The sequence below is a fragment of the Halopelagius inordinatus genome (assembly GCF_900113245.1).
GTDB classification, from domain to species: domain Archaea; phylum Halobacteriota; class Halobacteria; order Halobacteriales; family Haloferacaceae; genus Halopelagius; species Halopelagius inordinatus.
The window spans coordinates 1-56,220 of sequence record NZ_FOOQ01000008.1 but is presented as its reverse complement, the minus strand read 5'-3'; the positions used below and the strand labels follow the sequence as shown (position 1 = coordinate 56,220).

General features: G+C 67.1%; 52 protein-coding genes and 1 pseudogene (1 of these 53 only partly in view). 21 read left to right on the top strand and 32 right to left on the bottom strand.

Going from position 1 to position 56,220, the window contains the following annotated elements; translation table 11 throughout:
* A protein-coding gene (locus BM167_RS16850; protein ID WP_092893951.1) for a sodium:solute symporter family transporter crosses the window boundary here: on the bottom strand, window positions 1–1,333 show its 5' portion. 203 nt of this gene lie to the left of the window's left edge; only the first 1,333 of its 1,536 coding nucleotides appear in the window; the start codon lies at window positions 1,331–1,333; the stop codon falls past the left edge of the window.
* A 123-nt stretch (window positions 1,334–1,456) separates the two neighbouring features.
* The gene (tenA, locus tag BM167_RS16845; protein WP_092893896.1) at window positions 1,457–2,122 is read right to left on the bottom strand and encodes a thiaminase II; all 666 of its coding nucleotides are present in this window, start codon (window positions 2,120–2,122) and stop codon (window positions 1,457–1,459) included.
* Window positions 2,123–2,249: 127 nt separating this feature from the next.
* Between tenA and thiD the strand changes: the two genes are divergently transcribed.
* The gene (thiD, locus tag BM167_RS16840; RefSeq protein ID WP_092893895.1) at window positions 2,250–3,611 is read left to right on the top strand and encodes a bifunctional hydroxymethylpyrimidine kinase/phosphomethylpyrimidine kinase; all 1,362 of its coding nucleotides are present in this window, start codon (window positions 2,250–2,252) and stop codon (window positions 3,609–3,611) included.
* Between the two features lie 156 nt (window positions 3,612–3,767).
* Here thiD and BM167_RS16835 read toward each other — a convergent pair whose 3' ends face one another.
* A complete protein-coding gene (locus BM167_RS16835; protein ID WP_092893894.1) occupies window positions 3,768–5,894 on the bottom strand; it encodes a S9 family peptidase in 2,127 nt (708 codons plus the stop codon).
* A 163-nt stretch (window positions 5,895–6,057) separates the two neighbouring features.
* Here BM167_RS16835 and BM167_RS16830 point away from each other — a divergent pair, with 163 nt between their 5' ends.
* The 3 genes from BM167_RS16830 to BM167_RS16820 are packed head-to-tail and all read left to right on the top strand — an operon-like array spanning window position 6,058 to window position 10,507.
* Window positions 6,058–7,107, top strand: coding sequence for a TAXI family TRAP transporter solute-binding subunit (locus BM167_RS16830; RefSeq protein WP_092893893.1), 1,050 nt, complete (start codon window positions 6,058–6,060; stop codon window positions 7,105–7,107).
* Window positions 7,108–7,139: 32 nt separating this feature from the next.
* Window positions 7,140–7,640: a DUF1850 domain-containing protein gene (locus BM167_RS16825; RefSeq protein WP_092893892.1), complete on the top strand. Its 501-nt coding sequence runs from the start codon at window positions 7,140–7,142 to the stop codon at window positions 7,638–7,640.
* Complete coding sequence (locus BM167_RS16820; RefSeq protein WP_092893891.1) at window positions 7,637–10,507, top strand: TRAP transporter permease; 2,871 nt, start codon at window positions 7,637–7,639, stop codon at window positions 10,505–10,507. Before BM167_RS16825 ends, BM167_RS16820 begins: the two co-directional genes overlap by 4 nt.
* Window positions 10,508–10,621: 114 nt before the next feature.
* Here the strand turns inward: BM167_RS16820 and BM167_RS16815 are convergent, their stop codons facing one another.
* Together BM167_RS16815 and BM167_RS16810 are read right to left on the bottom strand one after the other, a co-directional pair.
* Complete coding sequence (locus BM167_RS16815) at window positions 10,622–11,245, bottom strand: IMPACT family protein (RefSeq protein ID WP_092893890.1); 624 nt, start codon at window positions 11,243–11,245, stop codon at window positions 10,622–10,624.
* A 93-nt stretch (window positions 11,246–11,338) separates the two neighbouring features.
* The gene (locus BM167_RS16810) at window positions 11,339–11,842 is read right to left on the bottom strand and encodes a TrpY family transcription regulator (protein WP_092893889.1); all 504 of its coding nucleotides are present in this window, start codon (window positions 11,840–11,842) and stop codon (window positions 11,339–11,341) included.
* Window positions 11,843–11,961: 119 nt separating this feature from the next.
* Here BM167_RS16810 and BM167_RS16805 point away from each other — a divergent pair, with 119 nt between their 5' ends.
* Window positions 11,962–12,684, top strand: coding sequence for a hypothetical protein (locus tag BM167_RS16805; protein WP_092893950.1), 723 nt, complete (start codon window positions 11,962–11,964; stop codon window positions 12,682–12,684).
* Window positions 12,685–12,706: 22 nt separating this feature from the next.
* On the opposite strand, the gene hisB is transcribed toward BM167_RS16805, so the two are convergent.
* Window positions 12,707–13,312, bottom strand: a complete 606-nt coding sequence (gene hisB, locus BM167_RS16800; protein WP_092893888.1) for an imidazoleglycerol-phosphate dehydratase HisB — start codon at window positions 13,310–13,312, stop codon at window positions 12,707–12,709.
* A 188-nt stretch (window positions 13,313–13,500) separates the two neighbouring features.
* Here hisB and BM167_RS16795 point away from each other — a divergent pair, with 188 nt between their 5' ends.
* On the top strand, window positions 13,501–13,707 hold the full coding sequence (locus BM167_RS16795) for a hypothetical protein (RefSeq protein WP_092893887.1): 207 nt from the start codon (window positions 13,501–13,503) through the stop codon (window positions 13,705–13,707).
* Between the two features lie 54 nt (window positions 13,708–13,761).
* Here BM167_RS16795 and BM167_RS16790 read toward each other — a convergent pair whose 3' ends face one another.
* Window positions 13,762–14,319, bottom strand: coding sequence for a hypothetical protein (locus BM167_RS16790; RefSeq protein WP_092893886.1), 558 nt, complete (start codon window positions 14,317–14,319; stop codon window positions 13,762–13,764).
* Window positions 14,316–14,951 (bottom strand): DUF7344 domain-containing protein, encoded by a 636-nt coding sequence (locus BM167_RS16785; RefSeq protein ID WP_143095537.1) that lies wholly within the window; start codon window positions 14,949–14,951, stop codon window positions 14,316–14,318. Before BM167_RS16785 ends, BM167_RS16790 begins: the two co-directional genes overlap by 4 nt.
* A gap of 349 nt (window positions 14,952–15,300) precedes the next feature.
* On the opposite strand from BM167_RS16785, the gene BM167_RS16780 reads away from it, so the two are divergent.
* The 3 genes from BM167_RS16780 (at window position 15,301) to BM167_RS16770 (ending at window position 18,651) form a co-directional block, all read left to right on the top strand.
* A complete protein-coding gene (locus BM167_RS16780) occupies window positions 15,301–15,972 on the top strand; it encodes a nucleoside/nucleotide kinase family protein (RefSeq protein ID WP_092893884.1) in 672 nt (223 codons plus the stop codon).
* A gap of 196 nt (window positions 15,973–16,168) precedes the next feature.
* Window positions 16,169–17,341: a signal peptidase I gene (locus BM167_RS16775; protein WP_092893883.1), complete on the top strand. Its 1,173-nt coding sequence runs from the start codon at window positions 16,169–16,171 to the stop codon at window positions 17,339–17,341.
* Between the two features lie 113 nt (window positions 17,342–17,454).
* On the top strand, window positions 17,455–18,651 hold the full coding sequence (locus tag BM167_RS16770; protein WP_092893882.1) for a DUF5305 domain-containing protein: 1,197 nt from the start codon (window positions 17,455–17,457) through the stop codon (window positions 18,649–18,651).
* 13 nt (window positions 18,652–18,664) lie between these two features.
* On the opposite strand, the gene hisA is transcribed toward BM167_RS16770, so the two are convergent.
* Window positions 18,665–19,390 carry a 1-(5-phosphoribosyl)-5-[(5-phosphoribosylamino)methylideneamino]imidazole-4-carboxamide isomerase gene (gene hisA / locus BM167_RS16765; protein ID WP_092893881.1) on the bottom strand — a complete coding sequence of 242 codons (726 nt, stop codon included), beginning with the start codon at window positions 19,388–19,390 and terminating at the stop codon, window positions 18,665–18,667.
* 195 nt (window positions 19,391–19,585) lie between these two features.
* On the opposite strand from hisA, the gene glmM reads away from it, so the two are divergent.
* On the top strand, window positions 19,586–20,953 hold the full coding sequence (gene glmM / locus BM167_RS16760) for a phosphoglucosamine mutase (protein WP_092893880.1): 1,368 nt from the start codon (window positions 19,586–19,588) through the stop codon (window positions 20,951–20,953).
* Window positions 20,954–21,030: 77 nt separating this feature from the next.
* On the opposite strand, the gene BM167_RS16755 is transcribed toward glmM, so the two are convergent.
* The 12 genes from BM167_RS16755 to BM167_RS16700 form a co-directional block, all read right to left on the bottom strand.
* Window positions 21,031–21,279: a hypothetical protein gene (locus BM167_RS16755; protein ID WP_092893879.1), complete on the bottom strand. Its 249-nt coding sequence runs from the start codon at window positions 21,277–21,279 to the stop codon at window positions 21,031–21,033.
* Window positions 21,280–21,282: 3 nt separating this feature from the next.
* Window positions 21,283–22,449 (bottom strand): DUF7118 family protein, encoded by a 1,167-nt coding sequence (locus BM167_RS16750; RefSeq protein WP_092893878.1) that lies wholly within the window; start codon window positions 22,447–22,449, stop codon window positions 21,283–21,285.
* A 10-nt stretch (window positions 22,450–22,459) separates the two neighbouring features.
* Window positions 22,460–22,831, bottom strand: a complete 372-nt coding sequence (gene hisI, locus BM167_RS16745) for a phosphoribosyl-AMP cyclohydrolase (protein WP_092893877.1) — start codon at window positions 22,829–22,831, stop codon at window positions 22,460–22,462.
* A gap of 48 nt (window positions 22,832–22,879) precedes the next feature.
* A complete protein-coding gene (locus tag BM167_RS16740) occupies window positions 22,880–23,233 on the bottom strand; it encodes a hypothetical protein (protein WP_092893876.1) in 354 nt (117 codons plus the stop codon).
* 39 nt (window positions 23,234–23,272) lie between these two features.
* Complete coding sequence (locus tag BM167_RS16735; protein WP_092893875.1) at window positions 23,273–24,289, bottom strand: A24 family peptidase; 1,017 nt, start codon at window positions 24,287–24,289, stop codon at window positions 23,273–23,275.
* Window positions 24,290–24,452: 163 nt separating this feature from the next.
* Entirely contained in the window at window positions 24,453–24,842 is a 390-nt protein-coding gene (gene fer / locus BM167_RS16730) for a ferredoxin Fer (RefSeq protein ID WP_092893874.1), read from the bottom strand.
* Window positions 24,843–24,954: 112 nt separating this feature from the next.
* Window positions 24,955–26,112 (bottom strand): inorganic phosphate transporter, encoded by a 1,158-nt coding sequence (locus BM167_RS16725; RefSeq protein WP_092893873.1) that lies wholly within the window; start codon window positions 26,110–26,112, stop codon window positions 24,955–24,957.
* 87 nt (window positions 26,113–26,199) lie between these two features.
* Complete coding sequence (locus BM167_RS16720) at window positions 26,200–27,327, bottom strand: inorganic phosphate transporter (protein ID WP_092893872.1); 1,128 nt, start codon at window positions 27,325–27,327, stop codon at window positions 26,200–26,202.
* Between the two features lie 42 nt (window positions 27,328–27,369).
* Window positions 27,370–28,677, bottom strand: a complete 1,308-nt coding sequence (locus BM167_RS16715; protein ID WP_092893871.1) for an O-acetylhomoserine aminocarboxypropyltransferase/cysteine synthase family protein — start codon at window positions 28,675–28,677, stop codon at window positions 27,370–27,372.
* Window positions 28,678–28,804: 127 nt separating this feature from the next.
* A complete protein-coding gene (locus BM167_RS16710) occupies window positions 28,805–29,161 on the bottom strand; it encodes a hypothetical protein (RefSeq protein WP_092893870.1) in 357 nt (118 codons plus the stop codon).
* Window positions 29,162–29,263: 102 nt separating this feature from the next.
* Window positions 29,264–30,520 carry a homoserine O-acetyltransferase MetX gene (metX, locus tag BM167_RS16705; protein ID WP_092893869.1) on the bottom strand — a complete coding sequence of 419 codons (1,257 nt, stop codon included), beginning with the start codon at window positions 30,518–30,520 and terminating at the stop codon, window positions 29,264–29,266.
* Window positions 30,517–31,854 (bottom strand): O-acetylhomoserine aminocarboxypropyltransferase/cysteine synthase family protein, encoded by a 1,338-nt coding sequence (locus tag BM167_RS16700; RefSeq protein WP_092893868.1) that lies wholly within the window; start codon window positions 31,852–31,854, stop codon window positions 30,517–30,519. The genes metX and BM167_RS16700 overlap by 4 nt, the downstream gene beginning before the upstream one ends.
* A gap of 129 nt (window positions 31,855–31,983) precedes the next feature.
* Between BM167_RS16700 and BM167_RS16695 the strand changes: the two genes are divergently transcribed.
* Both BM167_RS16695 and ligA read left to right on the top strand, forming a co-directional pair.
* Window positions 31,984–34,299, top strand: coding sequence for a HEAT repeat domain-containing protein (locus BM167_RS16695; RefSeq protein ID WP_092893867.1), 2,316 nt, complete (start codon window positions 31,984–31,986; stop codon window positions 34,297–34,299).
* A gap of 75 nt (window positions 34,300–34,374) precedes the next feature.
* Window positions 34,375–36,483 (top strand): NAD-dependent DNA ligase LigA, encoded by a 2,109-nt coding sequence (gene ligA, locus BM167_RS16690; protein WP_092893866.1) that lies wholly within the window; start codon window positions 34,375–34,377, stop codon window positions 36,481–36,483.
* Window positions 36,484–36,836: 353 nt separating this feature from the next.
* On the opposite strand, the gene BM167_RS16685 is transcribed toward ligA, so the two are convergent.
* The 3 genes from BM167_RS16685 to BM167_RS16675 all read right to left on the bottom strand — a co-directional run bounded on the left by BM167_RS16685 (window position 36,837) and on the right by BM167_RS16675 (window position 39,259).
* Window positions 36,837–37,760 (bottom strand): ABC transporter permease, encoded by a 924-nt coding sequence (locus tag BM167_RS16685; protein WP_092893865.1) that lies wholly within the window; start codon window positions 37,758–37,760, stop codon window positions 36,837–36,839.
* Window positions 37,757–38,695 (bottom strand): ABC transporter ATP-binding protein, encoded by a 939-nt coding sequence (locus BM167_RS16680; protein WP_092893864.1) that lies wholly within the window; start codon window positions 38,693–38,695, stop codon window positions 37,757–37,759. The genes BM167_RS16685 and BM167_RS16680 overlap by 4 nt, the downstream gene beginning before the upstream one ends.
* A 279-nt stretch (window positions 38,696–38,974) precedes the next feature.
* Window positions 38,975–39,259, bottom strand: a complete 285-nt coding sequence (locus BM167_RS16675; protein ID WP_092893863.1) for a DUF7967 family protein — start codon at window positions 39,257–39,259, stop codon at window positions 38,975–38,977.
* A 121-nt stretch (window positions 39,260–39,380) separates the two neighbouring features.
* Here BM167_RS16675 and BM167_RS16670 point away from each other — a divergent pair, with 121 nt between their 5' ends.
* The 4 genes from BM167_RS16670 (at window position 39,381) to BM167_RS16655 (ending at window position 43,651) form a co-directional block, all read left to right on the top strand.
* Window positions 39,381–39,803 carry a DUF7344 domain-containing protein gene (locus tag BM167_RS16670; protein WP_092893862.1) on the top strand — a complete coding sequence of 141 codons (423 nt, stop codon included), beginning with the start codon at window positions 39,381–39,383 and terminating at the stop codon, window positions 39,801–39,803.
* 95 nt (window positions 39,804–39,898) lie between these two features.
* Window positions 39,899–41,632 carry an excinuclease ABC subunit C gene (locus BM167_RS16665; RefSeq protein WP_092893861.1) on the top strand — a complete coding sequence of 578 codons (1,734 nt, stop codon included), beginning with the start codon at window positions 39,899–39,901 and terminating at the stop codon, window positions 41,630–41,632.
* Window positions 41,633–41,768: 136 nt separating this feature from the next.
* A complete protein-coding gene (locus BM167_RS16660; protein WP_092893860.1) occupies window positions 41,769–43,115 on the top strand; it encodes a COG1470 family protein in 1,347 nt (448 codons plus the stop codon).
* A 131-nt stretch (window positions 43,116–43,246) separates the two neighbouring features.
* Window positions 43,247–43,651, top strand: coding sequence for a CBS domain-containing protein (locus BM167_RS16655; protein ID WP_092893859.1), 405 nt, complete (start codon window positions 43,247–43,249; stop codon window positions 43,649–43,651).
* A 36-nt stretch (window positions 43,652–43,687) separates the two neighbouring features.
* On the opposite strand, the gene mdh is transcribed toward BM167_RS16655, so the two are convergent.
* Window positions 43,688–44,599, bottom strand: a complete 912-nt coding sequence (mdh, locus tag BM167_RS16650) for a malate dehydrogenase (protein WP_092893858.1) — start codon at window positions 44,597–44,599, stop codon at window positions 43,688–43,690.
* A 142-nt stretch (window positions 44,600–44,741) separates the two neighbouring features.
* On the opposite strand from mdh, the gene BM167_RS16645 reads away from it, so the two are divergent.
* Complete coding sequence (locus BM167_RS16645; RefSeq protein WP_092893857.1) at window positions 44,742–45,398, top strand: Sjogren's syndrome/scleroderma autoantigen 1 family protein; 657 nt, start codon at window positions 44,742–44,744, stop codon at window positions 45,396–45,398.
* A gap of 130 nt (window positions 45,399–45,528) precedes the next feature.
* On the opposite strand, the gene BM167_RS16640 is transcribed toward BM167_RS16645, so the two are convergent.
* From BM167_RS16640 to BM167_RS16630, 4 genes are all read right to left on the bottom strand, one after another.
* Complete coding sequence (locus tag BM167_RS16640) at window positions 45,529–45,807, bottom strand: hypothetical protein (protein WP_092893856.1); 279 nt, start codon at window positions 45,805–45,807, stop codon at window positions 45,529–45,531.
* Between the two features lie 153 nt (window positions 45,808–45,960).
* The gene (locus tag BM167_RS16635; RefSeq protein WP_092893855.1) at window positions 45,961–48,441 is read right to left on the bottom strand and encodes a DEAD/DEAH box helicase; all 2,481 of its coding nucleotides are present in this window, start codon (window positions 48,439–48,441) and stop codon (window positions 45,961–45,963) included.
* Between the two features lie 72 nt (window positions 48,442–48,513).
* Complete coding sequence (locus tag BM167_RS18645) at window positions 48,514–48,672, bottom strand: hypothetical protein (protein WP_177213405.1); 159 nt, start codon at window positions 48,670–48,672, stop codon at window positions 48,514–48,516.
* 69 nt (window positions 48,673–48,741) lie between these two features.
* Complete coding sequence (locus BM167_RS16630; protein WP_092893949.1) at window positions 48,742–48,984, bottom strand: ferredoxin; 243 nt, start codon at window positions 48,982–48,984, stop codon at window positions 48,742–48,744.
* Between the two features lie 123 nt (window positions 48,985–49,107).
* Between BM167_RS16630 and BM167_RS16625 the strand changes: the two genes are divergently transcribed.
* The 3 genes from BM167_RS16625 to cgi121 all read left to right on the top strand — a co-directional run bounded on the left by BM167_RS16625 (window position 49,108) and on the right by cgi121 (window position 53,411).
* Window positions 49,108–50,358 (top strand): zinc metalloprotease, encoded by a 1,251-nt coding sequence (locus tag BM167_RS16625; RefSeq protein ID WP_245781405.1) that lies wholly within the window; start codon window positions 49,108–49,110, stop codon window positions 50,356–50,358.
* Window positions 50,359–50,442: 84 nt separating this feature from the next.
* Entirely contained in the window at window positions 50,443–52,920 is a 2,478-nt protein-coding gene (locus tag BM167_RS16620) for an ATP-dependent DNA helicase (protein WP_092893854.1), read from the top strand.
* Window positions 52,917–53,411: a KEOPS complex subunit Cgi121 gene (gene cgi121, locus BM167_RS16615; RefSeq protein WP_092893853.1), complete on the top strand. Its 495-nt coding sequence runs from the start codon at window positions 52,917–52,919 to the stop codon at window positions 53,409–53,411. The genes BM167_RS16620 and cgi121 overlap by 4 nt, the downstream gene beginning before the upstream one ends.
* A 274-nt stretch (window positions 53,412–53,685) precedes the next feature.
* Here cgi121 and BM167_RS16610 read toward each other — a convergent pair whose 3' ends face one another.
* The 3 genes from BM167_RS16610 to BM167_RS16600 form a co-directional block, all read right to left on the bottom strand.
* Window positions 53,686–54,237 carry an FxLYD domain-containing protein gene (locus BM167_RS16610; protein WP_092893852.1) on the bottom strand — a complete coding sequence of 184 codons (552 nt, stop codon included), beginning with the start codon at window positions 54,235–54,237 and terminating at the stop codon, window positions 53,686–53,688.
* A 248-nt stretch (window positions 54,238–54,485) separates the two neighbouring features.
* Window positions 54,486–54,830: a DUF7344 domain-containing protein gene (locus BM167_RS16605; protein WP_092893851.1), complete on the bottom strand. Its 345-nt coding sequence runs from the start codon at window positions 54,828–54,830 to the stop codon at window positions 54,486–54,488.
* A 107-nt stretch (window positions 54,831–54,937) separates the two neighbouring features.
* Window positions 54,938–55,687, bottom strand: a complete 750-nt coding sequence (locus tag BM167_RS16600; RefSeq protein WP_092893850.1) for a pirin family protein — start codon at window positions 55,685–55,687, stop codon at window positions 54,938–54,940.
* Window positions 55,688–55,888: 201 nt separating this feature from the next.
* Between BM167_RS16600 and sod the strand changes: the two are divergent.
* Window positions 55,889–56,220 (top strand): annotated as a pseudogene (gene sod, locus BM167_RS16595) (superoxide dismutase [Mn]); the annotation flags it as partial.

The window sequence follows — 56,220 nt, the reverse complement described above, 5'->3', positions numbered from 1 at the left end:
GGCCGCGGACGAGTTGGTTCGGGAAGAACGCGAGTCCGACGGCGAGACTCGACACCCCGGCCAAGAGCGCGCCCCCGCCCGTCACGCGTTCGGAGTACAGTCCCGAGAGGAGGGGAACCGCGACGGCGACGCCGAACAGGTCCGCGAGCAAGAACAGTTCGAGGACGCTCCGCGCGCGGAGGCTGACGTAGATGGCCGCGACGGCGACGACGACGGTGAGTGCGCGCGCCGACAGCGTCAGCGTGCGGTCGTTCGGGTCGTCGAGTATCCTCGGTAGGTCCGTCGTGACGAGACTCGCGAGGGCGTTGAACAGGGAGTCTGCGGTACTCATCACCAACAGAAGGGCGACGAGGGCGACGGCGAGCGCGAACGTCTCGGAGAACGCCTCCGTGATGAGGACGAAGAAGGCGACGCTCGCGTCGTACTGAGCGCTCGTCGAGTCTGTCACGACGTCCACGTATCCGCGGGCGGCGACGCCGAACAGGCCCGCGACGAAGACGAGGACGAAGTTGAGAGCCGCCGCCCGACGGAACCCCGCTTTGAGCGTCTCGCTGTCGCGGGCGGCGTAGATTCGCTGCCACCACGTCTGGTTGACGAGTTCCGCGCCGAGGACGGCGATAGCCACCCAGAACCCGAACTGGAGGCCGGTGAGAAAGCCGGGGTCCAAAAGAGAGGGGTCCGCGGCGACGACGTTTCGGTGGACCGCCGCGGGGCCGCCGAGAGTCACGAGTGCGGCGACGGCGGTACCCACGAGGAGCGGAATCACGAGGGCGGCCTGGACGGTGTCCGTGAAGATGCTCGCGCGGAGTCCGCCGTAGCCGGTGTAGAGGAGGACGAATCCGCCGACGAGCACCGCCGTCTGCCACCGCGGGACTCCGGCGACGAGTTCGAGTGCGCTCGTGATGCCGGTCAGTTCGGCGGCGAGGAAGACGAACATGTAGGAGACGCTGACGACGAACACGAGGAGGTAGACGGCGGGGCCGTATCGCGCGAGTGCGTACTCCGTCAGCGAGTGGCCCTCGGGGAGCAGTTCACGGATTCGCGGGCCGAGGCGGGCGTACGCGAGCATCGGAATCGCCTCGCCGACGGCGTAGCCCGCGACGGCGGTGACGCCGCCGAACGCCGCCCCCGCCTCCGCCGGACTCAGGAGAATCCACACGCCCATCACCGAGGCGACGAGCGTCGCCGTCGTGGTTCTCGGACCGGTGCTGTTGCGCGCCGTGAGAAAGTCCTCGACGCTCCGGACTCTGCCGCGCGAGTACCAGAACCCGAGCGCGCTGAACGCCGCAAGCGTCGCGACGGTCAGTCCGAGCGCCGTCGCCGAACTCACCACGTGAACCACCTCACTGCGGCCGATTTCGAGCGTCGAACGACCCGTCTCGCGTGCACTCGTCTCATACGGGTGTGTACGCGGGACACCCGTGATAAAACCGAGTGGTACAATCGAGTTATCAGACTAGACCTCCCACGTCTCTCCTCGCCACGCGGCGTCCCAAAAGCGGTACTCGTACCGCGCGGAGGTGAGAAATCGCTCTCGGTACCGGTTTCTGTCGGCCGCCGTCGATTCCGCGGCCACCTCGTCCATCAGGTCGAGACACCACTCCGTGAGTTCGGTGAACTCCTCGCCCGCGTACATCTCGACCCACGCCTCGTACTGGTCGTGGTCCGGCGTGCCGTCTTCCGCGAGTCGGCGCGCCGTCTCGTTGAACCCCCACATGCAGGGGAGGAGGGCGGCGACGGTGTCGCCGAACGTCCCGACGGCCGCCGTCCTGACGAGAAAGTCCGTGTACGCCCGCGTCGTCGGCGACGGTTCGGTCGCCGCCAGTTCCTCGGCGGTGATACCGAACTCCGCGGCGTACGACCGGTGGAGATCCATCTCCGTGTTCAGCGTCGAGTCGAGGAGTTCGGCGAACGTCCCCATCCGGTCGAGAGTCCCCGCAGAGGAGGCGGCGAGTGCGAAGGTCCGACTGTACTCTCGCAGATAGTAGTAGTCCTGTCGCACCCACTCTCGAAACGGGTCTTCGTCCAAGGTCCCCTCGCCCAACCGCCGAACCATCGGGTGGTCGACGATAGCGGTCCAGACCCGGTCGGCCTCGGGTTCGAGTTCGTCGGTGAACGCCATATCTTGGAGACGGAAGGGAGGTACAAAATTATTACCGAGTAGTACAACTTCTAAATATGAACGAACGCGCTCGTGGCACCCCGTACCGCGCGACCGATACCGACCCGTCGGCGCGAGGTGAGACGTGATGCGGACGCCGGTACCCGACGCGCGACCCGTGGCACTGACCGTCGCCGGAAGCGACTCCGGTGGCGGGGCCGGCATCCAAGCGGACCTGAAGACAATGGAGGCCCGCGGCGCGTTCGGGACGAGCGTTATCACGAGCGTCACGGCCCAGAACACCCGCGGCGTCTCCTCGATACATCCGGTTCCGACAGAGGAGGTGCGGGCGCAGTACGACGCCGTCGCCGGGGATTTCGACGTGCGCGCGGCGAAGACGGGGATGCTCGGCACCGCGGAGATGGTCGAGACGGTGACCGACTGCGTCGAAGACGCGCCGTTTCCGGTCGTCGTGGACCCGGTCATGGTCGCTACCTCGGGCGACAGACTGCTCGACAGAGACGCCGAACGCGCCTACGAGGACCTCGTCGCCGCGTCGGCGGTGGTGACGCCCAACACCGACGAGGCGGCCGTCCTCACCGGTACCGAACCGACAGACGAGTCGACGGCACGCGAGGCGGGCGCGGAGTTAGTCGAGATGGGCGCGGCGGCCGCACTCGTCAAAGGCGGCCACGCCCCCGGCGAGGAGGTGGCGGACGTCCTCGTGACGGCGGAGACGGAAGCCGTGTTCGTCCACCCGCGCGTGGACACCGAGGCGACGCACGGGTCCGGATGCACGCTTTCGAGCGCCATCGCCGCGCACCTCGCGCGGGGGACGGACACCGTCGCGGCGGTGGAGGCGGGCGTGTCGTTCCTCCAACGCGCCGTCCGGTACCCCCTCGACGTCGGCGAGGGGCCGGGGGCGGTCCACCACCTCGCGGAGATTCGCGACCGGGCGGCGCGGACGGACGCGGTCGAATCGGTCGAGAGCGTCGTGGACGCGGTCGTCGCCGCCGACGCGCGGGGACTCGTCCCGGAAGTCGGCCTGAACGTCGTCGGCGCGACGCCGTACGCCGAACGCCCGGACGAACTGGCGGCGGTCGAAGGCCGCATCGCCCGCACGCGGTCGGGCGTGCGACCGAACCGGGGCGTCCGCGTCGGCGCGTCGAGTCGCCTCGCCGAGTTTCTGCTCGCCGTCCGCGAAGTCGATTCGACCGTCCGGTTCGCGGCGAACTGCCGGTTCGACGGCGACGTGGAGGCGGCGATGGATTCGCTCGGGTGGTCCGTCGTCCGCGTCGAACCCGCGAGGGACGACGAGGCGGACTCGGAGGCCGAAACCGCCGCGCGGGAGGCGGTTCTGAATGCGCTCGAACCCGACGAGGAGACGCCCGCGGCGGTCGTAGACGGCGGCGCGGTCGGCAGAGAACCGTCGGCGCGCGTCGTCGCCGCCGACGCGGGGACTCTCGCCGACCGATTGACCGGCCTCGCCGCCGCAGTCGAGACGCCGTGAGTCCCCCCGCCGAACCCCTTCGCTTCCGGTCGAAAAACGCAGAACGAGAGCGGGGTTACCGGCCGAGCGAGTGCGGACGAAACCGACCCCCGGAGGGGAACCGAGACCGCTATAGACTCCGGAGACGCGCGCTTCGGTCGGCGTCTCGGTTCTCGGTCAGTCGTCTCCCGTTTCGCTCCCGTCATCGGCCGCGGACAGGCCGTCGTCGCCGCGTTCGAGGGCCGGCGGGACGTCGTGGTGGTCCGAGTAGCCGTCGAACCAGCGAACGATGCGTTCGAGTCTATCGACGACGTGGGCCGGTTCGCCGGAACGCGAGAGTCCGTGGCCCTCTCGGGGGTACCGAACGAACCGCGTCTCGACGCCGTTCTTCCGCAAGAAGAGGTAGAACATCTCGCCGTTGTTGACGGGGACGCGAAAGTCGTTCTCCGAGTGCATCACGAGTGTCGGCGTCGTCACGTCGGCGGCGTAGGCGACGGGCGACTGTTCCCAGAGGAACTGCGGGTCCTCCCACGGCGTCGTGTCGAAGTCGCCCTCGATTAGCTTGAACGCGTCCGTGGACCCGTAGAACGACGAGAGGTCGTAGACGCCGCGTTGGGCCACCGCGCCGCGGAACCGGTCGGTCTTTCCGACCATCCATCCGGTCACGTACCCGCCGAAGGACCCGCCGGTGAGAAAGACGTTCTCCTCGTCGACGTAGTCGCGGTCGCAGACGAGTTCGACGCCGGCCATCACGTCCGTCATCGTCACCTCGCCCCAGTTCCGTTCGATGGCGGTGGCGAACTCCTCGCCGTATCCGACGGAGCCTCGCGGGTTCGACCAGAAGACGACGTACCCGCGGGCGGCCAGGAGTTGGAACTCGCGCCACATCGTCCCCGACGTAGACCACATCGCGTGCGGGCCGCCGTGGACTTCGACGACGAGGGGGTAGGTCTCCTCGGAGTCGAACTCCGGCGGCGTCAGCACCCATCCCTGCACCTCGACGTCGGACTCGAACCGAACCTCCTCGGGTTTCTGTACGTCCGCGTCGTCGAGGTACGCCGCGTTGACGTTCGTCAGTCGCCGTTCCGTTCCGCCGCGGAGGCAGAACACGTCGCCGGGGTGGTCCCACTCGCTCTTTGCGACCGCGACGACCGGGTCGTTCCCGGGGCCGCCGACGGACAGGGCGGTGACGTGACCCCCGCCGACGAGGAGTTCGGAGTCCGTCGGGGCGTCACCTGACCGCGTCCCGTCGTTCGCCGAAGGGGATTCGGCACCCTCCCCCGAAACGCGCCGGGCCACGTACTCGCCCTCGTCGGGCGTGAGAAAGTAGACGTCTTCGTCGTTCGGACCCCACGAGAGGCCCGCTTCGAGGGCGACGTCTCGGTCCAATCCCTCCGTCGGGATTGCCTCTCGTCCGCTCTCTCGGTCGTACACGACCACGTCGGAGTTCCGCATCGAGATGCGCTCTTCCGGCGTCCGACCGAATGCGAGACGGCCGTCGGCCGTCGCGTCGAGGGCGAGTCCCCACGCCGTCGTCCGCGCCACGTCTTCGGTCTCGCCCGTCGAGAGGTCGTGCGCCACGATGTCGATGACGGCGCTGTCGTCGGGTTCGGTGTCGCCTTGGTGGCGCTTCACGCCGAAGTAGAGCGTCTCGCGGTCGCCCCACGTCGGTGAGACGTGCCCGTACTCCCCGTCGGTGAGTCGTTCGACGCGAGGGGCGTCGCTCTCGTCTGCGTCGCCGCTCGGACTCTCCTCGTCGAGGCGGACGACGTAGACGTGCGGTTCCGCGCCGTCCCTGTAGCGTCCGTGCTGTCGGTAGACGAGTCGGTCCACGACGCGCGGGTCCGGCGTCTCCCGTTCGTACTCCTCGTCGTCGACCTCGCAGTCGATTCCCTCCTCGCGTTCGGACGCCGTCGTCGACTGCTGGAAGGCTATCTTCGACCCGTCGGGACTCCACGCGACGTCGGAGACGCCGCCGGGAACGTCCGTCACCCGTTCGGCCTCGCCGCCCGAAACGGGCAGGACCCACAGTTGCGGCCTCTCGTCGTCCGCGCCGCGCGTCGAGACGAACGCGAGTCGGTCGCCGGAGGGACTCCACCGCGGGTGCGAATCGACGCCCTCCGCGACGGTGAACCGCCTGATGTCGCCGTCCCCGTCGGTCGAGACGAGGTAGACGGTCTGTTCGTAGGAGTCGTCGCCGTCCGGAATCTTCCGGACGAACGCGACCCTGTCGCCGTCGGGCGAGACCTGCGGGTCTTCCACCTGCGCGATGTCGTGGTAGTCCGTCGCCGAGATGCGGGTCACACACCGCGTTGACCGCCGCCGGTGATAGATGTGCGCCCCCCGGCGAAGGGGGAGAGATGATAGTCAACAAATAACACGGATATGCCTGAATAACATTGTATCTAAGGGTAAATTCTGAACAAAATTAGTAATAGTATTATGTCCGGATACTCATCTGGCAGTCATGTCGCGAAAGCTAAACCGACGTGAATTCGTTGCGGCCGCAGGCCTCACTGGAATCGCCGGACTCGCCGGATGTTCCGGTAACGGCGGCGGTGACGGTACAGAAGGAGAGGAGACGACCGCAGGCGAGGAGACGACTGCAAGCGAGGAAACCACCGCGGGCGAGGAGACGACCGAAGGCGACGGGGGCGGCGACACCGAATCGCGCCTCTCGTGGCACGCAGGCGGGACGGGCGGGACGTACTTCCCCCTCTCGAACGAGTTCAAGTCGGTCGTCGAGGACAACACCGACTACACGCTTCAGGTCCAGTCCACCGGCGCGTCCGTCGAGAACGTCGGGAGTCTGGCCCGCGGCGACGCCGACTTCGCTCTCATCCAGAACGACGTCGCCTCTTTCGCCGCCAACGGCGAGGGCATCGACGCCTTCGAGGGGAACGCAGTAGAGAACCTCCGCGGCGTCGCGACGCTCTATCCGGAGACCATCACCATCGTCACGCTGGCCGGCACGGGCATCGAGCAACCGTCGGACCTCGAAGGCGCGACCATCAACACCGGTGACCTCGGTTCGGGGACGCAGGTGAACGCGGTCCAGATTCTCGAAGCCCTCGGCATCGAGGACTACTCCGAGCAGAACACCGGCTTCTCGCAGGCGTCGGACCAACTCAAGAACGGCGACATCGACGCCGCGTTCGTCGTCGGCGGATGGCCCGTCGGCGCTATCGAGGAACTCGCGGCGACCGAAGACGTGGTCGTCGTCCCCATCGAGGGCGAGAACCGACAGGCCGTAAAGGACGCCGCGGACTTCTACGCCGACGACGAGATTCCGTCCGGAACGTACGGCCTCGACGAGCCCGCCCCGACGGTGTCGGTGCAGGCGATGATCGCGACGAACGCCGAACAGCCCGAAGAGACCGTCCAAGAGGTCACCTCGGCCATCTTCGACAACACGGACCAGCTGACCATCAAGACGGACTTCATCAGTCGGGACACCGCACAGGACGGCATGTCCATCGACCTCCATCCCGGGGCGCAGGCGTACTTCGATAGCTAATCGGGCCTGCCCCACCGCCTCACGAACGTATCATGAACGGACGAACGCTCGGTCGACTCGCAGCCGTCTTTCTCGTACTCGTCCTAACGGTGGGGGCGAGTGCGGCGGTACCGGGAGGTAACGCGCTCGTCGTCAGCGACGCCGAAACCGGCGAAGAACTGTTGACGGTTCCCGTCTCGGAGGGGACGACCGTCGCGCTCGAATACACCCACAGCGTAGAGAAGACCACGGTCGTAGACGAGTACACCGTCCGCGACGACCGACTCAACATGACCCGGATGGTGTTTCACTCCTACGGCGCCGGACTCCCCGCCCGCGCGGACGTCGAAAAGGTGAACGGGTCGTTCGTCTTCGACCCCGGCGGCTCCTACGAGGAGATATTCGTCAAGCCCGGTCACGTCGCCGGGCACGAACTCCACGTCGGCGACGAGACGTACGACCTCGTCGAACTCTCCGACGCCCGGAGCGTCCGCCTCAGCATCGAGAGCCGCTCGCTTTTGGACCGAGCCCTCCCCGCTTTCACACGACAATGAGTGACTCAAACCACGACGGTCGGTCCGCCGACCGACAGGCCGACGACGGAGTACGAGCGCGCGACTACCGTTCGGTCGAGGGCGCCGACGCCTCGACGCCGGACGCGGAGACGGACCGTCGCGTCGCGACGGACGGCGGGCGAGACGAACCCATCGAGGACGGCGGATCGGACCCCGAATCGGACGTCGACGCCGACGAGATGTCCGAAGAGGAAGCCCAAGAGCTCATAGAGGAGATAGAGCGAAAGCGCTCCGTGGCCGGTCCGGCCGCCATCGTCGTCTCCATCGTCGCCATCGCCTTTTCGCTGTTTCAGATATGGTTGGCCGCCCGCGGATTCGAGTTCCAAGCCGACCTGCCGATAGTCGGCGAAGTCGGATTCGGCGCGCTCCAACTCCTGCAGGTCAACGCCGTCCACGTCGCCTTCGCTCTCGTGTTGGCGTTTCTGCTCTTTCCCCCGACGACCGGTGACGGCGCGATAGCGCGCAGACTCGGTGCCGTCGTCCCCGCGGTTCGAGGCCGGTTCGGCGACGATAGCGCCCTCACTCGGGGGGCCGTCGGCGTCCGCCGCGGCGTCCGGTGGTTCGCGGTCGACGCGGAACGAGAGCGCGTGACGCCGCTGGACCTCGTGTTCGTCCTCCTCTCGGTGGCGACGGCGGTGTACATGGTGTTCGAGTTCCAAGAGATTCAGCGACTGCGCGTCCTCGGCCTCGAAGCGGGCCGAACCGTCGCGGAGTATCTCGGACCGCTCGGCTTCCTGGCCGAGGCGGTGAGCGCGCTCGGAGTGCCGTTTGCGGACGTGGCGTACCCGTTCTTCCTCGGGGCCGTCGGGGTCCTCCTCGTCCTCGAAGCGACTCGCCGGTCGCTCGGCGTCTACCTGATGCTCATCGTCGCGTCGTTCATCGTCTACGCGCGGTACGGCTACCTCATCTCGGGGAGCATGCCCATCATCGGCGTGCTCTCCATCCCCGAGGGGACGTGGGCGAACATCGTCCAGAACCTCTGGTACAACACCGAAAACGGGGTGTTCGGCATCCCGGTGACGGTGTCCGTGCAGTTCATCTACATCTTCATCCTCTTCGGGGCGTTCTTAGAGATGTCCGGCGCGGGACAGTGGTTCATAGACCTCGCGTACGCGGCGACCGGAACGCGGCGCGGCGGCCCCGCGAAGGCGTCCATCCTCGCGTCGGGCTTCATGGGCACCATCTCCGGGTCGTCCATCGCGAACACCGTCACCACCGGCGCGTTCACGATTCCGCTGATGAAGAAGTCGGGCTACCGCCCCGAGTTCGCGGGCGGCGTCGAAGCCTCCGCGTCCTCGGGCGGGCAGATTCTCCCGCCCGTGATGGGCGCGGCGGCGTTCCTGATGATAGAGTTCATCGGCGTCCCCTTCTCGGACATCATCATCGCGGCCACCATCCCGGCCATCGTGTTCTTCTTCGGCGTCTGGGTGATGGTCCACCTCGAAGCCGTCCGCGTCGATATCGGCGGGTTAGACCGGAGCGAAGTCGTCGCGATACCGAAGCACCTCCGACAGGGGTGGTTCTACCTCGTCCCAATCGTACTGCTTCTGTACTTCCTCCTCGTCGAACGTCTGACCGTCGCTCGCTCGGCGTGGTACACGCTCGTCGCCATCATGGCGCTCATCGCCGCCGTCGCCGCGTACGACAGACAGACGCGCGTCCCCCTCGTGGGGAGCGTCGCCGCACTCTTGCTCGCGCAGTTCGTCTCGTTCCTCTTGACCGGCGCGGGCGTCGTCGCCGCGGCGACGGGCGGGGGCGGCGGCGGACTCGCACCTCTCGCCGCCGCCTCGGCCGCCGCGGGCAGTCTCGGGACGATCGTCATCTTGGTCAGTCTCGCGTTCCTCGTCTTCGGTCGTCGGACCGAATCGCCGCTCTTGGACCTCGACCCCGCGGTCGATACCGCGAGCGAGCGAATCGCGGGTGCCGTGCGCCGGCCGAAACTGGCCGACTTCGGCGCCTTCCGGTACGTGACGTTCCTCGGGAAGTCGATGGACTCCGGCGCGCGAACGGCGACGGAAGTGGTCGTCGCCGTCGCCGCCGCAGGCATCATCCCCGGCGTCGTGAGCGCGACGGGTCTCGGTCCGAATCTCACGTCGCTCATCACGAATGTCGCCGGAGGCTCTATCGTCCTGCTTCTGTTCTTCACCGCCGTCGCCTCCATCATCCTCGGGATGGGGATGCCGACGACGGTGACGTACATCATCCTCGTCTCGCTTCTCGGCCCGGCCATCGCGCAGGCGAGCGACATCCCGCTACTCGCGGCGCACCTGTTCATCCTCTACTTCGGCGTCATCGCCGACATCACCCCGCCGGTCGCGGTGGCGGCCTACGCCGCGTCCGGTATCGCCCGGTCCGACCCGTTCCAGACGGGCATCGAGGCGTTCTCGCTGTCGCTCAACAAGGCCATCGTGCCGTTCGCGTTCGCACTCACGCCCGGCATCCTGCTCATCCGCGGGCGGGGGTCCGACGCGAGAGTCATAACGTCCGCGGACCTCACGGACTTCGGATGGCTCGTTCCGGAGGTGATGATACCCGTCGCGGGCGTGTTCGTCGGCGTCGTCGCACTCGGCGTCACCGTCATCGGCCACCTGTACACCTCGGTGGACAGGTGGGAGCGTGCCCTGTTCGCCGTCGCGGCGTTCTTGCTCATGGCTCCGATGCTGGTTCTCACCACGTTCACGGACCTGACGGGCGCTGTCGGTCTCTTGGAGAACCTCGGAAGCCCCGTCGTCATCGACATCGCGATGCGAACCGTCGGTGCCCTCCTCTTCGGCGCTCTCGTCGCCCAGAACCGGCGGAGTTCCGACGAGAAGGCGGAGCCGACCACCGTCTCGGCCACCGACTGAACCGAGTCGTCAGCACCTCTCGGAACTGAATTTCGGGAGGTCGGGGTCCGGCGTCTCGCCGCGAACCGCCGCGGCGACGCGAACCGACTTTTTCCGGCGGTTCGAGCGGGGAGACTACTCGATTTCGGCCCGACCGCTCGTCGCACTTCGAATTCGGTCTCTGAGTCCCGCGGCGTCCGGGACGGGCACCCGAACCTCGAACGAGACGTCTTCCTCGTAGGCCGCGTCGAACTCGACACCGGCGCTCTCCAACAGGCCGCGGACCGTGCCGGAGTCGTCGTACGCGACGACGACGGAGAACGTCTCGTGGGGGAGTTCCTCGACGACGCCCGCGTCCTCGATGGCCTCTTTGACCCCTCGCGAGTACGCCCGCGCGAGTCCGCCGACGCCGAGGTTCGTCCCGCCGTAGTAGCGGGTGACGACGGCGGCGACGTTCCGAATCTCCCGTTGGACGAGGACGTTCAACGCGGGGTCACCCGACGACCCGGAGGGTTCGCCGTCGTCCGAAGAGTACTCTCTGAGCAACGTCCCCGCGCCCGCGGACGCCCCGCCCGCGGGAACGCGGTACGCCGGGACGTTGTGGGTGGCGTCCGGATGGTTCGCTTCGACGTCGGCGACGAACGCCTCCGCCTCCTCGACGGTGTTCACCGGCGCGACGTAGCCTATGAACTCCGAGCCTCGCACCTCGAAGCTAGCCTCGCCGCGCCCGGCGACGGTTCGGTAGGCGTCGTCGGTCATGTCGGAGTGTAGGCCCGCCATCGGCCAAAAGGGTTCGTACGTCCGGCAATCGAGAGTGCGAAACCGTCGGTGCGACGCCCGCGGAAATCGGCGTCACGCGAGGGTTATCTTCCGGACGAACTCCAACGCGGAGAGTTCGTTCAACAGGTCGCCCGGCAGGGGTTCGTCGGTGACGAGGTAGAGTCTCGGGTCGTCCGTGAACTCGGGGTCTTCGCTTATCGTCTGGCGGATGGAGATGTCGTGCGCCGCGACTCTGGATGTCACCTCGGCGACGATGCCGGGTTCGTCGGCGTCGCCGACTTCGACGGTGAGAACCGAGAGGTCCAAAACCGGCGCGAGGTCCATCAGACTCGGGATCGAGGAGATGTTCTGAAAGATTCGTCTGAGTTCCTCGTCGTCGAGAATCGCGCTCGTCGTCGAATCGACGACGCGCCGGTCGACGTCTATCTCCCGAGCGATGCCGGTGTTCGGAATCTCGATGCCACCGGAGACGACGCGCCCCTCGTCGTTGACCGAGAACCCCCGTTCGAGGAGGAGGCGGATGACCGCCTGTTGGCTGGGACTCCCCTCGAACTTCTGCATGATTTCGTCGAACATCCGTCGTCCGACGTTTGCGGCGGACGGCTTTAACTGTACACGTCCGCGGCACCGAGACGCGACGACGCGTGGTCTGCGGGGGCTTTAATCCGGCCGACGCCGAGATATCCGGTATGCCCATGCGCCAACTCCGTTCCTGTGACTTCTGCGGCGCCGACTCGGACGGCGTCTACGAGGTGTTGCCGCCTCAACTGTCCCCCACCGAGAGCCAACAGCGTCGGGTCGCCCTCTGTGCGGACTGTCTCGATACGCTCGAAACCGTCGTGGAACCGCTTCTCGACCGTCTGGACGTCGAGAGCGGCGGAGACGGCGAAAGCGGCGATGGCGAACGTGGTTGCATCGAACGCGGCCGTAGCGAACGCGGACGGACGGAGCGGTCCGACTCCCAGAGGTCGAACACCCCGATGATGGCGGGCGGAGACCCGAACGGCGGACTGTCAGAGGAGGCGTCTGACCCGGCGTCCGGCGGCGAGAGAGACGACCACGGTCGGACGGCCGACCCCGAAACGTCCGGTATCGCAGACGCCACCGACGAGGAGGCGGGGTCACCCCTTCGGGAGGCGGACGCCGAAAGCGCGGGCGAACGCGAGGCGGCGGGCGACGGCACCGACGCCGGGGGAGAGAGCGCAGATGCCGACGCCGCCGCGGGCGAGGAACCGCCGCAGTTCAGAAAGGTGATGCGCCTGTTGAACAACCGCGAGTTCCCCGTCGACCGGACGGACGTCGAAGAACTCGCCTCGGGCGCGTACGATTTAGACGACGACCACGTCCGCGACATCATCGACTACGCCGTCGAACGCGGCGTTCTCGCGGACGACGGCGGAACGCTCAGAAAGCCCTGAATCGGGATTTTAGACCGGCGGACTACAGTTTTCCTTTGGTGCTCGGCGTGTCGCTTCGGCGCGGGTCAACGCGCGTCGCGTCGTCGAGAGACCGAGCCAGCGCTTTGAACAACGCTTCGACCTCGTGGTGGGCGTTCACGCCCGAAACGTCGGCGTGGAGCGTCAGACCGGCGTTCATCGAGAGCGAGTACGCGAAGTGTCGGGCCATGTCGCTCGTGAAGTCCCCGATTCGGTCCTGCGAGAACGCCCCCTCGAAGTCGAAGTGCGGACGACCGCTCACGTCCACGACGACGCCCGCGACTGCCTCGTCGAGCGGAACTCTCCGGTCGGCGTAGCGGACGATACCCCGCTTGTCCCCGAGAGCGTCCGCGAACGCCTCGCCGAGGACGATGGCCACGTCCTCTACCGTGTGGTGGTCGTCGACGGACAGGTCGCCGTCGCACTGGACCGTCAGGTCGAACAGGCCGTGTTTCGCGAACGCTTCGAGCATGTGGTCGAAGAAGCCGATTCCGGTGTCGACGACGGCGTCGCCGTCGCCGTCGACGGCGAGTGTCAGATCTATCGTCGTCTCCGCCGTCTCCCGCGAGACGGCCGCCCTGCGTTCGACGGAGTCTGCGTCGTCGCTCATGCCTCCCAGTTCTCGCCCTCCCGTATCACGATTGCGCTCGCGGCGCGTCGGAGTTCGCTGACCGTCGTAAGTTCAGCGTATCGGGGCCTGTGTCGGGAGAATGGACGAATCTACTGTCGGTAGATACTGTCTGGGCGTCAGACGTTCGTCTGCCGGTGATTAATTGGCGACGACGACAGAGGGAGGGTATGGCCATGCGCTGGAAGGGGGCGGCGGTGGCGCTCTTTACCCTCTGTCTCGGGAGCCTCCTGCTTTTCGTTCCGTCGGGGACGGCGACCGGACTAGGTATCGCGCTCATCGTCATCGCGTCGCTCTCGGTGGTGACGGCGGTGACGAGTGGGTCCGGGAAGTCGACGCGCCGCAAGCGAGGCGGACGCGGACCGCGGCGCGACTGATCTATCGCCCCTCTCGACTCCGGTCGGACGACGGCGACGCGAGAGTCCCGTTCGTCACCGCCCCGGCGCTATCGAGCGTCCTCTCTCGCAGGGAACCTCTCGGTCGAGTTCGATGCGCGTCCCCCCCGCCCGAGCGACGATACGGACCGTATCCTCGCAGTCGACGTTCGAGAGCCGAGTCGTCGCCTCGTCGCGCACGACCAGCGACGTCGAGGCGTCGGAACGGACCCCGTCGTCTACGAGGTGGACGGAAGCGCGGAGGCTGTCGGCGTCCGGGAGGCGGTTCCGAAGCGTCACGGAGAGTACCGTCCGCGGTGCATCGGAGGGCCCCTCTCGACCGGCGGGCGAAGCGGTTGCCCGCCCGGCCGCGGCCGTTCCGGCTTTCGGTCGACGTTCGGTGGCCGTCGTCGCTCCGGTCGCCGCCTCGGAGTTCGGTGCGGATTCGGGCGGTCGTCGCTCTGCCCGCAGTTCGACACCGAGGAGAGCCTTCGAGTCGTCCACGACGGCCACGGAGACGCTTCGGTCGGCCTGTGCGGCGGTGAATCCACCCGTGGGAAGCGACGTCGTCAGGAGAACCGCAACGGCGGCGAGAACGAGCAGAGCCCGCCTCATCCGTCCACCTCCGGCGGCGGGCCGTCCGCGCCGACGCGCATCTTCGTCCACGTGTCGTAGGTGAAGACGGCGCTGGACGAGAGGAACGTCACGGCGACGAACACCAGAAGCGACTCCTTCGGAAGCCCGGTCAAGACCGGAACGCCAGCCATCGACCCGAGAACCGCGGCGGAGAGCACGGACGCGAGAAAGAGCAGATACGGTCCCCACGGCAACTCTCGTCCGGAGACCGTCTCCAAGTACACGTTCACGTCCGCCGCCCGGTCGGTGAGTTCGACCGAACTCCGCTCGCGGTCGTACCGGACGAACCCGAGTTCGTCGAGTTTCGGCACGTGGAACTGCGACAGCGACGTGTGGACGCTCTTTCGGTCGGCGTACGAGAGGCCGTCCGCCTCGACGCCCCGTTCCCACGCGGTAATCTGCGCCGAGAGGTCGGCTAAATCGACGGTGTCTTCGCCGGTTCGCTGTTTCAGGTAGTGAAGCACGTATCGCCGCCGACGGTTGCTCAGCGCCTCGAAGAACGCGTCGTGAGAGAGTTCCGCTCCCGTCGGCGGCCGAGAACCCCACTGGTCGTCCTCCGCCGATACCTCAGTCTCTGCTGCGGAGCCTCCGAGCGAGGACACCTCACTCACCGTCGACCCCCCCGTAGAGCCACCTGTCCATCGTTCACGTAGAATAACAACTTTTTGATGACTTAGTTACCGACCGGAACAAGAGCAGTAAGGTCGATGATAAACTGTCGGTATACGCCGGCGGCCACCGGCCAGAAGTTTAATCAGTGGTGAAGGGACCCTAAACGAGGGTTTGTGCCGACCGTGTCGGCGCAAACGACCCGTTGCGTCCACCGCTAGGTCGGATTGCGTCGGCGACGGGGTTCGTTCGTCAGCATCTCTCCGAACTGTAACAATGGGGCTGTCGGTCCGTGTGGTAAGTGTGCGTCGCGGGTCGTGACGGGCCGCGGCGCCGACGGAGAGACCAACTATGCAACGACGAAAATATCTCGCGACGATCGGATCGCTCGCCGCCGGTGGGGCGGCCGCAATGGGAACTGGTGCGTTCAGTCAGACCAGTGCTACGCGAAGCGTTTCTGTCAGTGCTGCCGGTGACGCGGCCGCGAACCTCAAGCTGACCGGTTCGAAGTACGCGAGTTACAACGGTAACGGCGTCCTCGAAATCGAGTTCGACGGGCTGAACGCGAACGCGGACATAGAGATCACGGACGTGTTCGGCATCAAGAACCAAGGGACCGACCCGGTCGGCATCTTCATCGACGAAGGGAGCCAGAGTTACGCGTTCCAGCAAGGTAACGGACCGGCGGAGGTGGCATCGAAGGCCGGTTCGGACGGCATGTACAACGTGCTCGCCGACGCGGGACTGAACCAGAACGGCTGGTACGACGACGACAACGACACGGAGGATATCAACGGTCCGAAGGCGCTTCCGAGCGCATACCGGTCGTCGAGTTCGAACGGAACTAACCGCCCGTCGCTCGACCCCGGTAGCTACGACCACGTCCTCGACGTCGGCGAATCCCTCAGTCCGGACTGGTATCTCTTCGATACGCCGGCGGACCCGTCGGACCTCGATATCACCGGAAAGATAGTCGTTCTGGCCTACTCGCAAGACTACGTCGACGCCGGAAAGGGACCGTAATCGGTCAGAGAGGGCGTACGTCACTCGCTCCACCGGGGTCGGTACCGGGGGACCGAAGCGACTCGGGTCCGTCCGAGAACGAGAACCGCACGTGGCGCTCAGGCAACGCGTCACGCGGACTTCATATTATTCGCGGTGTCGAACGGAGTGGGTAACTATGTGGACTTTCACCGTACCGAGAAGGTAGCCGAGAGAGATGGAAAACGCACAAACCGCACTCGTACGCGCACTCGAACTCGTCGTCCTACTCGCCGTCGTCTCCCTCTTAGCGGGCCAAGCCCTCGGCTACCCCGTGTTGCTCGGTTTCGTCGAAACCGGAAGCATGGCCCCGACGATGGAACCCGGCGACGGATTCGTCGCCGTCCCCGCGGACCTCGTCGGTCCCGTAGAGGAGGGTGACGTGGTCGTCTTCCGCGCGCAAGAACTCCACGGCGGCGACCTGACGACGCACCGCGTCGTCGAAGAGACCGACCGGGGCTACGTCACGAGAGGCGACGCCAACCCGTTCACCGACCAGGGTGGCTCCGAACCCCCGGTGCAAGACGCTCAAGTCGTCGCGCAGGCGCTACAGGTCGGCGGCGAGGTGGTCGTGATTCCCGAACTCGGAACCGCAGTGCTCGCCGTACAGGGGGCGGTCTCCGTCGTTCAGCGACACGTCGCCGCACTCTTCGGGTCGAGAGCGTTCCTCGGTCCGCAGGGACTCGCCTACCTCTTCTTCGGCGCGACGATGGTGTACTACGTCCTCGGCGAACTACGCGAGGAGAACAGAGAGCGTCGAAGTCGCGAGACGTCCCGAAACCGAGAGACGGGCACGGACGTGCGGTTGATAGCCGCCGGGTTCGCACTCCTCCTCGTCGCGGGCGCGACGGCGGCGATGGTCGGTCCCGCCGGGACGCAGGAGTACGGCGTCGTCAGCGCGGAGTTCGAGTCAGACCGACCGACGGTGATTCCGGCGGGCGAGTCGTCCGACGTCGCGTACCCCGTCGGCAACGGCGGCCTCGTCCCCGTCGACGTCTTCCTCGAACCGCGAAGCGACGGCGTCGCCGTCGAACCGGGCGAACTGTCCGTGGGGCCCGGAAGCACCGCCGACGCCACCGTCACGCTCTCTGTTCCTCCGGAGACGGGGTACTACCGGATGTTCCTCACCGAACACCGCTACCTCGCCGTCCTCCCGACTCCCGTTACTCGGGGACTCTATCAGCTTCACCCGTGGGCGCCCGTCGTCGTCATCGACTCGCTACTCGGCGGACTGTTCTACGCCGTCAGCATCGCTCTCGTCGGTACGGGGCGGGTCCGAACCCGAAGTCGGGGACGCGATATCTCGCCGACTACCCGTCTGAAGCGAACGCTCCGCGACCGGAACTCCTGAGCGGCGAACGGTCGGCCCGATACGGCGGCGTTCGAACCCTGAACCGGTCGTTAAAGATGTATAGTATCGTTAACTGACTAGTTACTATTTAGATACGTCTTGGAGAGAGGGTAATGGCTACGTGGACGCTTCGAGCACGAGAGACGGTGGCTGGCAACGTCGCGGTCGTCGTCGCCTGCTTTCTCGTCCTCGCCGCCGTCGGTGGTGGACTCGCCTACACGGCGTACGTCGAACCGGGGGCGCACACCGAGGAACGGGCGGGGGCGTCGTGGGAGACGACCGCAGAGTTCGGGCACGCGGCGACGGTCAGAGAGCCGAACTCGGTGTTTCCCGTCGGGACGACGCTCGAGAACCGGTCGGCGTACTTCGGGACCGTCGCACCGGTACTGGACGGGAACTTCACCTACGGATACACCGCGAGCGAAGGCGGGTCGTTGAGTATCGGCACGGACGCCGATATCGTCCTCCGGTCCGTCGAGCGGAATCAGACCGGCGCGGTCCGGACCCGACACTGGCAGAGGACGCGAGACGCGGGCGAGATGACAGAGAGCGGCGTCGAACCGGGCGAATCCGTCCGCGTCCCGTTCTCGTTCGACGCGAGAGCCCTCGCCAACGAGACGGAACGAATCGAATCGGACCTCGGGGCCTCGTTGGGAGAGACCGAGGCTCTCGTCCGCGTCACCGTTTCGCTCTCGGGGACGGTGAACGGCGAGTCCGTCGAACGAACGGAGAGATACGTACTGCCGGTCGGGTTGGGCACCGCGTACACCGTCGAGGACCCCGGCGTCGTGACCGACCCGCACACCTCGACTCGGACGGTCACCGTCACCAACCAGTACGGGCCTATCCGACGGATAGGCGGGCCGCTACTGCTCTTCTCCGGTCTCGGCGGGGCGGTCGGCCTCCTGTGGGCGCGTCGGAGCGGTCGCCTCTCGACGCTTACGGAGGCAGAGCGAGAACGCCTCGCGTTCGACGAGGCTCGGTCCGAGTTCGACGAGTGGATACACCCCATTCGCCTCCCGCCGTCGACGTTCGACCGCCCGCGCGCGGAGGCCGAGTCGCTGTCGGCACTCGTGGATTTCGCCATCGACACGAACAGCAGCGTCGTCGAAGACCCCGACGACGGGACGTACTACGTCGTCCACGGCGAGCACCTCTACTCGTACTCGCCGCCGACGGACGCACCGGTCGGGCAGAGCGCGGACGCTACCGCGTTCACCTACGACGGGGAGCTAGAAGACGGCGGCGACGGAGACGCCGCGGACGGCCGAAGCGGACCGGACGCGGGAGACGCGCCGACCGGCGAGTAGGTCGGTCGTCCGCTCAGACGCGTCTGGCGTCTTCGAGCGTGAACGTCCCCTCGTACAGCGCCGTTCCGACGACGACGGCGGCGGCCCCGGCGTCTCGGAGTGCGCGCACGTCGTCGAGAGAGGCGACGCCGCCGGACGCGACCACCGGCACGTCCACCGCGTCGACGACGCGTTTCGTCACGTCCGTCTGGACGCCTTCCATCTGGCCTTCCACGTCCACGTCGGTGAACAGAATCGCGCCCGCGCCGAGTTCCTCGTACCGGGCGGCGGCCTCCGCGGGGTCGAGGCCGGTGCTCTCTGTCCACCCCGAGACGAGCACTTCGCCGTCTCTCGCGTCGAGACTCACCATCACGCGGCCGGGATACTCCGCGCTTATCTCTTCGACCAACTCGGGGTTCTCCACCGCCGCGGTGCCGAGGATGACGCGTTCGACGCCCCGTTCGAGGAGGTCGGCCGCGTCCGCGGCGGTTCGGATGCCGCCGCCGAGTTGGACCGGCACGTCCACCGCGTCGACGACCGCTTCCACCGCGTCGGCGTTCTTGCGGTCGCCCTCGAACGCCCCGTCTAAGTCGACGAGGTGGAGCGTCTCCGCGCCTTCGCCGACCCAGCGTTCGGCCGCCTCGACCGGGTCGCCGTACCGTCGTTCGGTGCCGCGTTCGCCCTGCACCAACTGCACCACTTCCCCGTCCTGCATGTCGACTGCGGGGACGACTTCGAAGGTCCGAAACGCGTCGCTCATGGTGACCTCTCCTCGCGCGTCGCGCCTAAAGGCTCCGGAGGCGACGCCGCGCGGAGAGTCGTCCACTTTTCTCCGGCGTCGGTTCGGCGTTACCCGCCCGGAGTCGATTCCGGTGGGCGAAACGATAACTCGGATGCGAAAAACCGGAACTGTGGTTCGGAACGGCTTTGTCGCCGGACGAACCAGTACCCCACAATGAAACTGTTCGGATCGAGTGGGACGAGAGGGGTGGTCGGCGACGGCCTCTCCCCGGAGTTCGTCCTCCGGGTCGCGAAGGCGGCGGGGACCGTCTGGGACACCGACCGCGTCGTGGTGGCGCGCGACACCCGGACGACGGGCGAGATGCTCTCGAACGCCGCCGAAAGCGGGTTAGCCAGCGTCGGAGTGAACGTGGACCGACTCGGCGTCACTCCGACGCCGGGCGTCGTCCGGTACTGCGAAGTCGAAGCGGTGCCCGCCCTCGTCATCACCGCCTCGCACAACCCGCCCGAGTACAACGGCGTGAAGTTGGTCGGGTCCGACGGCGTCGAACTCTCCATCTCCGAACTCGAACGCATCGAGGACCACATCCTCTCCGAGCAGTTCGCGACGGCGACGTGGGACGACGTCGGCCGCGTCCGAAACGTCGAATCGGCGAACCGAGACTACGTCGAGAACCTGCTCTCTGCGGTGGACCGAGAGAAGATAGCCGACGCGAACCTGACCGTCGCCCTCGACCCGGGTCACGGCGCGGGCGCACTCACGAGTCCCCAGTTCTTCCGCGAACTCGGCTGTGACGTCGTCACGGTCAACGCCACGCCCGACGGGACGTTCCCCGGACGCAACTCCGAACCGGTCGGGAGCGAACTCGAAGACCTCTGCCGTCTCGTGAAGGCCGCGGACGCCGACGTCGGCGTCGCCCACGACGGCGACGCCGACAGGGCCGTCTTCGTCGACGAGGACGGCGAGTTCATCCCCGGCGAGTCGTCGCTCGCGGCACTCGCGGCCGCGAACCTCTCTCCGGGCGACACCACGGTGGCCGCCGTCAACGTCTCGCAACGACTCGTGGACGTCTGCGACGACGTGGGCGCCGACCTCGAACTGACGCCCATCGGCGCGACGAACATCATCACGCGCATCCGCGAACTGTGGGCGCGAGGGGAGTCCGTCCCCATCGCGGGCGAGGGCAACGGGGGGATATTCTTCCCGAACTTCCGTCTCGTCCGCGACGGCGCGTTCGTCGGCGCGAAGTTCCTCGAACTCGTCGCCGACCGCCCCGCGAGCGAACTGGCCGCGCCGTACGCCGACTACCACAACGTCCGGGTGAACATCGAGTACGACTCGGAAGCGGAGTTAGAGGCGATGCTCGACGCCGCCCGCGAGTACGCCGAGAACTCGGCTGCGACGCCGAACACCACGGACGGCTACCGCCTCGACTACGGCGACGCGTGGGTGTTGGTCCGCCCCTCGGGGACCGAACCGAAAGTCCGCGTCTACGCGGAGTCGAGCGAGTACGAACGGGCGCAGGAACTCGCCGACGGCGCGGAGTCCGCGCTTCGCGTCGCTCTGGACTCGCTGAACTGACCCGCTCCGACGGGACGAACGACCCCGCTCGATTCGCTTCTCTTCAACGACGGACGCCCGCGCCGACTCGCCGGAAGTCAGACGCTGAGGATACCGAACAGGAAACAGAGTAGGCCGAGAAACAGGAGGACGGCCCCGCGTTCTATCGAGACGTCCTCGACCGGGTCCTCGGGCGCGTCCTCGCGTTCGTCGGGCGGGAGAAGCCACGCCGTGGGGTCGTCTTCGACCTCCAAGCGGGCGGCCGCCCGCCGCGTCCGCAGGGCTTTGCTCGCGTAGAACAGACAGACCGCCCCCGCCACGAACGCGGTGGCGGCGACGACGACCATCTGTCAGGCGTCCTCGTCGTCGGTCTCTTCGAGGACCGCCGCGAGACGGTCGTGCGCGTCCCGAACCGCGTCGAGTTCCGCCTCGACGGTGCCGGAACGGAGACGCGCGAGTTGGTCCTCGGTAACCTCGTTGCGGGCGCGCGCGGCGGTCCGGAGACTCTCGTAGTCGTCGCGGTACGTCAGGTCCCGAACGCGCCGCAGCGTCGCGACCGTCTCCTCGGAGGCAAAGCGGTTCAGAAGCGAGATTATCTCGTCCGCGCGGCGGCGGAGTACCCCCGCCTGCGGCGGCGGCCACGAGACGACGAGGGGGTCGGCATCGAGCCGTTCGAGGTAGGTCCGGTGGACGGCGACCGAGGTCTGAAGCGCCGCGGCGTCGTCGACGTAGTGGTCGAGTTTCGACCCCGAGTAGCCGGTGTACTCGAGCAGTTTCGGTATCGGGTGGTCGCCGCCGCGTCGCTCGCGGACGTAGTCGAGAACGTCGCGCGGCGGCGGCCGGTAGTCGACCAGCGGAAACGCCGTCGCCGCCGCCGGGAGTTCGAGCACGTCGCGGGCGGGCGCTTCGGCTTTCCACCGTCGGAACTCCTCGCGGACCGCCTCGGCGTAGGTCGCTATCGGTTCTCTGAGGATATCGACCGGCGCGTCGAGGTCGGCCGCTCCCAACGCGACGAGGTCGGCGAGTTCGTCGGCGGCATCCTCTAATTCCGTCAGTCGGAGGGCGGCGTCGCGGCGCGCGGCCGCGAGTTCGTCGCGGGCGGACTCCCGCCGGTCGAGGAGGTCTTTGAGTCGGGCCGCCGGTTCGAGGTCCTCGCGCGCGCCGACGAAGTCGCGTTCGCGGAGGCGTCTGCGGTCCATCCGCTCTGCGGCGTCTTCGAACGCCTCTCGGACGGGCACGTCCTCGGGGAGGTCCTCGACGAGGCCGATGAACTCCTCTTGGAACCGGACGTACGCCTGAAAGTCGCCCGTCCCCGTCGCGGAGTCCTCGTAGTCGTCGAGTAGTTTCGTCGCCCGTCGGTGCGCGTTGACGGCGCGATGCACCTCGTCTCTCCCGTGGTCGGCGATAGCGGAGTCGGCGTCGTCGACGGCGTCTCTGGCCTCGCGAAGCCGTCGCACGAGGTCGGAGACGTCGGAATCGGCCGGTTCGCTCGCGTCTGCCGGTGTGGCGTCTGTCATCGTGTGTCTCTCAGTCGTCGTACACCTCGTCGGGGTCGAAGACGCGTTCGCCGTCCGCCTCGCCGTCGATGGTGCGGTAGAAACACGACCGGTGGCCCGTGTGGCACGCGCCGCCGGTCTGTTCGACGACGTACAGGAGCGTGTCGGCGTCGCAGTCGACGCGTACCTCCTCGACGGCTTGGGTGTGTCCGCTTGTCGCGCCTTTCTCCCAGAGTTCGTCCCGACTCCGCGAGTAGTAGTGCGCGCGTCCCGTCTCGCGGGTCCGTTCGAGGGCTTCGGGCGAGACGTACGCGAGCATCAACACCTCGCCGGACTCGGCGTCCTGTGCGACGGCGGGCACGAGTCCGTCCTCGCCGAAGTCCACCGTTACGTCCTCGGTCATCGCGTCGAACCATGCGGTGCCCGCCGATATGTCTTTTGTACTCACGGGTCACTCCGACGCCATCCGCCGGCCGAAGCGAACGCCGGCGTTGGTACAGACCGAGAGCGCGCCGGCCGCGAGGAAGACGAGCGCTATCCGAAGCGAGTCGGCGACGGGCAGTCCGTCGTGGAACCCGAAGAGACCGACGAGGAGCAACACGACGCCCGGGAGGGCGTCTTCGAACCCGCCCGTCCCCGGGTCGCCGACCCACGCCGCCCCCTCTGTGACCGTCAGACCGGCACCGAGACCCCACACTGCGGCGCTCGTTGCGGCGAGGAGAGCGTCCGGAAACAGCAGGTACGGGACGATACCGCCGAAGAGTGTGCCGACGACGCCGGCGGCGAACGGCCTTCGGGCGGGCACGGTCGGGCGTTCGTCACCGTCGGTGAAAAAAACGACGCGTCAGACCAGTCCGAGCATCCCGACGACGCCGAACAGCACGTCGCCGTAGACGAACGCGACGACGGTTCCGAAGAACATCGGAACGAGAAACGGGATGCCCGGCGAAATCCAGAGAGCGTCCGTCGTCGTCACGACGTCGAGGCCGCCGCGGAGTTTCTCCGGCGTCGTGCCGTACGCCGACCCCTCGATGGAGTCCATGAACGCCTCCGCACCCCACTCGTCGCCGTCGTCGGCGACTGCGTCCGCGACGACGCCGCCGTCCGAGTGCGCCTCCGACGCGGGCCGCGAAGCGCTGTCGGTGGTGGCCGCGTCCGCGACGACTGCGCCGTCGGTCGGGTCGTGCGTCTCGACGATGCTAGAGGGGTCGCGGTGGGTCTCCGGGTCGTCTCTGAGTGCCGCGAGCGTCGTCCCGCGCCACCGCAGGTACATCCGGAGGGCGTCTATGTCGAGTCCGTTCCGACTGTGCCCGTCGGGCGTCTCGAACAGGCGGCCGTGCGCCGTCGAGAGGTCGGCGGTCGGGATGCGCCGCCCGAAAAACAGCAGCGGAACCTCCGTGTCGCCGTCGAGGAGGTTCCGGGCGGCCATCGCGAGAGGGTAGCCGGCGGCGAAGATGACCGTGTTCGTGAGGATGGTCATCGAGAACACGCCGAGCGTCGTCGCTTCGGCCGGAAGCGCGATGCCCGGCAGGTAGTACGTCGGGAACGTCGGCAGCAGTATCGAGAACGTGATGAGCGCTTTCGCGTCCGCGCCGCCGAACCCGCCGAGATACCAGAAGGCGTACGAAAGCGGTGCGACGAAGAGCAGACTCACGCCGACGCGGACGAAAAACAGCCGATCGGCCAGCGTCGAGAGCGACAGGTGGCCGACGGCGTCCCACGCGAGGAGGACGACGCCGAGTGCGACGAGCGGATACCACGCGACGCTCGGAACCCGTCGCGTCTCGACGTCGCGCCATGCTGCCCACCCCAACACCGGAACGACGAGGAGTCGGAGCAGGTCGGGTACGGTGGCGAACATACAGGCGAACTGACCCGGGGGGAGTTATCGTTTTGGTATCCTGAAAGTCGAGAAACACGACCGGAGAGGTTTTGGGAGAGAATGTCTCACCCACGGGGCCCCCGAGAACCGCGTCGCCGACGAGACGTCTCCTACGGCCGAAAGAAAGTGTCCGAGTGGAGCCTCAGATGACGCGGTTCTGGAGGTAGTCGAGGTGCTTGGCGTTGTAGACGATTTTGACCTCGTCGGTCTCCGGCGACCCGATGCAGGTCAGCCGGACGTTTTTCTCGGAGACTTCCTCGTCCGAGAGAATCTGCTGCATGTCCATCTCGATGTCGCCTTCCTTGACGATGGCCGCGCAGTTCGCGCAGGCACCGGCGCGGCACGAGAAGGGCCAGTCGTAGCCCTGCGCCTCGGCGGCTTCGAGAATGTATTCGCCCTGGTTGACTTCGAGGGAACCGTAGTCCTCGTCGTCGAGACCAGCGTCTGCAGCGTTGTCGAAGAGGTCGTCGTCGTCCATGTCCCAGCCGTTGTCGTCGAGTACTTCGTAGTTGAGGTATTCTACCGTGGGCATCAGCACACGGTTCGGAAGCCACACCATTAGACTTTGCTGTTCCTCTCGCCGTGTGATAGTAAATTCCCACGCCGTCGGCGGACGTGCGCGCGCGCCGTCCGACCGAACCGGGTCAAAGCGAGGTGACCGCAAACAGCGCGTACGACGCCGCAGCCGAAAGCGAGGGGGTCAAGAGCCAAAAGAAGATGACCCGGCCGGTGGTCCCGGGGTCGAAGAGATTCCGGCCCGCGAGGTCGGTTTCGGACTCCTCGCCGACTCGCGGGACGTTCTCGTCGGTCTCCGTGGTGAGTGCGTTGACGGACATCCCCGGCGACTTCCCGCCGAGGGCTTGGCCGATGGTGACGGTGCGAGTCGCGCGTCCCCATCCGAGGCCGACGATGCACATCGTCGCCGAGACGGCGAGACTCGCCGGGATACCCAACCACGACAGCATCGCGATGAGCGACGCGGACACCGTCTCGACGATGAGTGCGGCGAGAATCGGCAGTTCCGTCAGGTCGTTGCCGACGGTGTCGAGCGTCCGCCGGGCGATGGTGAACGCGCCGAGGCCGATGGTGGCCGACGCGAGCAGAATCGCCGCGTCGATGCCGACCGCCCCGTTACCGACGAGTGGCGCGACGGCGTTTGCGGCGTTCGACGCCCCGGCGGAGAACGCCATGTAACAGGCGATGACGACGACGAGCACGATGCTACCGAACTCTCGAATCGTCGTGTTGGGGCCGAACGCGGGGCGGGGAATCGCACCCGACCGGTCCACCGTCAGTAGCGCGCCTGGCGACTGGTCGAGTTTCAGTTTGGCGTCGAGGTACGGGTAGATGTATCGTCCGACGACGGCGCAGATCCAGAAGGCGATGACGGGTGCGACGATCCACCACGAGATGATTTCGAGCATGACCGCCGCGTCGAGCGTTCCGGTTGCGACGCCGAGTCCGGCGATGGCGCCGACGGCGGTCATGGACGTGGAGGCCGGGACACCGAACGTGTTCGAGATGAGAAGCGCCAGTCCGACGAAAAAGAGGACGGCGACGCTGGCTCCGAGCGTGAACTGGTCTTCCGGAACTATCTGCCCGCCCATCGTCTCGATGACGTTCCGCCCGGCGGTCCACGCCCCGAGGAACGCGAACCCGGTCATCAACGCCGCGGCGGTGAGTTTCGAGACGATGTCGCTGCCGACCGCCGGGCCGAACGCGACACCGGTCGAAGAACCGCCGATGTTGAATCCGACGAACGCGGCGACTACGAGACCGATAACGAGGAGTACTTCGACCACGGAACGACGTTCGGCGGTCGCGTGGATAAAGCCTCATCATCCGGCGTCGAGACCGGCGCGTTCGGCCGCCCGCGGACCGGTCGGGCGTCAGACGCCGACCGCCGGGCCGAAAAGCGAGAACACGAGATACGCGCCGACGGTGGCGGCAAACGGGACGAGGTTCTGCATGAAGACGACGCGGGCCGTCGCCCGCGGCCGAAACAGCGAGTCCGTCTCGAGGCCGGGTTCGGCGGCCACGTCCGCGGGCGGGTCGGTGAGGTCCGCCGCCGGGTTCGTCGGGTCGGGTCTGCGGGTGGTCGCGCGCCCCCACCCGAGGCCGACGATGCACATCGTGGCGATGACGACGAAACTCGCCGGGATGCCGAGCCAAGAGAGGAACGTGACGACCGTCGCACTCACCGACGCGACGACGAGGGCGGCGGTGAGAGGCAGTTCGGTCAGGTCGTTGCCCATCGTCTCCAACGTCCTGCGAGCGATGGTTACCGCGCCGACGGCGATGGCACCGCCCGCCAACAGGATGCCCGCGTCCATCGACAGCGACCCGTTGCCGACGAGTGGCGCGACGGCGTTTGCGACGTTCGACGCCCCGGCGGAGAACGCCATGTAACAGGCGATGCCGACGACGAGGACCGAGCCGACGAGTTCGCGGCGCGTCGTCCCCTCGGCGAGTGCGGGTCGCGGGACGAGGCCGTCGCGGCGGAGACGAAGGAGGCCGCCCTCGGAGCGGTCGATTGCGACCCACGCGGCGACGTCGTCGTACCAGTAGCGTCCGACGACGGCGCTGACCCAGAAGCCGAGGATTGGCGCGACTAACCACCACGAGACGATCTCCATCGCCAAATCGACCGCGAGACGGTCGGTCGCCACCCCGTATCCGGCGACGGCCCCGACAGCGGTCATCGAGGTGGATGCGGGGACGCCGAAGACGTTCGAGGCGAACAGGGCGAACCCGACGAAAAGCAGGACGACGACGCTCGCCGTCGCCGAGAAGGGGTCGCCCGTGACGAGGTCGGAACCGAGCGTCGTGACCACTCTGCGCCCGACGGTCCACCCGCCGAGGAGGGCGAAAATCCCCATGAGAACGCCGGCCCCGACTTTGGAGACGGTACCGCTGCCGACGGCGGGACCGAAGGCGACGCCGGTGTTCGACCCGCCGATGTTGAATCCGACGAACGCCGCGACGACGAGTCCGACTACGAGGAGCGAATCGACCACGGTCTGACTGCGCGGGCGGGTGCGTTAAATCACCCGCTACCCTCAGTTCGACGCCGACTCGATGGCCTGCCGCAAGTCGGCGACGATGTCGTCGGCGTCCTCGATACCGACAGAGAGACGGACCATGTCGGGCGTGACGCCCGCCGCAGCCTGTTCGTCTTCTGTGAGTTGCTGGTGCGTCGTCGAGGCGGGGTGGATGACGAGCGTCTTCGCGTCGCCGACGTTCGCCAGTAGCGACGCGAGTTCCACGTTGTTGACCGTCGCCTTCGCCGCCTCGTATCCTTCCGCCAGACCGAACGTTATCATGCCGCCGTAGCCCCCGTCTAAGTACTTCGAGGCCTCCTCGTGCGTCTCGTGGCTCTCCAAGCCGGGGTAGTTGACCCACGAGACGGCGTCGTGGTCGTCTAAGAACTCCGCGACGGTCTGTGCGTTCTCGCAGTGGCGGTCCATCCGCATCGGGAGCGATTCCAGTTTCTCTATCGTCGTCCACGCGTCGAACGGCGACTGGGCGTTGCCCAAGTCCCGCAGTCCGCGGGCGATGGCGGCGTAGGTGAACGCCGCGTCGCCGAACCGTTCGGAGAAGTTCACGCCGTGGTAGGCGGGGTTGTCCTGCGCTATCTCGGGATACTTCTCGGCGTGGTCGGCCCACGGGAACGTCCCGCCGTCGACGAGGACGCCGCCGATGGTCGTCCCCGCGCCGTGAATCCACTTCGTCGTGGAGTTCCACACGAGGTCCGCGCCGTGTTCGATGGGTCGGCAGAGATACGGCGTCGCGAAGGTGTTGTCGACGAACAGGGGGACGCCGTTGTCGTGGGCGATGTCGGCGATTCGCTCTATGTCCGGCGTCACCAACGCGGGGTTCCCGATGGTTTCGAGGTGGACGTAGGCGGTGTCGTCGTCGATGGCCTCCTCGTAGGCGTCGTAGTCGAGCGTATCGACGAACTTCGTCGTCACGCCGCGCCGTTCGACGGTGTGGGTCAGGTAGGTGTACGTCCCGCCGTACAGCGACGACGCGGAGACGACGTTGTCGCCCGCCGACGCGAGCAGGAAGTTCGCCAGGTCGAACGCCGCCATCCCCGACGCCGTCGCCGCCGCGCCGATACCGCCTTCGAGAGAGGCGAGGCGTTCTTGCAGCATCGCGATGGTCGGGTTCATCAACCGCGAGTAGATGTAGCCCTCGCTCTCTAAGGCGAACTGGCTGGCCGCGTCGTCGGCGTCGTCGAAGACGTACGACGTGGTCTGGTAGATTGGCGGTGCGCGCGCGCCCGTCGCCGAGTCGGGTTCCTGTCCGGCGTGCAGACTTCGCGTGTCGAATCCGAGCGTCCTCTCCTCGTCGTTCCCGTCTGACATACCGAACTGGTTAGTCTTACCCCGTGGTAAATACCCCCGTCGTTACAAAATACGCCGGGGTCCGCGAGCAATCGACTCTCGCCGCGAAATCAGTTCGGTCGTCCGTCGATACGACGGAAATTCGCACTCAGACGGCGTGCGTCTCCGCGACGGACGCGCCCGCAAACAGGAGAACGAGACCCACCGCGCCGACGCCGAGTCCGAGTCCGAATCGGGTGAGCGTCGTGAAAAGCGGTGCGGCGAGGGTGACGACGGCGACGACGAGCAACAGGCCGCCGAACGAGACGCCGACGGTTCGTGCGCCCAGTCCGTCGGGGATGAGGGCCACGTACGTCGCACCGAGAGCGACGACGAGGGACGCGCCGCCCGCGGCGAGAACGGCGTCGGCGGGGACAGTCTCCGCGAGCAAGATGTACGCGACGTAGTAAGCCGGTACCGCGGCCGCGAGCGCCGCGATTCGACCGGCGAGTCGGAGCGTAGACATACCCGAGTCGTCGTCCGAGACGGACAAATTCCTTCGGGTCGGAGGCGAGAACTCGGCCGGTCGTCGGGGGTCAGCACCGCCGCGAGGAGCAGAACGACGGCGTCACCCCGAAAACAGACTGTTGTGGACGGGCGCGAACTGCTGGCCGTCGTCTCCCTCCGCTTCCTCGTCGGTGTCGTGAATCGACCGACCCGAGATACCCGTATCGAGGAAGTCACGGAGGGGCGGGCCGACCTTCTCCGGTTCCACGAGGAACGCGTCGTGGCCGTGGTCGGATTCGACGACGTGGTGGGCGACGGGCACCTCGGCGTCGCGGAACGACTCCGCGAGGGCTTCCGATTGCTCGGTGGTGAAGTGCCAATCGCCGGTGAAGGACATCAACAGCGTCTGGCCCTCGTAGGCGGCGACGGCGTGCGTGTCGTCCTCGTACCCCTCCGAGAGGTCGTAGTCGTCCATCGCGCGGGTGAGATAGAGGTAGGAGTTGGCGTCGAACCGTTCGACGAACTTCTCGGCTTGGTAGTCGAGGTACGACTCCACGTCGCGGTACGGGAAGAAAGAGGCCGCGGGGTCCGCGGGGAACGTGTCCCGCGTGGCGTCGCGTCCGGCGGCGCGGCGGCCGAACTTCTGCTCCATCGACGACTTCGAGAGATACATCACGTGCCCGAGTTGCCGCGCGAGGGCGAGGCCGTTTTTCGGTCCCTGCGCGCCGTCGGAGGGGTTCCGAGACTCGTCGCCCTCGCCGCGTTGCTCGTCGATGTCGTAGTAGTCGCCGCCGTTCCAGCCGGGGTCCGTGGTGATGGCGCGGCGGGCGATGGCGTCGAGAGCGAGACACTGCGGGTCGAGGCGGGGCGCGGCGGCGACGGAGGCGACGCGGCGGACGTCGTCGGGGTAGCGCTTCGCCCAGTCGAGGGCGTTCATGCCGCCGACGCTCCCGCCGACGACGGCGTGCAGGCGGCCGACGCCGAGTTCGTCCAACAGGAGTCGCTGGGACCGGGTCCAGTCGCCGACGGTGACGGGCGGGAAGTCGGTGCCGTACGGGTCGCCGTCGGGGCCGTCGCTCGGCGGGCCGGAGGTGCCGTAACACGACCCGGGGACGTTCGCGCAGACGACGAAGTAGTCGTTCGTGTCGATCGCCTTCCCCGGGCCGACGATGTCGTTCCACCACGCGCGGGCCTGTCCGGTCGTCTCGGAGCCGTAGCCCGCGACGTTCTGACTGCCGGTGAGGGCGTGACAGACGAGGACGGCGTTGTCACCGTCGAACTCGCCGTAGGACTCGTAGGCGACGCGGAGGTTCGGTATCTCCTCGCCGCACTCGAAGTCGAACGTCCCCACGTCGACGGTTCCGCTGTCGGTCTTCATCTCGTGGCGTCCTCCGTCGCGCGTCGGATGGCCCCGTCCAAGTCCGCGATGACGTCGCTCGCGTCCTCGATACCGACGGAGAGGCGAAGCAGGTCCGGGCCGACGCCCGCGGCGCGTTGTTCGTCGGCGCTCAACTGCGCGTGGGTGGTGGAGGCGGGGTGGATGATGAGCGTCTTCGCGTCGCCGATGTTCGCGAGGAAGGAGGCGAGTTCGACGTTCTCGCAGGTGGCTTTCGCCGCCTCGAACCCGGCTTCGAGGCCGAACGTCACCATGCCGCCGAACCCACCGGCGGACGTTCCGTCCGCCGAGGTCTCACTCGCTTCGCTCGCGGGACCGTGGTCGAGATACTTCGAGGCGTTCTCGTGGGTCTCGTGGTCCTCGAACCCGGGGTACGACACCCACGCCACGTCGTCGTGGTCGCGGAGGAACGTCGCCACCTCGCGGGCGTTCTCGCAGTGTTTCTCCATCCGAAGCGGGAGCGTTTCGAGCCCCTGAATCGTCTGCCACGCGTCGAACGGCGACTGTTGGCTGCCGAGCGTTCTGAGCGAACGCTGGCGGGCGGCGACGGCGAACGCCCGGTCGCCGAACCGTTCGACGAAGTTCACGCCGAACGCCGGGTTCTCGCCGGAGAGTTCGTCGTAGTCGGCGTGTTCCCACGGGAACGCGCCGCCGTCGACGAGGACGCCGCCGACGGTGGTGCCGGAACCGTGAATCCACTTCGTCGTCGACTCCCAGACGATGTCCGCGCCGTGTTCGATGGGTCGGCAGAGATACGGCGTCGCGAAGGTGTTGTCGACGACCAAGGGCGCTTTCGCCTCGTGTGCGATGTCGGCCAGACGCTCGAAGTCGGGCGTCTTCAGCGAGGGGTTCGCGATGGTCTCGGCGTGGACGAACGCGGTGCGTTCGTCTACCGCGTCCGCGTAGGCGTCGTAATCGAGGGTGTCCACGACGCGGATGTCCACGCCGCGTCGAGTCGCCATCTTGGTGAAGTACGTGGAGGTGCCGCCGTACATATCGGCGCTCGCGACGATGTTGTCGCCCGCGCGAGCGAGGATGCTCGTCGCGGCGTCGAGTGCGGCCATCCCGGACGCGGTGGCGACTGCCCCGGCGCCCGCCTCCAACGCCGCCAACCTGTCTTCGAGGACGCGCGTCGTCGGGTTCGAGATGCGGGAGTAGACGTCGCCCTCGGCGTCGAGAGCGTACAGGTCCGCGGCGTGGTCCGCGTCCTCGAACGCGTATGAGGTGGTCTGATAGAGGGGCGGGGCGCGGGCACCCGTCGCCGAGTCCGGTTTCTGCCCGGCGTGCAGACTCCGGGTGTGGAAACCGTCGTTCATGTATCACACGCATATTACCGCGTCGTCTTATAACCGGCGGTTACGGCATCCGGCGAATCTGTCGAGGCGACAAACCCGGACCGGAGTCGCACCGAAGTGCTTTTTTCGCACTACGGCCCTCTCGGACGCATGCCGAAGGGGTCCGGTGAGACGGACGTGCGCATCGGTATCGCGTACGACGCCACGGTGTACGACCGAATCCGCGGGGGAGACGCAGACCCGCCGACGAGCGTTTGCCTCGTCGTCGGGGGACGGGAGGTGGGGCGCGGGAGAGACCACCTCCGGTGGCATCTCGGTCAACTGATGTCCGCGGCGTCGGCCCTCCTCGACGGCGAGTCGGCGGTCGTCGAGTTCTTCGAGGAGAGCGAGGAGTTCCGCTTCGAACCCGACGGCGACGCCGTCGAGACGTGGTTCGCCTCCGACCCCGGACCCGAGAAACCGGAGTTGACGTACCCCGACGGAACGGTCCCGGACGCCGTCGGCGACGACGCGGCGACCGAACCGGACCGCTCCGAACGGGTGCTCGCGGACCGGCGCGCACTCGTCGCCGAGATTCTCTCGGTCGTCGAGACGTTCTGCGACGCGGTGGCCGAGACGAACCCGACCCTCGCAGAGAGCGTCGCCGACCTCCGCGCGGAGACGCAGTCGCTCCACCTCGCCGCCGCGGAGTTCGACGCGTGGGGCCTCCCCGTTCGCCTCCTCGATACGGTCGCCGAACCGGGTTCGGCGGCCCGCGAGACGCGGGGCGGAAACGTCGCCGCGACGCCCGACGAGAGCCGAGAGCGCCGCCGGACCCTCGTCACGTCCGGGGGCGCGAGAGTCGGCGTCTACGACCCGGACGGACGCGCTGAGGCCGCCGAAAGAGGGTCGCGCGCCGTCGCGCGAATCTGGCTCGCAGAGCCGACGGTCGGCAGCGCCGTTGGCGAGGCGGACCGGCGGGCGACGCTCTCGGACGTGAGCGTCGGCATCGACTCCGGCGCAGAGGCCTTCGAGTGGAGCGGAACCCGCTTTCGCGGCGAGGTGGTCTCGGTCGCCGACGGCCGCGCGATACTCGACGTGGGCGAGGGAACCGTCGCGTTCGACCCGAGCGACCTCCCGACGGTCGCCGTCGGCGACAGACTCACCGTCCGCGCCGGACGGACGGACCTCCGCGGTCTCGACGTGGTGACTGGGCCGTCGGCCGGAGACTGGTCGGAGGACCGCCTCCGGGGGGCGCTATCGGACCGCGAGAACCGCGCCGACGCGGCGGCGGAACTCGCCCGACGCGGCGTTCGGTCGGCGGTGCCCGCCCTCGTCGAGGCGTTGGACGACCCGCTCTCGGCGTCGGACCGGCGAGCGGTCGTCCGCGCACTCGACGTTCTCTCGGACCCCAGAGCGGTCGACGCCCTCGTCGCCAGACTCGCGGACGACGACGAGGCGGTTCGGCGGGCCGCCGCGACGGCCCTCTCGACCATCGGCGACCCCGACGCACTCGACGCTCTCTTCGACGCCGCGAGCGCCGAGACGGACGGGGCGACGAGAGACGCCGTCGTCCGCGCGGCGCGCGAGGTGGACCCGACGGCGGCGATGGACCGCTTTGCGGACGTGCTCCGAACGAGCGACGACCCGAGACTCAGAGAGACTGTGGTGCGCGTCCTCCGCGTCACCGACGGGGACCGCGCGCACGAACTCGTCGTCGAAGCGTTGGGCGACGACGACCCGTCGGTGGTCCGCGAGGCCATCTCGGTGGTCCGCTGGGACGACGACGAACGCGCCGTCCCGGGACTGCTCCGGCGGTTGACCGACGACGACCCCGACGTCCGACAGGAGGCCGCCGGGGCGTTCGCCGAACTCGGCGCGCGGGCCGAACACTTCCAAGACGGCGCGGAACTGTCCGAGGCGACGCGGGAACGCGTGGTGGAGGCGCTCATCCGGCGATTGGACGACCCCGTCTCCGCCGTCCGGTCGTGGGCGATGGAAGCGCTCGGCGCGCAGGCGCATCCGAACGCGGTCGGTCCGCTCTGTGCGGCGTACGGCGAGGAGTCCGAACTCCGGTGGAACGCCGTCGCGGCACTCGGCCGCATCGGCGACCCGAGAGCGATTCCGACGGTGGTCGCCGCCCTCGACGACGACGACCCGAGCGTCCGACGGCGGGCGTGTCGCGCGAGCGCGAGACTCGAAACGACGGCGGCGACGTCACCGCTCTGTGACCGCGCGACGACGGACCCGAGCGCCGACGTTCGCCGCGAGGCCATCGACGCTCTCGGACGTCTGGGCGAGGCGGACGCGCGCGTCGTGACGGCGATGGAGTCGGTGTTGGGCGACGCTCCGACGCCGCTTCGCCGCGCGGCGGTGACCGCACTCGGCCGCCTGGGCGGGCCGAAGGCGCGCCGACTGCTCCGCGAGGCGGCGGAGAACGACCCGAGCGAGTCCGTCCGCGAACGGGCGAAGACCGGACTGGAGTAGCGACGGGGTTCGACGAACCGGACCGACCCCCCGCCAACGGTGGGTTTTACCCCCCGGAGCGTCCACCGGCGAACGATGAGCGAGCAGTCGTCCGGCGACGTAGACGGACAGACGGCGTACGCCGACGCGGACAATCCGTACCTCACCGACCCCGATACGGACTTCGAACCGGTCGAGAGCCTCTCGCGCGAGGCGGCGGCGACGCAGGCGGCGAGGCTTCGCGCCGCCGTGCGCGAACACGACTACCGATACTACGTCGCGGCCACCCCTCTCGTGGCCGACCGGACGTACGACGAACTGTTCTCCCGCCTGCGGGAACTCGAAGCCGAGTTCGGCTTCGACGACGAGGCGAGTCCGACGCGGCGCGTCGGCGGCGAACCCCTCGACGAACTGGAGACGGTCGAACACGTCACGCCGATGCTCTCTATCGACCACTCCGTCGATGCAGACGACGTCCGCGAGTTCGACCGGCGGGTCCGAGACGAGGTGGGCGACGCCGCGTACGTCTGCGAACCGAAGTTCGACGGCCTCTCTCTGGAAGTCGTCTACCGCGACGGCGAGTTCGAACGGGCGGCCACCCGCGGCGACGGCGTCCGCGGCGACGACGTGTCGCGACAGGTCCGAACCATCCGGTCCGTGCCGTTGACGCTCCGCGGTGACGCCCCCGACTTCCTCGCGGTTCGCGGCGAGGTGTACATGCCGCGCGACGCCTTCCGCGAACACAACCGAGCGCGGGTCGAATCGGGAGAGGAACCGTTCGCCAACCCGCGGAACGCCGCCGTGGGGACGCTTCGCCAACTCGACCCCTCGGTCACCGCGGACCGACCGCTCTCCGTGTTCTTCTACGACGTCCTCGACGCGTCGGCGGTTCCGGAGACGCAGTGGGAGACGCTCTCGCGACTCGACGCGTGGGGACTCCCGACGAACGAACGGGTCGAACGCGTCGAGGACGTCGCGGACGCAATCGACTACCGAGACGGACTGTTGGCCGACCGGGAGAGCCTGAACTACGAGATAGACGGGACGGTGCTGAAGGTGGACGCCCGCGAGAAGAGAGACCGACTCGGCGCGACGAGTCGGGCCGTTCGCTGGGCGTTCGCCTACAAGTTCCCCGCTCGGTCCGAAGTGACGACGGTCACGGACGTGGTGGTGCAGGTGGGTCGAACGGGCCGTCTCACCCCCGTCGCGTTGCTGGACCCGGTGGACGTCGGCGGCGTCACCGTCTCGCGGGCGTCGCTACACAACCCAGAGGAGATAGCCCGCCTCGGCGTGAACGTCGGCGACGAGGTGCGGGTCCGACGCGCGGGCGACGTCATCCCCGACGTGGCCGAAGTCGTCGAGAAGCGCGCCGACGGAACCTACGAGTTCCCCGAGGAGTGTCCCGTCTGCGGCAGTCCGGTCGAACGGGACGGCCCCATCGCCTACTGTACCGGCGGACTGCAGTGCGACGCGCAACTGGTCCGCGCCGTCGGTCACTACGCGAGCAGAGGCGCACTCGACATCGAGGGACTGGGCGAGGAGCGCGTCGAACAACTCGTCGAGGCGGGTCTGGTGTCTGAACTGGCGGACCTCTACCGCCTCGACGCCGCGGAACTGGCCGAACTCGACGGGTGGGGAAAAAAGAGCGCGGAGAACCTCGTCTCGGAGATAGCCGACGCTCGGACGCCGACGCTCTCGGACTTTCTCACCGCCCTCGGCGTCCCCGACGTCGGCGCGGCGACGGCGCGGAACCTCGCCCGCGAGTTCGGCGCGTTGGACGGCGTGATGGACGCGACGGAGGAGGAACTCCGCGCGGTGGACGACGTGGGACCGACCGTCGCAGAGCGGATACGCGACTTCTTCGGCAACGAGAAGAACCGCGACGCCGTCGAGGCTCTCCTCGACGCGGGCGTCGAACCGGAGGCGACGGCGACCGAATCGGACGGCGGCGACGAACTGGCGGGACTCACGTTCGTGTTCACCGGGTCGCTGTCCGTGACGAGAACGGAGGCACAGGAGGTGGTCGAACGCCACGGCGCGACTGCGACGGGGAGCGTCTCGGGCAACACGGACTACCTCGTCGTCGGCGAGGATGCGGGGCGGACGAAGCGAGACGACGCCGACGAGAACGACGTGCCCGAACTGGACGAAGAAGAGTTCGCCGCGTTCCTGGCCGAACGGGAAATCGACTACCCGCCGGAGTGAGGCGGCGGTTCACGGAGGAGGCGGTCGGTTCCACGCCCCTTCTCTTCGGTTCGGCGAGCGTCCGTCGGTAGCGACTTCGAGAAGCGTTTCAGTCGTATCGACCGTCCGCGAGCGAAGCGAGCGGTTCACCGCCGAAATCGCGGCCAAAGGCCGCTCGTCGGCGGCCCTTTTTGTCGCCAGAACGCGCAGCGTTCTGGCTGAATAGCCAGAAATCGGAGATTTCTGGCGATGGTCCAGATTTTTGCGAGGAGGGCGAGACGGCAGAGCCGTCTCGCTTCCGCACGGGCGACTTGCAGGTCGCCCGTGGAGAGCGGTCGCGCGGAGCGCGACCCGACGAAGTAAAAAGGTGGGTGTCAGAGGTCCTGTCTCTCGAAGACGAGGTAGCCGAGAGCGACCGGGACCACGATCCACGCCAACAGGACGAGCATCAGGAACCACCCGGTGAAGTAAAACGGCATGCTCTCTTGGAACAGTGGGCCGAGAACGGCCTGTTCGCCGAAGGCCGCCGAGACGAGACGCGCCTGCTCGGCACCGTAGTACACCTGCGCAGCGAGCGTCTCGTACGTCTTCAGCGGGTTGACGTACTTCAGGAACAGGCCGATTTTAACCCGCGTGAGATTTTCGAGAGGCGAGAGGAAGGGGGCCTCCGTCGCAGCGTAGTTGAGGAGTTTCGGGATACCCTCCGCGATCGACGACCAGAGGATGCCGAAGATGAGGTAGAGACCGAGCGTCGCCAACGTCGCCTCCCGTCCGGAGTCGGCAGCGGCGGAGATGCCGAGGCCGATGGAGACGAAGGCGACGCCGAGGAGGACGGTCAAAGCGACGTGCGGGACGAACGCGCCGTAATCGACCGTGGTTCCGGTCGCTACGAAGCCGACGAAGGCGGCGAGAAAGCCCGCGAGCAAGGCGACGGCGACGACGGCGCTCCGACCGAGGAGTTTGCCGACGACGACGTCACGCCGCGAGTTCGGAAGCGAGAGCATCAGCTTCAGAGAGCCCGACTCGCGTTCGTCGATGACAGCGCCGTAGGACGTAGAGAGACCGATGAACCCGAGGATGAGTGCCAGCAGACCGGGGAACGAGAGGCTGAAGACGCCGAGGTTCGCGAAGAAGCCGAACAGGTTCGACGCGTCCCGCGCCCCCGGAGGGAGGAGTAGACCGAAGAACAGGGCGGTGGCCCCGCCGACGAAGAGCACGAAGAACGCCGTCGCGCCGAACAGCCACCGCGACCGGATGGCGTCTTGGAAGTCCTTTCGCGCGACTGCGCGCCACGTCATGCGCGAACCTCCGCGCCGTCGGCCGTCTCGTCGTCTTGTCCGGTGTAGGCGAGAAAGAGGTCTTCGAGCGACGCCTCGCGCGTCTCGAAGTCGGTCACTTCGACGCCTTGGGATTCCAGTTCGCCGATGACGGCCGTCTTCGCGTCGCTGTCACAGGAGACCAAGAGCGTCTCGCCGTCGGTGGAGACCGAACTGACGCCGTCGAGGGCGGTGAGAGCGTCGGTGTCGGGGATGGCATCGCCCGCGGTGGTGACCCGGAGCGTCGACTCCGTTCCGACCGCCTCGCGAAGCCCCTCGATGGTGTCTTCTGCGACGAGTTCGCCTTCGCGCATGATGCCGACGCGGTCGCAGACGGCTTCGACCTGTTCGAGGACGTGACTGGAGAAAAACACCGTCGTACCGCGTTCGGCCTCCTCCGAGACGATGTCGCGCATCTCCTTCGCTCCGGCGGGGTCGAGACCCGAGGAGGGTTCGTCCAACACGAGGAGGTCGGGGTCGCCGACGAGAGCCATCCCGAGAGCGAGGCGTTGCCGCATCCCCTTCGAGTACCCCCCGGCCTTCCTGTCCGCCGCGTCGGCGATGCCGACGCGTTCGAGGACGGCGTCCGGGTCGGCTTCGACTTCCTTCGAGTCTATCGCGAACTCTATGTGCGCCCGACCGGTGAGGCGGTCGTAGACGTCGAACCCCTCGGGGAGGACGCCCGTGCGCGACCTGACCGCGACGCTCTCGGCGTGAGCGTCGTGTCCGAGGACGCGAACCGTCCCCTCCGTCGCGCGGACGAAGTCCAAGAGGACGTTGATAGTGGTCGATTTTCCCGCTCCGTTCGGCCCGAGAAAGCCGAATACCTCCCCTTCTTCGACCGTGAGAGAGAGATCAGAGACGGCGGTGACGTCTTCGTACCGCTTCGTCACCCCGTGTAGTTCGATGGCGGCCATGCCCGAGGGTAGTCAGGTCATCCGATAAAGGGTTTGGTGCAAAAATCAGGGCTGAGACTCGGCTATCGACCGCCGGTCGGCGGGTTTCGTCAACTCGATATCACTACTCGGCGGTCTGTATCGAAGCGAGTGGTTCACCGACGGAGCCGTCTTCGACGGCGGAGTCGGATTTTTTTGTCGCCAGAACGCTTCGCGTCTCGTTAGCCAATCAGAACGCTCCGCGTTCTGATGACGGTGAGTGGTCGCGCTCCGCGCGACCCGAACCGGAAAAAGGTGGGATTACACTTCGTCGTCCGGGTCGTGTTTCTCCCGCATCCGGGCCACCTCCGCGGCGTACCGTTCGCGCGTCTCGTCGTCCGTCACCTCGTCTAAGTCCGCCGCCGCTATCGCCGTGGCGGCGGTGGGGGCGACGCCGCGTTGGTTCATCACCGTCGCGGACAGTTCCTTCCGTCGGGCGCGTTCGCCGTCGGGAGTCGCGTACACCATGACGATGAGGCCGCGGTCGTCGTACGAGCGTTCGACCAACCACGCGCGGACGGTGTCGTCGTCCTCTGAATCCGCCATGCGTCGGCGTTCGGCCAGACGCCGCTTGTAGCTACCGACCGACGGCGACGTGTTGGAACCCCTGAACGACCCGACACGGGTGCGCAAAAACTAAACGTCGACCGGGATAGACAGACAGCAAATGGTCCCCTCCACAGCCGAAAGTCCCCACAGACTGCTCGCGGCCGACAGGCGGCGCGACGTCCTCGCGGTTCTGGCCGACTCGGACCGTCCGTTGACGCGGCGGGAACTCGCTCGTCGCGTGGTCACGCGGACGAGAGACGACGGGGCGTCCCCGGACGACCACTCCGACCGACCGGTCGACGAGGCGGAGGTAGCCCTCCACCACCGCCACCTTCCGCCGTTACTCGACGCGGGCGTGGTCGCGAAACGCGAGAACGACCGATTCGCCGCGACGGAGGCGGGGCGTGGCCTCCACCGGGCCGAACGCGCGTTCAGGGCGGCCCTCGGCGACGCCGCGGGAGACGGCCGGACGGGCCGCCAGATGCGGTCCGACGACGTCGAGGAACTCGGGTCGTCGGTCCGTCGAAACCCCGACCGGTGACCGGGCCGTCGCGGGCGACGGCGCGGGCGAACGCCTCGTCCCGCCGAGACGCCTCGCGTCAGCCTCAAAGCCCGTCGGAACGTACCGCAGAGTAGATGGACCGAAGTCGCGTCAGAACGCGCGCGAACGACCTCCCGACGGAGCCGGGGGTCTACCAGTTCTACGAGGACGACACCGTCCTCTACGTCGGAAAGGCCGTGAACGTCCGCGACAGGGTGCGGTCGTACGCCGACCCCCGCGGGGCGCGAATCGGCCAGATGGTCGAACGCGCCGACCGGATCGACTTCGCCGTCACCGACACCGAGACGCAGGCGCTTCTCCTCGAAGCGAACCTGATAAAGCGTCACCAACCGCGGTACAACGTCCGCCTGAAGGACGACAAGTCGTATCCGCTCGTCCAGTTGACGGACCACCCCGTGCCGCGAATCGAGGTGACCCGAGACCCCCAAGAGGGCGCGACGGTGTTCGGCCCGTTCACCGACAAGGGAAGAGTCGAGACGGTGGTGAAAGCCCTCCGAGAGACGTACGGCGTCCGCGGGTGTTCGGACCACAAGTACGCGAACCGCGCGAGGCCGTGTCTCGACTACGAGATGGGTCTCTGTACCGCCCCCTGTACGGGCGAGATTTCGGAGGCGGACTACCGCGAGGACGTGTCCTCGGTCGTCCGGTTCTTCGAGGGCGAGACGGGTATCCTCGCGGACCCCCTGCGCCGGGCGATGGAATCCGCAGCACAGGAGGAAAACTTCGAACGCGCGGCGAACCTGCGCGACAAACTCGACGCGGTCGAGTCGTTTCACGGCGCGGGCGAGGAGGCGGTGGCCGCGCGGACGGACGAACGCGCCGTGGACGTTCTCGGCGTCGCAGTCGAGGGCGACTCGGCGACGGTGGCCCGCCTGCACAGCGAACGTGGGCAACTCGTCGACCGGTCGAGCCACCGCCTCGACGCGCCCGAGGGCGGGGACAGAAGCGCCGCCGTCCTCTCGGCGTTTCTCACGCAGTACTACGCCGAACGGACGCTACCGGACGCCGTCTTGCTCTCGGAACGCCCCGACGACGACGACGTGACGGCGTGGTTGAACGCCGAGGGCGTCTCCGTCCGGGTTCCGGGGGCCGGACGCGAGGCGAAACTGGTCGAACTCGCGCTGAAGAACGCCAGACGCGGGCCGAATCGAAACGACGAACTCGGCGCACTCGCGGACGCACTCGGGCTCTCGTCGGTTTCGCGCATCGAGGGGTTCGACGTGAGTCACGCCCAAGGCACCGCCGTCGTCGGAAGCGACGTCTGCTTCGTCGAGGGGTCCGCAGAGAAGTCCGACTACCGCCGAAAGAAACTCCCGGACCGGAACGACGACTACGCGAACATGCGCGAACTCGTCCGCTGGCGGGCCGAACGCGCCGTCTCCGGCCGCGACGACAGGCCGGACCCAGACCTCCTCCTGATAGACGGCGGCGACGGCCAACTCGGCGCGGCACTCGACGCCATCGGGGAAGTCGGATGGGACGTGCCCGCCGTCGCCCTCGCGAAAGAGGAGGAACTCGTCATCACCGAAGACAGGGTGTACGACTGGCCGGCGAACGCGCCGCATCTGCACGTCCTCCAACGCGTGCGCGACGAGGCGCACCGCTTTGCCGTCCAGTACCACCAGACTCTCCGCGACGAGGTGAAGACGGTGTTAGACGACGTGCCGGGCGTCGGCACGAAGACGAGGCGGGCCCTTCTCCGACGGTTCGGGAGCGTCGAGAACGTCCGCGGCGCGTCGGTGAGCGACCTGGCGGACGTGCCGGGTGTCGGCGCGAAGACGGCCGAGACGCTGAAGCAACGGCTGTAACGGCCGGGTTCTTTCCGATTGGTTGCCATCGTGTCAACCAGAAAGTATATGATTCGACTGAATGAATCAACTGCTGTAGCACGCCCTCCAGCCGCCAGCCCTCCATCGCTGCGCCCGAGCGGCGGCTACGCGAACCATGAAAAAGGAACTCCTGATAGCGGCACTGGTAGTGCTGAGCGCGCTACCGGTCGTCGCGGCCCAGACCCAGTCGAACAGTCTCGACGCGCCCGCCGTCGATACGGACGCGGCGGCCCAGACGACGGCCGTCGCCTCCGAATCCGCGGCCGGGTCCGCGTCGAGCGACGACGCGGAGTGGAACTACACGAATCTGTACGTCGATAGCGAGAACGGCTATCTCGACCTGAAACCCGGCGAGAGCGAGGAGTTCTCCGTCGTCGTCGAGAACGAGGAGAACGACTCGGTCACGGTGGACCCGCACCTGTACGTCCCGCCGACGAGTCAGGACGAACTCGACGACTCGTGGGTAGAGATCGACGGCGACACCGACATCGCCGCCGGCGAGGAAGCCGAGTTCACGGTGACGGTATCGGTCCCCGAGGACGCCGAGATAGGCCGTTACAGCGGGATGATAGCGTTCACCGACGAGCGCATCACCTACCCCGGTCGCCCGCCGCGTCCGGTCCACGCGGCCCAGGTCGGCGTCGAAGTCTGGAAGGAGCCGACCGTGCGGATACGCTCGGAGACCTACGTCCGCGGACAGGTCGAGGCCGGCGATAGCATCACGAACGAGATAGTGGTGGAGAACACCGGCGACTCCGCGGTCCCGCTGAGCCCGGAACTCGCGGACGAACGCAGTCACTGCCGCGGGAGCGGGTGCCCGCTGGCGCTCGACCCCTCGTGGGTCGACATCGATGCCCCGAGCGAACTCTCGCCCGGCGAGACGGCGACCGTGAGTATCACGCTATCGCCCCCGGCGGACGCAGAGCGCGGTCGGTACGACACGCAAGTTGACCTCGGTCTGAAGGACCCCGCGCGCGACGAGCGGAACACCCACTGGCAGGAGGTGGACCTCAACTACGTGGTCTGGAGGCAGCCCTCCGAACCGTTCGAGACGAGCGTCGAGGTGAGTGAGCGAGCGGACGACCTCACGCTGACCCTCTCGCCGCGGTCCGCGCATTACTCGACCGGCGCGGACGACGGCGATGCCGCGGCGTTCGACGTGCAGTTCGTGAGTCCGAGCGGAGAGACAGTCGACGCCGAACGCGTCCGCGTGAGCGACAACGGCCACGTCGACCTCGGCCGGAGTCAGCCTCGGGCGACGAACGACGGCGAGTACGCCGTTCGAGACGGCGGCACGGAGTTCGTCTACCGCGTCGACGACCCCGAAGCGGGGACGTGGGACGTGAAGATAACGCCGCACAACGCCATCGGATTCAGCTACGAACTCGTCCGCGAGGAGTCGAGCGACGACGAGACGAGCGAATCGACGGACGGTACCGCCGCCGAGTCGTCGAGCGAGTAATCCGCTCGCGGCGAACCGACGCCGCCACCGCGCCGCGTTTTTCTTCCGGCGGTCCGGTGACGCAGTTCCCGCGGGCGTCGCACGATACCGGAACAACAATTGTTATGTTCTGTCGAGCGCTATCAAGTAGCATGGACGACATATTCGTCGCGCGACTCATGTCTTCACCGGTGCGGTCGGTTTCGCCGGACACGTTAGTGGAGACGGCGGCACAGAGGATGCTCGAAGCGGGAATCGGGTCGGTGGTCGTCACCGACGAGGCAGGACGTCTCGAAGGGATTCTCACCTCGACGGACTTCGTCCGAATCGTCGCCGAACGCCGCCCGAAAGACGAGACGCCAGTCTCCGAGTACATGAGCACGGACGTCGTCGTGACGACGGCGCAAGAACCCATCACCGCCGCGGCGGACACGATGGTCGAACGCGGCGTCCACCACGTCCCCGTCGTCGACGACGACGACACCGTCATCGGGATGATAACGACGACGGACCTCACCGCGTACATCTCTCACGTGGAGAAGCCGACGCCGTCGTGAGGCGGAGAGAGAGAAACGGCGGCCGAAGCGGCCCGGTTACGCTATTTCGTCGTACTGGTCTCGGAGTTTCTCGGCGGCGTCGTCCATCAGACCCTGTTCGTAGTCGTCGAGGTCCCACTCGACGACTTCTTCGACGCCGTCCGAACCGAGTTTGACGGGGACGCCGAAGGCGGTGTCCTCGTACCCGAACTCGCCGTCGAGTTTGATAGAGCCCGGAAGGACCGCACCCGTGTCGCGGAGGACCGCTTCGACCATGTGGGCGACGCCGGTGGCCGGACCCCACTGGGTCGCGCCCTTGCGTTCGATGACGTCCATCGCGGACTCCTGTAGGTCTTCGAGAATCTCGTCGCGTTCGTCGTCGAACGAGGGGTCACGGCCGTCGACGCGGACTTTCGAGAAGACGGGCACCTGCGCGTCGCCGTGTTCGCCGAGGATAGTCGCTTCGACGTTCTTGACGGGCACGTCGAAACGCTGACCGAGAACGTACCGGAAGCGCGCGGAGTCGAGTCGGCCGCCGAAGCCGATGACCTTCTGTCGGTCTCTGTCGCCCGCCTCGTAGAGGTGACGGTTCAGGAGGTCGACCGGGTTCGACGTGGTGATGGAGACGAAGTCGTCGTTGTGTTCCGCGAGCGAAGCGCCGATATCCTCCATGATGGGAGCGTTGTCGCCCGCGAGGTCGGTCCGGGACTGTCCCGGGGACCGCGGGATGCCCGCGGTGATGACGACGACGTCCGACCCGGCGGTGTCCTCGTACCCGCCTTGGTACACCTCCGTGTTGGAGTCGTACGCGACGCCGTGGTTCGTGTCGGCCGCCTGACCGACCGTCTCGTCCTCTTTGTCCGGGATGTCGACGAAGACCAGTTCGTCGGCGATGTCCCGAAGCGCGATGTTGTAGCCCGCGGCAGCGCCGACCGTTCCGGCGGCCCCGACCACGCTAACTTTCGTCATACCACGTAAACGACGCGCCGGATTCCGATTAAACGCTTCGGAACAGCCGCATCTCGCCTTCTCGCGTCGAATTACGGTTCGTCGTTCGTCGAACTCCGGCGGTCCCGGTGGGTTTTTCGACGCACGTCGCCTTCGTAGCGGTATGAGCGACTTCGACAAGGAAGCGGAGCGACAGCGACTCCGCGAGAAGTACGACGACGACGGGCCTCGCCGACAGGAGACGGCTCGGATGAGCGAACTGCTGTTGAAGGGCGCGACGATGACGAACAAACACTGCGACGACTGCGGCGCGCCCGTCTTCCGGTACGACGGACAGGAGTTCTGTCCGAACTGTCAAGGCGGCGAGTCGGCGGACGCCGAAAGCGCCGACGCGGCCGAACCGGCGGCGACGGGCGAAGCGGACGCGTCGGCGACTGCGGGCGGGTCGGCCGAGGCGGTCACGCCCGAGAGCGACCGTCCCGCGAACGGCGAGGCGACGGTGCCGAGCGAACAGGGGTCCGACGTCGACCGAGAGGCGGTCACCAGCACGCGAGCCAGCGACTCGGCGGACGCCGCGGAGCCGTCGGGAGCGTCGCCGTCGGCTTCCTCGTCCTCGCCGACTTCGTCGCCCTCACCGGCCTCGTCGGCCGCGTCCGGTAGGTCGGCGGGCGCCACCGCGACGGACGCGCGAGAGGCCTTGCTCAGAGCGGTGACGACGCACGCGACGCGTGGTGAGACGGCCGACGACCCGCGGCGGGCGCGCGACCATCTCGCCGCCGCGCGAGAGGCCGCCGAAGCGCTCTCCGCGCTCGACCGCTGAATCGGAGGCCGAAAGCGGCGCTCGGCGGTATCGAAGAAACGAGAAAGGGGAAGGTCCGACGACGGGCCGCGCAACGGTGGGGGGGAGTGCGCGGGTGGGCCGACCGGAAGAGGCCGGAGTCGTCGGGTAGTTACGCCGTCTGCGGGCCCAGTATCGGGCCGACGCCGACTGTCGAGGGGTGGTCGTCTTCGTCCTCGGGTTCGTCGACGCTGAAATGCTCGAACGACGTGAACAGGTCGCGTTCTCGGGGGAGTGCGTCGTCGTTCACGTCGAACATCTCGCGGTAGGGGTCTTCGGGGACGTCCGTCTCGTGTTGCGGGGCTCCGTAGAGCGCGCTGTGTCGGAAGTCTACGGAGTCCGAGGGAGAACGGCGGACGGACCGTTCGTCTTCCGCGGAAGAGGTACTCATCTTCGGATTACATGTCTACCGTCTTCCCATATAGCCGTTTCTCCTAAATCGAATAAATATTGCATAAACTCGTTCGATTAATATACTATCCACTACGTCATACAAGTCAAACCGCACAGATGTCCGAAAGAAGACGTGAACGACGAGGCAGGATTACTCGTAATCGGATCCGACAACTTCGCGGATTCGAGACGCCGTCACCTCGCCGACGCCCGGCACGTCGAGCAAGTCGTCTTCGCGCGCGGTCATGACGGCTTCGACGGTGCCGAACTCCGCCAAGAGGTTCTCCGCGGTGACGGGTCCGATGTCGGCGATGGCCGACACGACGTACTCCTGTTGTTCGGTCAGCGTCTTTGCGCTCTTTCCGCCGTGGACGCTCACGGAGCGTTCGCGTTCGGTCTGTTCGCGGGAGGCGATAGTCGAGAGGAGTTCGGCGGTGTCCTCCTCGTCGCGCGTCTGGAGGACGCTCACGTCGAAATCGACCGCGAGAGACGCGAGAGCGCCGCGAATCGCGCCGGGGTGGATGTTTCGCTCCTCGTACAGTCCCTCGCCTTCGAGAATCAGGATGGGGCGGGCGTACGCCCGCGAGAGGTCACCCACCTGCTCGAAGAGCGACCGGTCGCCGCCGACGAGGGTATCGAGGAAGTCGGCGACGGACTTTCGCTCCACCGCGACGCGGTCCGAGAGGACGTAGTCGCCGACTGCGAGCGTCTCCAATCGCGTCTCGATACCGTCGCGCGTCGAGAGGTCCTTCGCGATAGAGGAGTCGAGTTCGCGTTGGTCGACGACTATCTCCACGGAGTCGTCCTCGCGTCCGGCGGTGGCGACCACCCCGTCGCCGTCGGCGAGTCCGTCCGCCTCCGGGTCTTGGCTCTCTTCGTCCTCGTCGGCGCGGGCAACCTCCTCGTCCGTCGGGCCGAACTCCGTCAGTCCGGCTTGACCGTCCCCGTCGGCGTCCGACGACGCGCCCTCGGCCGTCACACCGCCGTTCGTCGCCGCTCCGTTCTCGGCGGCAGCGGAGTCGGATTCGACCCCCTCCGCGCCGGAGAACGCTTCGAGACCGGTCTGGGCGTCGTCGAGTTCGTCTTCCACCTCGTCTGCGACGCCCTTCAACTCGCGTAACTCCGACTCCATCTCCTTCTCGCGTCGGCGAGATATCCAGAAGTACGCCTCGTCGCGGGTGTCCTCGGCCAGCAAGACGACGACGCGGCCCTTCGCCTGCCTGCCGGTCCGACCCTTCCGCTGGATGGAGCGGATGGCCGTGGGGACGGGTTCGAAGAACAAAACGAGGTCCACCTCCGGGACGTCCAGACCCTCCTCCGCGACGGAGGTGGAGACGAGCACCTCGAACTCGCCGTTTCTGAACCGGTCGAGCGTCTCCTGTTGCTCTTTTTGGGTCATCCCCTCGGAGCCGTCGGCGTCGCCCTGCCCGACGAAGCGGTGGGTGTCGAAGCTCTGACCGAGAAACTCAGTCAACGCCTCGGCGGTGTCGCGGGACTCGGTGAAGACGATGACGCGTTCGCCGTCTTCGATGCCGAGCGTCTGCGCCAACAGGATGCGCGCCCGGGAGAACTTCGGATGGGTCCCGTCGAACGACTCGGCTTTCCGCATCGCCTCGCGGACTTTCGGTTCGGCGACGAGACGCTGACTCGCCTTCGACGCCCCGGAGGACCGCGCGGCGTTTCGCTGGCGTTCGAAGTACCGGCGGACGGACTCGACGGACTGCGTCTCGACGAGTTCGACGGCGCGCCGGAGTTTCATCACCTCGGCGTGGGTGGACATCCCCTTGTAGCCGTCCGACTTGTCGGCGTTCATCAGTTTCTGGAGTTCCGCGCGCATCCCGTTCAGCTGTTTTTGGGAGACGTCGGGCTGTGTCGTGTTCGAGACGCCGAGCGATTTCAGCTTCTCTAAGCGGTCTTTGATGACCTCGTTGAGGGCGTCTCGCATCTCCAGAATCTCGTCGGGGAGGTCGATTCGCTCCCACTCGACGTCGGTGTCGTGGGTGTACTCCGCCACGTCCGCGTCCTCCTCGGTCATCACCTCGACTTCGGTGATACCGAGGTTCTCGCAGACTTCGAGGATGGCCTCCTCGTCGCCGCCCGGCGACGCACTCATCCCCGTGACGAGCGGGGTTTCGGCGTCGGCGTGGTAGCGTTCGGCGATGTAGACGTAGGCGTAGTCGCCCGACGCGCGGTGGCACTCGTCGAAGGTGAGGTGCGTCACGTCGCGCAGGGAGACGCGGTTGCCGATGAGGTCGTTCTCCACGACTTGCGGCGTGGCGATGACTATCCGGGCGTCCTCCCAGAGTGACGCCCTGTCGTCGGGGCGAACGTCGCCCGTGAAGACGACTATCTCGTCGTCGGGTATCGAAAGCGCCTCGCGGTAGAAGTCGGCGTGCTGTTGCACCAGCGGTTTCGTCGGCGCGAGAAACAGCGCTTTCCCGCCGACGTTCCGGAGTCTATCCGCGGTGACCAACAGACTCACCGTCGTCTTGCCGAGACCCGTCGGCAGACAGACGAGCGTGTGCGCGTCGCGCGCGGAGCCCGCCAGCCGAATCTGGTAGAGTCGGCGTTCGATGAACTCGGGAGTCAAAAGGGGGTGATCGACGTATGCGGGGTCGTCGGTGGCCGCCATCGTAGGCGCTTCGGCGTCGTCGCGAATAAGCGTTCGCGAACCGCGGTGGAACTGAAACGGGGCGCTCGACCCTCAGTTCGGGCGTCCGCGCTCGCCGTCTCCGGGAGCGATGTCGGCGGCGTCGCGCGCCGTCTCCTCTACGTCTTCGACCTCCGCGAGCGAATCGGGGAGCGACGCTCCGACGAGGTCGGCCCACTCCGAGAGGCGTGTGTTGTGACTTCGGTGGCTCATGGTCCTCTTAGGCGTACGAATCTCAACGAGCGTACATAACGGTTGTGCCTACTTCGCGGACGGGGAAGGTCAGACGACCTGTTCGCCGTCGTCGTCGTACAGTTCGATGGCGTCGACGGGACAGACGCGGGCGGCGAACTCGGCGTCGAACTCCTCGTCCTCGGGGACTTCGAGTTCGAAGACGTCGGGTTCGACCTCCTCCGCTCGGTCCAAGTCGGCTTTCCCGTCGTCGAGGTTCTTCTCGAAGGCGTCCCACTCGTCGACGCACTGGAACATCCCGATGCAGGTGTCGCGGTCGTATCGAATCTTCATGGCCGGACGTTCGGCGAGGGCGTACATATCGGTGGCGACGCCGCCGCGTCGCCCGACGACGACCCGCCGCGAGCGTCCGAATCGGCCCCGTCACTTTACCGCCGGAGGGCCGACGTGTACGGCGTGGACCGAACAGCGTCCGACTCCCGCGCCGACGGTCGAACGTCCGTCTCGAACTCGAACGAGGGCGGCGAGACGATAGACGTCGGAGTCGTCGTCTCTCACTCGCCGACGGCCGAGGTGGAACCGTTCCGCGGGTTCGCGAACCGGATGGTCTCGGACGCCCGCGACGAGCTTTGTCGCGGAACCGGCGTGGAGTGGGCGTTCTACGAGGAAGAGCCCGACCGACTCGACGACGGGCACTCCCGCCGACCCTCGGACTTCCTCGACGAAGCGACGCTCCGGATGGTCGACGGCCCGTACGACGCGGTGGTCGTGGTGACCGACGTCCCGCTGATATCGAACCGGAAACGGGTCGTTCCGGGTCTGGCGTCGCCGGTGAGCCGAGTCATCGTCGTCTCGACGCGGCGACTGCTCACCTCGCCGCGGGACCAACCGATTCGCGCTCTGGACTCGGAACCGGTGCGGTGGAACGCCGCACACCTCCTGTTGCATCTCGCCGGACACGTCCTCGACGCGGGACACGACGCCGACTGCGCCGTGATGCGACCGTTCCGGTTCGACCCGGAGCGTCGGAGCGTCGGGTCGTTCGCCCCAAAGACGCGAGAACGACTCCGCCGAGTCGCCCCGAGCGTTCCCGAATCGGCGGACGTAGACGGCGTCCGGAACCCGCTCGGACGGGCGGCGTTCCACGCCGAGAGCGCCGTCGGCAACGCCGGGTACGTCCTCCGCTCTCTGGTTCGGAACCGAGCGCCGCTTCTCCCTCTCTCGTTGCCGGGGTTGACCACCGCCGCCGTCGCGCCGACGCTGGTTCTGGTGTTCAGCGCGGAGACGTGGGACGTGGGGATACACATGGGCGACGCGACGGCGGCGGGGTTCGCGTCGCTCAGCATCGTCGCGGCGACGCTGTACCTCGCGTTCGCACAGAGCCTCTTTTTCCCGCGGGACCCCCACCAGGTGATGACCGAACACATGGCCGTGGTGAACGTCGTCGTGTTGGCGACGATGTTCTCGGCCGTCCTCGGTCTGTTCACGCTCGTCGCCCTCCTGATGCTCGTCATCGAACTGTTCGTCTTCCCGCCGGACCTCATCAGCACGTGGCCCTCTCTCCAGAACCCCGCGGTGAGCATCGTCGACCTCGTCCGGACGGCGGGCTTTATCAGCACCATCGGCGTCGTCACCGGCGCGATAGCCGGCGGGTTGGAGAGTCGGACGGTCGTTCGCCACCTCTCTTTGTTCCTGGACCGTCCCTGAATCGCGTTCCGAGCCGACGGCGGGGAGACGGCCGCAGAGCCGCGACCCGACAGTTTAAACCGGACGACGCGCCAACCGAACACGATGAAGACAGCGGACCTCGCGGGGTTACCGCCGGGCGTCCCCGAACACCTCCGCGACGAGGGTATCGAGGAGCTGTATCCGCCGCAGGCCGACGCCGTCGAGGCGGGCGTGACGGCGGGCGAGAGCCTCGTCGCGAGCGTTCCGACGGCGAGCGGAAAGACGCTCATCGCGGAGTTGGCGATGCTTTCGGCCGTCGAACGCGGCGGGAAGGCGCTCTACATCGTCCCCCTCAGAGCGCTGGCGTCGGAGAAAAAAGCCGAGTTCGAACGCTGGGAAGAGTACGGCGTCGATGTCGGCGTCTCCACGGGGAACTACGACTCCGACGGCGAGTGGTTGGCGTCCAGAGACATCATCGTCGCCACCAGCGAGAAGGTGGACTCGCTCGTCCGCAACAACGCGCCGTGGGTGGACGAACTCTCCTGCGTCGTCGCCGACGAAGTCCACCTCGTAGACGACAGCCACCGCGGCCCGACGCTCGAAGTGACCCTCGGAAAACTCCGGAAGATAAACCCCGGCCTGCAGGTCGTCGCCCTCTCCGCGACGGTGGGTAACGCCGACGAGGTGGCGGAGTGGTTGGACGCCGAACTCGTCCAGTCCGACTGGCGGCCCATCGACCTGAAGATGGGCGTCCACTACGGCAACGCCATCACCTTCGACGACGGCAGCCAACGAGAGGTGCCCGTCGAGAAGGGCGACAGGCAGACGGCCGCACTCGTCGCGGACATCTTAGACGAGGGCGACGGCGACGGTGACGGCGGGTCGAGCCTCGTCTTCGTCAACTCCCGTCGCAACGCCGAGGCGTCCGCGAAGCGACTCGCGGACGTGACCGAGACGCGCCTCACGGACGCGGAACGCGGTGAACTCGCCGAGTTGGCCCACGAGATTCGCGACGTCTCGGACGCGGAGACGAGCGACACCCTCGCGAACTGCGTGGCGAAGGGGTCCGCGTTCCACCACGCCGGACTCGCGGCCGAACACCGCAGTCTCGTGGAAGACGCGTTCCGCGACAGGCTGATAAAGGTCATAAGCGCGACGCCGACGCTGGCGGCGGGCGTCAACACGCCGAGTCGGCGCGTCGTCGTCCGCGACTGGCGGCGCTACGACGGCGACTTCGGCGGCATGAAACCGCTCGACGTGCTCGAAGTCCACCAGATGATGGGCCGCGCCGGACGGCCGGGACTCGACCCCTACGGAGAGGCCGTCCTCCTCGCGAAGAACGCCGACGAACGCGACGAACTGTTCGAGCGGTACGTCTGGGCCGACGCCGAACCCGTCCGCTCGAAACTCGCCGCCGAACCCGCGCTTCGGACGCACCTGCTCGCTACCGTCGCCTCCGGGTTCGCCCGCACCCGCGAGGGGCTTCTCGACTTTCTCGACCAGACGCTGTACGCGACGCAGACGGACGAACCGGGACGCCTCGAACGGGTGACCGACAACGTCCTCGACTATCTGGAGGCTAACGGGTTCGTCGAACGCGACGGCGACGAGATAACCGCGACGAACGTGGGCCACACCGTCTCTCGCCTCTATCTCGACCCGATGAGCGCGGCGGAGATTATCGACGGCCTGCGGTGGGCGAGCGACCACAGAACGGAGAAACTGCGCGAACTCGAAGGCGAGACGGAGAGCGCACCTGACCGCGCCGCCGCCGACTCCCCCGACGAATCGGCGGGGTTTCAGCGAGCGAGCGAGATGGTGTCCGAGGGAGGCAACGCGGGCGAAGGCGAAAGCGAGAGCGACGGCGACAGAGACGACGAGTTCGAGACGGACCGGACGTATCCGACCGCACTCGGACTGTTCCACCTCGTCTGCCGGACGCCCGACATGTACCAGCTCTACCTGAAGTCGGGCGACAGAGAGGAGTACACCGAACTCTGTTACGAACGCGAACCGGAGTTGCTCGGGAGCACCCCCTCGGAGTACGAGGACGTGCGCTTCGAGGAGTGGCTCTCGGCGCTGAAGACGGCGCGCCTGCTCGAAGACTGGACCGACGAGGTAGCCGAGAGCCGAATCACCGAACGCTACGGCGTCGGCCCGGGCGACATCCGCGGGAAAGTCGACACGGCGGAGTGGTTGCTCGGCGCGGCGGAGCAGTTGGCGAGCGAAATCGACGCGTCGGCGACCATCGCCGTGCGCGAGGCCAAAAAGCGCGTCGAGTACGGCGTCCGCGACGAACTGTTGGACCTCGCGGGCGTCCGCGGCGTCGGCCGAAAGCGCGCCCGCCGCCTCTTCGAGGCGGGTATCGCGACGCGCGCGGAACTCAGAGAGGCCGACAAGTCCGTCGTCCTCGCGGCCTTGCGCGGGCGTCGGAAGACGGCCCAGAACGTCCTCGAGAACGCCGGGCGGCAGGACCCCTCGATGGACGGCGTTCGAGAGGCCGACGACGAGGACGTGCCGGACGCGGCGTTCGAGACGGCGAGAGACCGACGCGAGGAGAACGACCCACAGGAGCAGGCCAGTCTGGGTGATTTCGGATGAGACTGCTCGAAGGCGTCGCGTCCGTCGCCGACGTGGGCGAGTTCGTGGCGACGGTGAGCGACGTCGCCGAGGAGACGGAGACGACCGTACAGGCGTTCGACGCGCGGTACGTGGTGAGCGAACTGCACCTGCGTCGCGCCGTCGAACTCGCGGACCGGGCGTTCGAGCGCGGTGAGAACGTCGCACGCGACAGAGCGGTCGAGATACTGCTGTACGCCGCCGGGCGAAGACAGATAGACGACGCCCTCGCGATGGGCGTCTCCCCCGGTGAGACGCCCGTCGTCGTCCTCGCGGACGGCGAAAGCGAGGATGCCGCCGTCGAACGTCTCCGCGAGCGACTCGACTTCGAACCCGAAGAGACGCTCGGCGACTACGACGAATCGCTCGTCCGCGAGTTCTTCGACGTGAGCGACGCCGAACTGGCCACCGTCGACGGCGACGCGGAATCACTCGTCTGCGAACGGGTCGCGCTGCTGAACGTCGAGAAGTAAGCCCTCCGTTTCGTGTGGAGAGTCCGGCTTTCGAACCTATACGTAGACCCCATCGTTTCCACTGGAGAACGCGAGACTGCGTCCGGATCGGAGTCGAGTCGAAACCGACCGGGCGCCGGCGACGAGAACTCGGGACCGAACGATAGCGGCGACGGAAACTAAAAGGATTCGAATCGGTAGCGGCCGTTCTGCGGTCCGTCGTGGCCGAGTTCCGGGCGTCGGTCTCTCGGGGGAGACAGTCGGCCGCGTGCGGTTTCGAGGGGAGAGCGAACGCTCACTCGGGAATTCCGAAGACGGCGATATCGTAGGTGGCGATGTCGTCGAGCGAAGCGAGCAGGATGGCCTCGAACTGCCAGGTCGTCTCCGGTCCCAACTCCCCGACGCTGTCGAGATACAGTCCGAGATAAGTTCCGGTGTCGTCGAACACCCGAACTCGAACTTCGGCGAGAGCGACCGTCTCGTTGCTCGTGTTCGTGACGGTACCTCGCACGACGGGGCCTTTGTAGCCGTCCACGACGGTGAAATAGTGGTCGTCGAGTTCGAGCGAGTCGAGCGAACTGGCGGCTTCCGTCTTTTCGACTTGGGCCAGAGACGACGCCGTCGACATCTCCGAGGCCGACCGAGAACTGTTATCCGAAACGTCGAGTTCGGAGGCGTCGATTTCACCGTCCACGTAGTCCGAGGACCTGTCTGAACCGGCACAACCGGCGAGAATCGCCGTCGCCGCCCCACCGACGGACGCCAGCACGCGACGGCGGGTCGGCCGTTCGGACTGCTCTTGTATCGCCGAGTCACGCGCGTCGCCGGCTTCGCTTCCAGATGTCATAGCATGGTGAGAGTACGGTGGTGGTTCAGCGTCTTCTCGAACGTACAATCCTCCGGGACGGTGTTTATCGTTGTGGCCCGGCGGCGTCGGCGAACGATTCGTCGCCCCTCACCGCGGAGGGCGATTCGGAGTAGCCGTCTCGACGAGTGGTGGTCACGGTCGCTTCGCTCTTTTGGGGGGACGGAAAACAAAGGGCGGGCGGAAAACGGTCTGTCGGGGCCGAAGAGGGGGACTCGGGGCGAGCGAAGTTACGCCGTGACGGACCGCACGATGTCGTAGACGGTGTGGATGTCGTCCGTCGGAACGATGCGGCTCTCCTCGTAGTCGTAGTCGAGGACGCCCGCGGCGTCCAACTTCGGGAGGTGGTGGTGGTGCAGTTCCAGTTTCGCGCAGTCGATATCGTCGTGCGACGGCGTCCCGAACGAGTCGTCGCGCATCTCCGCGACGACGGATTCCGCGAGGCGTGAGAGTCGAACCGGGCGGTCCTCCGCCGCGAGGACTTCGACTACGGCCCGGCGGTGTTCGTCTCCGAGGGCGGCCAGATGCTCGTCGGACGAACGTGCGGGCGTGCTGTCGTTTTGGGTAACGGCCATTGGTTTCTATTCGTTCGAATGTCTCCCAGCCACCAAAGTTAGATCCCTAAAGAGTTTGGAAAAGTGACGAACGTCTGTCAGTAGAGGACGTTCCGCGCCGACGCCCGTCAGAGAACGAACGGGCCGCGCTGGCGGATGGGCTCCCCGTGCGGTCGGCCAGAGACTGCGACGAGACGGAGGGTCGTCTCGCTCCCGAGTTCGACGTCACGGGCGTCCGTGACCGGGAGAACGTCGCCCTCGCCGAAGTCGTCTCCGTCCACGGTTCCGCCACCGGAGACGCCGTAGAGGAACCCCGACCACCCGTCGGGAATCGACCACGTCCACGCGTCGGTGACGCGGACGTCGAGATACTCCATCGGCGTCTGGAGTTCGACCGGCGACCCCTCGCCGACGACGGTGGTCACCGTCGCGCCGTCCAGTTCCTCGGTCGGGAGTTGCTCGTCGGTGGCGTCGACGTAGTCGGGGTCGGCCTCCTTTTTCGCTCGCGGGAGATTCACCCAGAGTTGGAGGCCGTTGCACGCCGCGCCCCCGGCGGCGAACTCGGAGTGGCGGATTCCGCCTCCGGCCGTGATGCGCATCGCCTCGTCCTCGGAGGCGGTGTGAGCGACGCCGAGGGAGTCCTCGTGGTCCATCCCTCCTTCTATCATGTAGGTGACTATCTCGAACCCCTCGTGGCGGTGCATCGGGAACCCCTCGTCGGGGTCGATGTAGAAGCGTTCGAAGAGGACGAACGGGTCGAGGTTCTCGGGGTACGCGCCCGTCGGAAACGCGCGGTTCGCGTGTACGCTCGGGCCGTGCCGAACCGTCTCTCCCCGAACCGGGCCGGTTCGACTCTCGGTCTGCTCGTCTGATTCCATGCCCGAGTCGATGCCGTTCCGACCGATAAACGCTCGGCATGCGGAAGCCAGAACTACTCAGGTAGTAGATACAGATCCCACACATCCCCAATATATGGCCACCTCGACCGACTTAGGTACCGACTCACTATGGTAACGTTGCTTACTTAACTGCGGTTCAGGGAACGTTCATGTTCCAAACGGACGTATTCGAAGACGTAGATGAGCTACGAACTCGACCCGCTCCCGTACGACTACGACGCACTCGAACCGCACGTCTCCGAACAGGTTCTGACGTGGCACCACGATACCCACCATCAGGGCTACGTCAACGGCTGGAACTCCGCCGAGGAAACCCTCGAATCCAACCGCGAGGACGGCGACTTCTCCTCGTCGCCCGGCGCCATCCGAAACGTCACCCACAACGGGTCCGGACACATCCTCCACGACCTGTTTTGGAACTCGATGTCGCCGGAAGGCGGCGACGAACCCGAGGGCGCACTCGCGGACCGAATCGAAGAGGACTTCGGCTCTTACGAGGCGTGGAAGGGCGA

Excerpts from the sequence above, each read along its gene's own strand:
- tenA (WP_092893896.1), bottom strand. The coding sequence starts at position 2,122 with ATGGCGTTCACCGACGAACTCGAACCCGAGGCCGACCGGGTCTGGACC.
- thiD (WP_092893895.1), top strand. The coding sequence starts at position 2,250 with ATGCGGACGCCGGTACCCGACGCGCGACCCGTGGCACTGACCGTCGCC.
- BM167_RS16830 (WP_092893893.1), top strand. The coding sequence starts at position 6,058 with ATGTCGCGAAAGCTAAACCGACGTGAATTCGTTGCGGCCGCAGGCCTC.
- BM167_RS16825 (WP_092893892.1), top strand. The coding sequence starts at position 7,140 with ATGAACGGACGAACGCTCGGTCGACTCGCAGCCGTCTTTCTCGTACTC.
- BM167_RS16820 (WP_092893891.1), top strand. The coding sequence starts at position 7,637 with ATGAGTGACTCAAACCACGACGGTCGGTCCGCCGACCGACAGGCCGAC.
- BM167_RS16815 (WP_092893890.1), bottom strand. The coding sequence starts at position 11,245 with ATGACCGACGACGCCTACCGAACCGTCGCCGGGCGCGGCGAGGCTAGC.
- BM167_RS16810 (WP_092893889.1), bottom strand. The coding sequence starts at position 11,842 with ATGTTCGACGAAATCATGCAGAAGTTCGAGGGGAGTCCCAGCCAACAG.
- BM167_RS16805 (WP_092893950.1), top strand. The coding sequence starts at position 11,962 with ATGCGCCAACTCCGTTCCTGTGACTTCTGCGGCGCCGACTCGGACGGC.
- hisB (WP_092893888.1), bottom strand. The coding sequence starts at position 13,312 with ATGAGCGACGACGCAGACTCCGTCGAACGCAGGGCGGCCGTCTCGCGG.
- BM167_RS16795 (WP_092893887.1), top strand. The coding sequence starts at position 13,501 with ATGGCCATGCGCTGGAAGGGGGCGGCGGTGGCGCTCTTTACCCTCTGT.
- BM167_RS16790 (WP_092893886.1), bottom strand. The coding sequence starts at position 14,319 with ATGAGGCGGGCTCTGCTCGTTCTCGCCGCCGTTGCGGTTCTCCTGACG.
- BM167_RS16780 (WP_092893884.1), top strand. The coding sequence starts at position 15,301 with ATGCAACGACGAAAATATCTCGCGACGATCGGATCGCTCGCCGCCGGT.
- BM167_RS16775 (WP_092893883.1), top strand. The coding sequence starts at position 16,169 with ATGGAAAACGCACAAACCGCACTCGTACGCGCACTCGAACTCGTCGTC.
- BM167_RS16770 (WP_092893882.1), top strand. The coding sequence starts at position 17,455 with ATGGCTACGTGGACGCTTCGAGCACGAGAGACGGTGGCTGGCAACGTC.
- hisA (WP_092893881.1), bottom strand. The coding sequence starts at position 19,390 with ATGAGCGACGCGTTTCGGACCTTCGAAGTCGTCCCCGCAGTCGACATG.
- glmM (WP_092893880.1), top strand. The coding sequence starts at position 19,586 with ATGAAACTGTTCGGATCGAGTGGGACGAGAGGGGTGGTCGGCGACGGC.
- BM167_RS16755 (WP_092893879.1), bottom strand. The coding sequence starts at position 21,279 with ATGGTCGTCGTCGCCGCCACCGCGTTCGTGGCGGGGGCGGTCTGTCTG.
- BM167_RS16750 (WP_092893878.1), bottom strand. The coding sequence starts at position 22,449 with ATGACAGACGCCACACCGGCAGACGCGAGCGAACCGGCCGATTCCGAC.
- hisI (WP_092893877.1), bottom strand. The coding sequence starts at position 22,831 with ATGACCGAGGACGTAACGGTGGACTTCGGCGAGGACGGACTCGTGCCC.
- BM167_RS16735 (WP_092893875.1), bottom strand. The coding sequence starts at position 24,289 with ATGTTCGCCACCGTACCCGACCTGCTCCGACTCCTCGTCGTTCCGGTG.
- fer (WP_092893874.1), bottom strand. The coding sequence starts at position 24,842 with ATGCCCACGGTAGAATACCTCAACTACGAAGTACTCGACGACAACGGC.
- BM167_RS16715 (WP_092893871.1), bottom strand. The coding sequence starts at position 28,677 with ATGTCAGACGGGAACGACGAGGAGAGGACGCTCGGATTCGACACGCGA.
- BM167_RS16710 (WP_092893870.1), bottom strand. The coding sequence starts at position 29,161 with ATGTCTACGCTCCGACTCGCCGGTCGAATCGCGGCGCTCGCGGCCGCG.
- metX (WP_092893869.1), bottom strand. The coding sequence starts at position 30,520 with ATGAAGACCGACAGCGGAACCGTCGACGTGGGGACGTTCGACTTCGAG.
- BM167_RS16700 (WP_092893868.1), bottom strand. The coding sequence starts at position 31,854 with ATGAACGACGGTTTCCACACCCGGAGTCTGCACGCCGGGCAGAAACCG.
- BM167_RS16695 (WP_092893867.1), top strand. The coding sequence starts at position 31,984 with ATGCCGAAGGGGTCCGGTGAGACGGACGTGCGCATCGGTATCGCGTAC.
- ligA (WP_092893866.1), top strand. The coding sequence starts at position 34,375 with ATGAGCGAGCAGTCGTCCGGCGACGTAGACGGACAGACGGCGTACGCC.
- BM167_RS16685 (WP_092893865.1), bottom strand. The coding sequence starts at position 37,760 with ATGACGTGGCGCGCAGTCGCGCGAAAGGACTTCCAAGACGCCATCCGG.
- BM167_RS16680 (WP_092893864.1), bottom strand. The coding sequence starts at position 38,695 with ATGGCCGCCATCGAACTACACGGGGTGACGAAGCGGTACGAAGACGTC.
- BM167_RS16675 (WP_092893863.1), bottom strand. The coding sequence starts at position 39,259 with ATGGCGGATTCAGAGGACGACGACACCGTCCGCGCGTGGTTGGTCGAA.
- BM167_RS16670 (WP_092893862.1), top strand. The coding sequence starts at position 39,381 with ATGGTCCCCTCCACAGCCGAAAGTCCCCACAGACTGCTCGCGGCCGAC.
- BM167_RS16665 (WP_092893861.1), top strand. The coding sequence starts at position 39,899 with ATGGACCGAAGTCGCGTCAGAACGCGCGCGAACGACCTCCCGACGGAG.
- BM167_RS16660 (WP_092893860.1), top strand. The coding sequence starts at position 41,769 with ATGAAAAAGGAACTCCTGATAGCGGCACTGGTAGTGCTGAGCGCGCTA.
- BM167_RS16655 (WP_092893859.1), top strand. The coding sequence starts at position 43,247 with ATGGACGACATATTCGTCGCGCGACTCATGTCTTCACCGGTGCGGTCG.
- mdh (WP_092893858.1), bottom strand. The coding sequence starts at position 44,599 with ATGACGAAAGTTAGCGTGGTCGGGGCCGCCGGAACGGTCGGCGCTGCC.
- BM167_RS16645 (WP_092893857.1), top strand. The coding sequence starts at position 44,742 with ATGAGCGACTTCGACAAGGAAGCGGAGCGACAGCGACTCCGCGAGAAG.
- BM167_RS16640 (WP_092893856.1), bottom strand. The coding sequence starts at position 45,807 with ATGAGTACCTCTTCCGCGGAAGACGAACGGTCCGTCCGCCGTTCTCCC.
- BM167_RS16635 (WP_092893855.1), bottom strand. The coding sequence starts at position 48,441 with ATGGCGGCCACCGACGACCCCGCATACGTCGATCACCCCCTTTTGACT.
- BM167_RS18645 (WP_177213405.1), bottom strand. The coding sequence starts at position 48,672 with ATGAGCCACCGAAGTCACAACACACGCCTCTCGGAGTGGGCCGACCTC.
- BM167_RS16630 (WP_092893949.1), bottom strand. The coding sequence starts at position 48,984 with ATGAAGATTCGATACGACCGCGACACCTGCATCGGGATGTTCCAGTGC.
- BM167_RS16620 (WP_092893854.1), top strand. The coding sequence starts at position 50,443 with ATGAAGACAGCGGACCTCGCGGGGTTACCGCCGGGCGTCCCCGAACAC.
- cgi121 (WP_092893853.1), top strand. The coding sequence starts at position 52,917 with ATGAGACTGCTCGAAGGCGTCGCGTCCGTCGCCGACGTGGGCGAGTTC.
- BM167_RS16610 (WP_092893852.1), bottom strand. The coding sequence starts at position 54,237 with ATGACATCTGGAAGCGAAGCCGGCGACGCGCGTGACTCGGCGATACAA.
- BM167_RS16605 (WP_092893851.1), bottom strand. The coding sequence starts at position 54,830 with ATGGCCGTTACCCAAAACGACAGCACGCCCGCACGTTCGTCCGACGAG.
- BM167_RS16600 (WP_092893850.1), bottom strand. The coding sequence starts at position 55,687 with ATGGAATCAGACGAGCAGACCGAGAGTCGAACCGGCCCGGTTCGGGGA.